A 56909-nucleotide genomic window follows, 5' to 3' on the forward strand; every position below is an offset into this window, starting at 1 on the left:
CGGGTGGACGGTGACGACCGGCTGCTCCTCGGTGAACAGGATCCAGTCGCGGTCGGCCCGTGGCAGCTCCCGCCAGGGCCGGTCGATGTCGTGGCCCAGGGCGGCGAGGATGTCGCGGAGGTTCTTGCCCTGCCAGGCACCGGGCCAGGCGGCGATGGCGCCGTCGCGGATGGAGAGCGCCGAGTCGGGGACGAGGGACTCCTCCGTGACCCGGTGGACGGTGCCCAGGCCATGGCACTCCGGACAGGCACCCGCCGCGGTGTTGGGCGAGAACGCGTCGGAGTCGAGCCGCTCGGTGCTGCCGGCCGGATAGTCGCCGGCGCGGGAGAACAGCATCCGCAGGGTGTTGGAGAGGGTGGTGACGGTGCCGACCGAGGAGCGGGAGGTGGGCGCGGAGCGCCGCTGCTCCAGCGCGACGGCCGGCGGCAGCCCGGTGATGTCCTCGACCTTGGGCGCACCGACCTGGTGGATCAGCCGCCGGGCGTAGGGCGCCACCGACTCGAAGTAGCGGCGCTGCGCCTCGGCGTACAGGGTGCCGAACGCAAGAGAGGACTTACCCGATCCGGACACCCCGGTGAACGCGACCAGGGCGTCCCTCGGGATGTCCACATCGACGCTGCGGAGGTTGTGCTCACGGGCGCCGCGCACCCGGACGTACGAGTCGGCCATACCTCCATGATCGGGCACCGTCCGCGCTGGCGGCGGCAACCCTGCGCGGTCGTCGCAGCGGTACGACCGGCCGCACACCGACGCGATGTCGCGCCGTGCACGGAGGCGTTCCGCCAGACCCACATGAGTGACACCGCGCATCAGCGCCCACGGCGGGGGCAGCCAGATGGTGTCAACACACCTGTACCGGAAGGCAGTTCATGCGTCGAGTCATCACCGTCACGCTGGGCACCCTGGCACTCCTCGGCGTGCTCGCGTCGCCCGCCGGCGCCGTTCCCGACCCGGTCGGACTCCTCACCTGCGCGACGCAGTCCGCGGGTGACATCACGGCCCTCGTGGACCCCGCCGATCTCGCGGCGCCCGCCGAGATCCCGCTCACAAGTTGTCTCGCCCCTTGATCTGGACGGCACTGGGAGAGGTGCCAGACGGTCGGACGCCGCCCCCGCGGGTTACGGGCCCGGACGGCCGCACCGTTCGTCACTGCCCTCCGCCTCCCTTCCCTGGACCGGCTCCTGCGCTTCCCACCGGCGTTTCACACCGGCCCGGCGCGTCGTACGGGAGGACGGCCCGGCGGTGCGCGCCGGAGGCGGGGCGAGGGCGCGCCGCAGGCACCGGTCCACGGCGGGCCGGCGCTCACACGGGCCGTCGCGAGCCCCGTGGTTACGCTACCCAGATGGTGCGCACCCCCTACGACGACCGATTCCCCGCCGGGCTGCCCGTGGTCGCCCAGATGGGACGGACCGCGTCCGGGCGGGCCTGGCTGGCGCGGCTGCCGGGGCTCGTCCGGGACCTCGAAGAGCGCTGGGAGCTGCGGCTCGGCGCCCCGTACCACGGCGGCAGCTGCTCCTGGGTCGCACCGGCCGAGCAGCCGGACGGCACCCCCGCCGTGCTCAAGGTGACCTGGCCGCACCGCGAGGCCGACGGCGAGGGCCCGGCGCTGGACGCCTGGGGCGGCAACGGCGCGGTACGGCTGCTGCGCCGGTCGGGCGAGCGGAGCGCACTGCTGATCGAGCGGTGCACGCCCGGCACCGAGCTCGGCCGGGCCCCGTTGCCGCCCGCCGAGCGGCTCACGCTCGCCGCGGGCCTGCTGCGGGAGCTGTGGGACGCGCCCGTTCCGCCCGACGGCCGGCTGGAGCGGCTGGACGCGGTGTGCGCCGAGTGGGCCGACCTCCTCGAAGAGCGGATGCGGCGGCTGCGGCCCGGCTACGACCCGGGGCTGGTGGCGCTCGGCGCCGATCTGCTGCGCGGGCTTCCGGCGACGGCCGCCCGCGAGGTCGTCGTGCACGGCGACTTCAACCCGGGCAACGTACTGGCGGCGCAACGACGGCCGTGGCTGGCCATCGACGCCAAGCCGATGGTCGGCGACCCGGCGTACGACCCCTGGCCGCTGCTGGCGCAGATCGACGACCCCTTCGAGCACCCCGACCCCCGGCCGGTGCTCCGCGAGCGGTACTCCCTGGTCGCCGAGGCGCTGGGCGAGGACCCCGCACGGCTGCTGGCCTGGTCGGCGGCGCGCGGCGTGGAGAGCGCACTGTGGAGCGCCGCCCACGACGATGTCGAGGGCGGCGCCGAGGAGTTGGCGGAGGTTCGGGTGCTGGCGGAGCTGGCCGGGCTGTGACCGCCTCGTTCCCTTGCGCGGGCACCGGTTCACGGGCTTTCGCGGCCCGGTCACGGACTCGTCGGAGGCGGCCTACGCTGGGCACCCATGAGTACCGAACCGCGCGGACAGGGTGAACCGGTTCATGTGACGGTGTGGGACGAGGCGTTGCCCGGTGCACCGCGGGTGGTGCTGGTGCACGGGACGATGAGCTGGGGCACGGAGTGCTTCGCCGGACAGCGGCCGCTGGCCGGGATGTTCCGCCTCGAAGTCGTCGACCGGCGGGGCTTCGGCGACAGCCCGGACACCGAGCGCAGTGACTATGCGACCGACGCCGAGGACGTCGTCGAACTGCTGGGCTGCGGCGCGCACTTGGTCGGCCACTCCTATGGCGCGGCCGCCGTGATGCTGGCCGCCTCTGCCCGCCCGGAGGCGGTGCACTCGCTCACCCTCATCGAGCCTTCGGCGCTGCGCACCGCGGCCGCCCACCCCACCGTCGCGGCGGCGCTGGAGCGGATCCGGGCGGCGTTCGGGGAGTCCGGCCGGGAGGTGAGCCCGCAGGAGCATCTGCGGCGGTCCACCGAGCCGTACGGGCTGCCGGTGCCGGAGCCGACCCCGAGGATGCTGCGCGCGGTGCGCTCGGCGCTGCGCGAACGCCCCGTGTGGGACGCGGCGCTGCCGCTCGGGCCGCTGGCCAAGGCGACCATGCCCAAGAGCGTCGTCAACGGCACCTGGGAGACCGCGCACCCCGACTACCGGGAGCTCACCGGCACGGCGCTGATGGCCTGCGGGGAGTACCTCGCCGAGGCGATCGGCGCCCGCCACGTCCAGGTGCCCGGCGCGGACCACTTCCCGCACCGCGACCGCCCGGACGAGGTGAACGCCGTCCTCGCGCGGCTGTGGCAGAGCTGAGATCCGACTGCCGGGCGGTCGCCCCTCGTGGCCTCGACCCGCCGCCCGCTGCCGCTGCCCGCACCGGCTGCCAACGCCACTGCCGCCACCCTCAGGCGACCTCGATGCCGTACTCCTGGACCAGCGCCTCCAGGCCGCCGGGGTAGCCCTTGCCGCCGATCACGAAGTCCCAGTCGCCGCCCGCCCGTTGGCGGAACGAGCCGAGTACCAGCGCGGTCTCGCCGCGACGGCCGTCCGAGACCTCCAGCTGCCCCAGTTCCTGTCCCGCGGCGTCCAACAGCCGGATGCGGGCGTCGGTGAATCCGGAGAGATCGGCGTCGGGGTCGGCCTGGGGGTCGATGGCCGCGACCAGGACCAGCCGGTCGGCGTCCGACGGCAGCGCCTCGAAGTGCACCTGCATCGCGGCGCGGTCGGGGGCGAAGCCGGGCAGCATCCGCACCGAGCCGTCCGGGGTGCGGGGGTTGTTGTAGAAGACGAAGTGATCGTCGCTGAGGACCGTGGTGCCCTTGCACACCAGCGCGCAGACATCGAGGCCGACCCGGCCGGACCAGTTCATGCCGAGGATGTTGTGGTCCCCGGGCTCGTCGGCCGCGGGGGCGCCGGGCCCGTCGGCGGTGCCCAGCCGACCACGCAGCCCGTACCGGCCGAGCAGGTCGACGAGTTCGGGGCCGGCGATGAGACTGAGCGGCTTGCCGTTGGCGAAGGTGTGCGCGCCGGGCCCGAAGCGGGAGGTGGTCACGAGCACGCCCTTGTTGGCGCCTTCGGACTGGACGGTGCCGTAGAGGTCGCGGACGGCGGTCGGCGGGACGGTGTTGCGGTAGCGCTTGACCTGCACGACGATCTTGCCGCCGCGGATCGGGTCCGGGTCCAGGGCGTCGACGTCGACCCCGCCGTCGCCCGACCGCTGGGTCGTCACCGCCTGCATGCCCATGGCGCGGAACAGCTCGGCGATCAGGTTCTCGAAGACGATCGGGTCCATCTCGTACAGGTCCGGCTCGCTGTCGGTGCCGTGCGAGACGACGGTGGCGCCGCCGCCGACGTCGCCCGGCAGCCGGCCGGGCCGGACCGCGGTGCGCTGGTCGGGGCGCGCGGAGAGCTGCCCGCGCAGCCCGTCGGTCAGACACTCCACGGCGCCGACCTGCTCCAGACGGAAGGAGTCGAAGGCACGGCGGGGCGCCATGACGGACGCGAGGTACACCTGGGCGGGGCGGCCGGTGGCCGGGTCCACCGCGTCGACGAAGCCGTTGAGCGCCACCGATTCCAGCGCGCCGTAGGTGTCGGCGGCGAAGAGGTCGCGCAGGACCAGCAGCATGCTCTGGGCCAGCACCTCGCGGTAGAGCGCGCGGCGCTGGGCTGCGGGCCGTGCGGTCTCCTTCTCCTGGTCGGCGGTGGGCATGTACCGGACGGATTTGTTCTCCGGGACGACGGCGTAGCCCGGCAGCTCCCAGTCCAGGACGAGCTGACGGGCCGTCGGGTCGTAGGCGGCGGCGACCTGACGGGGGAAGCCCTCCGGCCAGGCGGTCGAGGCGTACAGCGCGGCGGAGAAGTACTCGACGGCGGATTCCGCGTCGCCGCCGCGCAGGCCCGAGAGCAGCTCCTCGATACCGGCGTTGTGCTGCCGGATCCCGTCCAGTGTGGCGGCGGCCCACTGGTCGTACTGCCGGCGGTAGGCGTCGAGCTGGGCCTGGCGGCGGCTCTCGGCGGCCTGTGCGGCGTACCAGTCCTGCTCGTAGCGGGCGCGGGCCTCCCCCTGGGCGCGGTCGCGGCGGGCGGCTCCGGCGTGCCAGCCGCCGGTCGGCGCCTGATAGCGGGCCGGGTCGGGCATCGGCACAGGGGTGGCCAGGGCGCCGGGCGCGAACTCCTCGATCCGCTCGGAGCGCAGCAGCGCGGCGGCGGTGAAGGCGGGGGCGCGGCAGCCCTCGGCGAGCAGACCGGTCAGCGCGGCGACCCGGGCGTCCAGCTCCTCGGTCCGCCGGCGGGCATCGGCCTCGCGCTGCTGGCGGTAGGTCGCCTGCCGCTCCCGGTGCATCCGCGCCATCGCCCGCTCGGCGTCCCTGGCCTGCCGTTCCTGGTCGCGTCGGTGCTGTGCGTACGCGCGGCGCTGGGCTTCCTCCCGGCGCTGCTGCTGGCGCTGCGCCTCGGCCCAGACGGCCATTAATCCATGGGAACGGCGGCTCATGTCGAACTGTGTCCTCCCCCCGGGGCGGGTGCTGCCCCCGGAACCCTGTGGAAGCGGTTTCACCTGCGCTGTTGACCCGACTTTAGCGGGGGCGGCGGACCGGCAACCGGTCAGAGGAGGAGATCCGGCCGGGGCCGGGCCGGCCCGTTGGTCGAAGAAGCGGGAAGGGCCCTCCCGCAGTACGGGTGCGGCCCGGGAGCCGGTCCGCTCCGCGTCCGGGTCAGGCGACGGTGCCGCCGGCCGCGAGGAACCGCTCGACCGGCAGCGTCGCGGCGCCCAGCGCCACCGCGTCCGGGCCGAGCCGGCAGAGCTCGACACTGGTGCGCTCGCCGGGATGCCGTAGCGCCTGACCGGCCACCGTCGCACGGATCTGCGGGAGCAGTCGGGCACCGAGCAGCAGCCCGGCCCAGCCGCCGAGGATGATCCGGTGCGGGTTGAAGAGATTGACCAGGTTGGCGATGCCGGCACCGAGGTAGACCGCGGTCTCGTCCAGCACCCGGCGGGCCGCGGCCGAGTCCTCCGCGGCGGCGACGAGGGCCGTCAGCGCGGACTCCTCGTCCGCGCCGGGCGCCGGGCGGCCCCGACGGGCCTGGCGGTAGCGGTCCAAGACGCCCTCGGCGCCCGCGTACGCCTCCAGGCAACCGCGGGCGCCGCACCGGCAGCGCCGCCCGCCGACCTGGACGACGGTGTGCCCCCACTCCCCCGCGCTGCTGGTGGCGCCGTGGTAGAAACCGCCGTTGGCCACGACCGCGGCGCCGATGCCGGAGCCGATCAGCGCGATCACGGCGTGGTCGGCCCCGCGCCCCGCACCGAACCACATCTCGGCCTGCCCCAGCGTCCTGGCACCGTTCTCGATGTGCAGCGGGAGGTCGGTACCCGGGTGGGCCGCGGTGCCGTCGCGCAGCATCCGGCCGAGCGGTACGGCGCGCCAGTCGACGGTCTGCCCGTGCACCAGTGCGCCGCCCTCGCCGGCCGCGACGCGTTCGACGACGCCGGAGACCGCCACACCGACCCCGAGGATGTCGCCGCGGTCGACGGCGGCGGCCGCGATCACCTCGTCGAGGCCGTCGAGGATCCGCTCGACGACCGGGCCGGCGCCGTGCCGGCCGCGCTCCAACGGCCGGTCGGCACGGGCCCGTTCGTTCATGGTCAGGTCGTACAGCCCGACGCGCACCCTGGTCTCGCCGACGTCCACACCGACGACGCGGCGCCGGCCGGGATCGACCCGCAGCAGGATCCGCGGCCGCCCGCCGTCGGAATCGACCGTACCGGCCTCCACCACCAGGCCCTCGCCGAGGAGTTCGCCGACGACGGTGGAGACGGTGGTCAGGCTCAACCCCGTGCGCGCGCCGAGTTCCTGACGACTCATCGGTCCGTCGAAGTAGAGCGTCCACAGCAGTACGGAGCGGTTCCCGCGTCGCAGGTCCCGGGTCGTGGCACGTCGCTGGGCAGCGACCATGGGCGTCTCCTGTCCCTCGGCCCCCGGCGGCACATAATTCGAGACGCGCGATAAGCCTGTCAAGGACTTGGACCGGACCAATCGTCCGAGCCGTCCGGGTCAGTCGTGCGCGTGGTGCGGGCCTCTCGCCCGGACGGTGCTCGGCAACGTCGGCGGCCGAGCAGGGTGACCGGCGAGCGGGGCGACCACCAGATCAGATCGCGCCGTCGTGGCCCGCCCAGTACGGGTCCCGCAGCTGCCGTTTGAAGAGTTTGCCCGACTCGTCGCGCGGCAGCCGCTCCTCGAAGACCACCGCCCGGGGGACCTTGTACCCGGCGAGGCGTTCGGCGACATGGGCGCGTACCTCCCCGCCGCCGAGCGACACTCCGTGTTCGGTCTCCACGTGCGCGGCGAGGACCTCGCCGAACTCCTCGTCGGGGATGCCGAACACCGCCACGTCGCGCACCCCGTCGAGGGACAGCAGGCAGCCCTCGACCTCCGCGGGGTAGATGTTGACGCCGCCGGAGATGACCAGGTCGTTGCGGCGGTCGCTGAGGTAGAGGTAGCCGTCCTCGTCGAGATGGCCGATGTCCCCGATGGTGACGTAGCCGGGCAGGCCGGACGCTTCCATGGCGGCCCGCTTCTCCGGGTCGCCGAGGTAGGTGAACTGCGGCCAGGCGTCGGCGGGTTTGAGGTAGATGTCACCGGTGTCACCCGCCGGCAGCGGCTGCCCGTCCGGGCCCAGGACCGCGACGGCACCGGTCCCCCTGGGCCGTCCGACGGTTCCGGGGTGGGCCAGCCACTCCGCGCTGTCGCACCAGGTCACGGCGCCGGTCTCGCTGCCGCCGTAGTACTCCCGCAGTACCGGTCCCAGCCAGTCGATCATGGCGTGTTTGATATGCGGCGGGCAGGGGGCCGCGGCGTGCACGACGGAGGTGAGCGAGGACAGGTCGTAGCGCTCGCGGACGTCCTTGGGCAGCCGGAGCAGCCGTACGAACATCGTGGGGACGACCTGGACCTGCTCGATGCGGTGGCGTTCGATCAGCCGCAGGAACTCCTCCGCGTCGAAGTGCGGCATCAGCGTGATGTCCAGACCGGCCGCGAGCGCGAGGACGGCGTGCTGGCTGGGGGACGCGTGGTAGAGCGGGGCCGGGATGAGCGTACGGCCGCCGGGGGCGACGGCGAAGTACTCCAGGAACAGCCGCACCGCCTCCGCCAGCCGCTCCGGGACGACCGGTTCGCGCAGAACTCCCTTGGGGCGGCCGGTGGTTCCGGAGCTGTAGATGACCGTGGGCGGGCGCTCGGCGGCGGCACCCCGCTCCAGGGGCGGGTGGCCGGCCAGCCACGGGTCGAGCAGCGGGTGCGCCCCGGTGGGCGGCGGCGCGGCGAAGCCGCAGGCGGCCGCGACACCGGCGGGAACGGCGGCCTCGACGACCCGTACGCCCTCCGGGAGCACCGCGGTCACCCCGGCCAGCAGGTCGCTGTGCGCGAAGACCACCTTGCTGCCGCTGTCGGTGAGCACATGCCGCAGCTCGTCCTGCCGGAAGTGCCAGTTGACCGGAACGGCGCAGGCGCCGAGCAGGGCCGCTCCGGCGGTGATCTCCAGATGGGCGGGCTCGTTGCGCAGGACGACGGCGATCCGGTCGCCCGGCTCGACTCCGGCCGCGCGCAGGCCGGTCGCGATCCGCGCCGCCCGTTCGAGGAAGGCCGGGTAGTCGCGTTCCGCACCCGCGCAGCGGATGGCCGGAGCGCCGACGGCGGGTGGGGCGACGGCTTCCATGGTGCCTCCCATGAGTGCGGCCCGGGCCGCTCATTGAACCGGCAATCGCGGATCGTCGCCAGGGTGCCGCAGGGATGCCGGGGCGTGCGGAGCACCGACCGCGCGCATTCGGCCATCTGCTCCTGACAGGGCATGAGATCCGAGGTATCCAGGCTTCCTGTGCGTCAACTCCGGTAACTCCGGGGCTGGTTCGGCGAGGTGCTCCGATGTTTATGGCGTCCAGGGTCTTCCGGTCGGGGGGCGCGGACTGCACCATGCGGGAGGGCACAGGAGGCACGCGCGCAACCGACCGACGTGGACACCCGACCCGAGGAGCGAGCGATGCACAGCCGCACGAGACCGTTCCGCCTGCCGTTGGTCGTGGCGGCACTGGGCGCCCTGCTGCTGGCCGGTGGCGGCCCGGTGGCCGCCGCGAAGCCCCCGCCGCGGCCCGCCGCCGGCCCCGGCACCAACCATGCGACCGACGACCCGTTCACCGCGTCGCGCACCTCGTGGTGGCGGCAGGACCGCTTCGGGATGTTCATCCACTTCGGCGCGTACGCGAACCTGGAGGGCGAGTACACCCGGCCGGACGGCACGGTCTGCCGCAACGCGGAGTGGATCCAGCGCGAGTGCGCGATCCCCAAGGCGGAGTACGAGCGGCAGGCGGCCGCCTTCGACCCGTCCGCCTTCGACGCCGAGGCGATCGTCAGGGCCGCCAAGGACGCCGGCCAGCGCTATATCGTCATCACCGCCAAGCACCACGACGGCTATGCGATGTGGCCGACCCGGCAGAACACCTGGAACCTGCGCGACCACTCCTCCTTCGACCCGCACCGCGACCTCCTCGCCGAGCTGAAGAAGGCCGCCGACGCCGCCGGCGTCAAGCTCGGTTTCTACTACTCGATCTGGGACTGGCACGACCCGGACTTCGCCGACCCGGCGACCTTCCCGCGCTACAAGAAGCGGATGTACGACCAGCTGAAGGAGCTGATCGACGGTTACGACCCGGCGCTCTTGTGGTTCGACGGCGAGTGGGACGCGGACAACCCCACCAACCGCTGGTCCCGCCGGGACGGCGCCGCCCTCCAGGCGTATCTGCACGGCCTGAAACCCGGCCTGGTCGTCAACAACCGTGTCGGCAAGCGCGAGGTGGTCGACGGCGACTTCGGCACGCCGGAGCAGGAGATCCCCGCGGAGCCGGTCGATGGGCAGCTGTGGGAGAGCTGTATGACCCTCAACGACCACTGGGGCTTCGCCAAGTACGACACCCACTGGAAGTCGCCGGCGACGGTCGTGCACAACCTGATGGACGTGGCGAGCCGCGGCGGCAACTACCTGCTCAACGTAGGGCCCGACAGGCTCGGACGCATCCCGCGGCCGTCCGTCGACCGACTGCGGGAGGCCGGCCGGTGGCTGGGGAGGAACGGCCGGGGCGCCGCGGTGTTCGGGGCCGGGCACACCGGGCTGGTCGCCGACCCGCCCTGGGGCGCGGTCTCCCGGCGCGGCGACGAGCTGTACGCCGCCGTCACCTCCTGGCCCGCGACGGGCGGCTCCCTCCACCTCACCGCCGAGAGCCCCTTCGAGATCACCGCGGCCCGGGTGCTGGGCAGCTCCCAGCGGGTGACGGTCACCCGGGCCGGCGACGGCTTCGACCTCACCCCGGCCGGTGCCGCCCCCGATCCGCTCGCCGGCGTCGTCCGGCTCACGATCAGGCCGCCGGCCGCGACGCCCGTCGGCGAGGGCGGCGGGCTGACGGCGCGGAGCTGGGCGAACGACTCCTTCACCGGCCCGCCCGCGGCGGTCGGGGTGGACCCGACGGTGAACGAGTCCTACCGCTTCGACGGCTCACCGGACCCGAGGATCCCCGCCGATCACTTCGCCACCCGCTGGACCGGCACCCTCCAGCCGCGCTTCGACGAGACCTACACCCTCACCACCGTCTCCGACGACACCGTGCGGCTGTGGATCGACGGCCGGCAGGTGATCGACGGCTCGGTCCCGCACGGCCCCAGGGTCGACAAGGCGACCGTGCCCCTCAAGGCCGGGCACCGGCACCGCATCCGGATCGACCACACGGAGCGCACCGGCGAGGCGCATCTGAAGCTGCTGTGGTCCAGCCCGAGCCAGGAGCAGCAGATCGTGCCCCGGAGCCAGCTCTACGCGGACTGACCGCGGCCGCACCGACGCCGCCGGCCGGGCGGGCGGGGGCGGGAAATCTCTCGCCGCCGGCTGGGCCGTTCGGGTCACCGCGGGGGCGGTTGTCGGTGCCCGCTCCTATCCTCGGGGACCATGAGCGACGACGAGATCCTGCGGACCCATGGCGAGGCCCTCGCGCTGTTCGGCAGCCGGGTGCACGCCGTCCGCGACGACCAGTGGGACGGCCCGACGCCGTGCACGCAGTGGTCGGTGCGCGATCTGGTGAACCACCTCACCGCAGAGCAGCTGTGGGTGCCCCGCCTGGTGCGGGACGGCGCCACGATCGCGGAGGTGGGCTCGGACTTCGACGGGGACGTGCTGGGCGACGATCCGGTCGCGGCGTGGGACCGCGCGGCGGTGGCCGCCGTGGCGGCGTTCGCGGAGCGCGGCGCGCTGAGTCGTACGGTCCCGTTGTCCTACGGCTCCAGCCCGGCCGACGCGTACTGCACGCAGATGATGGCCGACGCGGTGGTGCACGCCTGGGATCTGTCCCGTGCGATCGGCGCCGATGAGCAGCTGCCCGGATGGCTGGCGACGGCGGCGCTGCGCGAGGTGGAGCCGTACGCCTCGGGGCTCGACGCGTCCGGGCTGTTCGCCCCGGCGGTGGACGCCCCGGAGGACGCCGACGATCTCACCCGGCTGCTGTGCCTGCTCGGGCGTCGGCCCTGACCCGGAGGGGTAACACCCCAGGGGCAGGGCCGACGCCCGAGTGATCCGTCGATCAGTCGATGCCGCGGATGATGTACGGCTCGGCGGGGTCGTCGTCGCAGCCGGCGAGGCGCACCGGCGCGCAGCGGTCCCAGACTTCGAGATTACGGACTTCCCTGATACGACCTGGTCGCTCGCCGCGCTTCAAGCGGGGCTGCTTGTGTTGAGCCTTGTGCATTGCCACCACGCACTCCTTCATCGAGGTATCGGTCCGACGCGGTGGCGCCTTGTTCACAAACCGGGAGGTCGGCCAAGGTTTGTGGCGTTCCCGCGACGGGCCAATTGGTGTTGGCGTCTCCCAGAAAGGTCGTCCGTCGCCCCTCAGATTAACGACGCCGCACCCGGCGCGCTCGACGTTTTCCGGCGAGATGGCCGTGGCGTCGGAAGGCAGGAATTCCGCCCCTTGTGGTGACGGGGAAATCGGGCGAGATGTGTGATGCACATCACTCACCCGAATGGCCCTGGCGTTGCTGCATTTGCCCCGATCCGCACGCTGGAGGGTGACCGCGCCGAGGGAGTGTTCCCACCCGCGCGGCCGCGGTGCTACCCATGGGCGAGTGGCATGGTTCTCGGATTCCGGTTACTGGCTCGGGCGGCTCGTCTTCCAGCGGACGCTGGCGGTGCTCTATCTGGTCGCGTTCCTCGCCGCGGTGCGGCAGTTCCGGGCACTGATCGGGGCGCGCGGCATGCTGCCGGTGCCCGCGTTCGTGGCGCGGGTGCCGTTCGGCGCGTCGCCCTCGGTCTTCCACTGGCACTACTCGGACCGCTTCTTCGCCCTCTGGTCGTGGTCGGGCGCACTGCTGGCGGCGGCCGTGGCGGGCGGGGCCGCGGACGCCGTGCCGCTGTGGGCGTCGATGGTGATGTGGGCCGCCCTGTGGGCGATGTATCTGTCGATCGTGAACGTCGGGCAGACCTGGTACGGCTTCGGCTGGGAGTCGCTGCTGCTGGAGGCCGGCTCGCTCGCGGTGTTCCTCGGCAACGCCGAGACCGCTCCCCCGGTGCTGATCATGTGGCTGCTGCGCTGGGTGCTCTTCCGGGTCGAGTTCGGGGCCGGGCTGATCAAGATGCGTGGCGACCGCTGCTGGCGGGATCTGACCTGCCTCTACTACCACCACGAGACCCAGCCGATGCCGGGGCCGCTGAGCTGGTTCTTCCACCATCTGCCCAAGCCGCTGCACCGGGTCGAGGTGGCCGCCAACCATGTCGCCCAACTCGCCCTTCCGGTCCTGCTGTTCACCCCCCAGCCGATCGCCGGATGGGCCGCCGCCGCGATGGTCGTCACCCAGCTGTGGCTGGTGCTCTCCGGCAATTTCGCCTGGCTGAACTGGGTGACCATCGCGCTGGCGATGTCGGCGGCCGCCCCGCTGTGGGCCCGGCCGTCCCACGGGCTCGCCCCGCCCCCGGTGTGGTTCGAGGTCCTGATCCTCCTGGCCACCGCCGGGGTCCTGTGGCTCAGCTATAGGCCGGCGCGCAACTTGCTGTCCCGGCAGCAGATGATGAACACGTCCTACGAGTCGCTGCATCTGGTCAATTCGTACGGCGCCTTCGGCTCGATCACGCGGGTGCGCCGGGAGATCGTGGTGGAGGGGACGGCGGATGCCGTGACCGGGCCCGGCACGACCTGGGTGGCGTACGAGTTTCACGGCAAGCCGGGCGATGTCGGGCGGCTGCCGCGCCAGTTCGCGCCGTACCATCTGCGGCTGGACTGGCTGATGTGGTTCGCCGCGCTGTCGCCGGCCTATGCGCGGGCGTGGTTCGTTCCGTTCGTGGCGCGACTGCTGGAGAACGACCGGGACACGCTGCGGCTGCTGCGCACCAATCCGTTCCCCGATCTGCCGCCGGCCAGGATCAGGGCCCGGGTCTTCCGCTACCGCTTCACGACCTGGCGGGAACTGCGGGAGACCGGAGCGTGGTGGCATCGCACCGAGGAGCGGGAGTTTCTGCCGCCGGTCGCTCGGTCAGCTCTGCGCGGAACGCGATGACCATGTCCCGGGCGTGGCGCAGCCCGATGCGGACGAAGTCCCGCTCCAGCGTGGCCAGTTCGCTCAGCGTGGCCTCCCGGTCGCGGCCCAGGCGGGCGCGGGACTTGGCCAGCCCGAGGCGGGAGAGCGCGACCCCGCGCGGCTCCTGCATCTCGCCGAACTCCTGCAGTGCGAGGGTGTAGGTGTCGCGTGCGGCCTCGTACCGGCCCGCTCGGTACAGGACGTTGCCGCGCATCTTGTGGTTGTAGGCCAGCGCCGACGCCAGGTCCATCGCGCGGCAGATGCCCTCCGCCTCGGACAGCAGCTCCAGCGCGCGGTCCGTCTCGCCCTGTACGGACAGCACATCGGCTATCCCCCGCAGCGACCAGGCGCGGCCGCGGGCGTCCTCGCCGGCTTCGGCGATCCGGGCGGACTCCTCGAACAGCTCCAGGGCCTTGGCGTAGTCGCCGGTGTTGCGGTGCATCTGGGCTATGCCGGACATCGCCCAGACCATGTGCCGGGCCTCGCCGTGCGCCCGGCCCTGTTCGAGCAGCTGCTCGTGGAGCTCGGCGACCGCGGCGTAGTCGCCCTGTATGCGGCCGGTCTCGGCGAGGCCGGCGAGGGAGTAGCCGTGGGCGAGGCGGTCGCCGCCGGTGTCGGCCAGGGAGACCGCGTGGGTGAGCAGCCGGCGGGCCAGCGGCAGGGTGCCGCACTGGCGGGCCAGGGTGCCGCCGCTCCACAGTGCCCAGGCCATGGCGCCCGCGTCACCGGCGGCGCGGGCGCTGCGGTAGCTCTCCCGCCAGGCGGTGCCGGCCTCCGTCACCCGGCCGAGGCGCCGGTTGGCCTCGGCGACCGCGAGCGCGGCCCGCGCCCGCTCCAGCGCGGTGTCCGCCCGGTCGTGTGCCCGGCTCGCCTTCGCCAGCACCTCCTCGTAGGAGGAGTTCACACCCAGCGCCGAGCCCAGCTCGCCCTGGTACTCCGGGGCGAATGCCTTGCCGTACATAGATCCGTGGCCTCTCGATCATTTCCATGCCTTGATCACGAAACTACGAGCGGCAGGGGGTGCGGCGAATCAGTCCGCGTATGGGTTGTGCCGTACGACTGGAGTGCTACGGGGAGGGTCATGGTCATCATGAGGATGTAGGGGCTCGTCAGGGTCGCCGGGCCGAAAGCCGCGCCGGAGCGGCTCCAGCACGGCGCGGGGCGGCCTCAGGGGAGGCTCAGGGACCGGCGCCGGAAAGGCTCCGCCATCGCGTTGCACATGTTGCATCACGTGTTGCGGCTCTTGCCGGGGTGGGCGCGGCGGGCCACCCTGCTGCCATGACAGCAGCGGGTACGGGAGCGCGGTCCGGGGCCGGGGCGGACCGTCGGCGGTTTCTGCGGACCGTCGCGGCGGGACTGACCATGACGGCCGGGGTAGGACTGCTGACGGCGGCGGACCACGGCCCCGCGCGGACCCCGACCCGACGCCCCACGAGCCAGCCCGCGCGCCGCTCCCGTCCGCTGTACCTGGGGACCTACACCTCGAAGGACGGCGGCGGCACCGGCGTCGGACTCGCCACGTACGACACCGCGACCGGGCGGATCACCGCCACCGGCGTGGTGGCCGGGGTCGCCGATCCGTCCTATCTCGCCCTCGCGCCGAGCGGGCGCACCCTCTACGCCGTCGACGAGCAGGAGCGGGGCGGGGTGACCGCCCTCGCGCTGCCGCCCGGCGGCCCGCCGCGGGTGCTGGGCACCCGGTCCACCGGCGGCGGCGGGCCCTGCCATCTGTCCGTACACCCCGGCGGACGCTGGCTGCTCAGCGCCAACTACCTGTCCGGCAGCGTGGCCGTCCACCCGATCGACCGGGCAACGGGCGCCCTGGGCGAACGCACCGACCTCGTCACCCACTCCAGCCCGCCGCCCGGCCCCGGCCAGGACGGGCCGCACGCCCACCAGATCGTCACCACCCCCGACGGCCGGCATGTGCTGGCCGTCGACCTCGGCAACGACACCGTCTACACCTACCGGCTGGACGACGCGGCCGGGCGGCTCACCCAGGTGTCGTACGCGGCGCTCCGCCCCGGTGCCGGCCCCCGGCATCTGACCTTCCACCCCTCCGGCGGCTTCGCGTATCTGGCGAACGAGGTCGACAACACGGTCGTGGTCTGCGGCTACGACCGCAAGAGCGGGCGGCTGACGCCCGGCGCGCCGCAGTCCACGGGGACCGGCCCAGGGACCAGCTATCCGGCGCAGCTGCTCGTCACCCGCGACGGCCGCTTCGCGTACCTCGCCAATCGCGGTCACAACAGCCTCACCCGCTACGCCGTGGAGGCCCGCGGGGCGCGGCTGCGGCTGCTGGACACCGTGCCGGTGGGCGGGGACTTCCCCCGGCAGATCGCGTTCTCGCCGGATGGGCGCTGGCTGTTCGCGGCGAACCAGAAGTCCGGTTCGGTGACGGTGTTCTCGGTGGACGGACGGACCGGGGCGCTCAAGAGCGCGGGGGAGCCGTTCGCGGCACCGGTCCCGGTGTGTGTGCTGCCGAGGTGAGCCGGACGGGCCGGTCCGGCCGGGGCACCGCGGCAACGGCCCCCGCGGGGGCGGCCGGTGAGCGCCGGTCAGGGCGCCGGGCGGGGCTCAGCCGGCCAGGTACTGCCGCAGCAGATCGCTCAGTTCCCGCTCGAACCCGTCGTAGCGGGCGCGGAGCCGGTCGCCCGGCCAGTCGGGCGGCAGCAGCGCGTCCGGCAGGAGCGGGTCGGCGAGGAGATGGCGCAGGGCGGCCGCCGCGACCGTGAAGCGCCCGGCGGGCGACTCGGCGCGGTCCAGGGCGGACATCAGGGCACCGGCCCGCGCCGCCCAGCCGTCCAGGTCCCACAGGCGGGCGGCGAGCGCGGCCGGATCGTCGTCCGGAGTGCCGCTGAGCCAGGTGCACTGCTCGGTGACGACGGGCGGGCGGGGCCGGTCGAGGTTGGCGGGGCGCAGCCAGCTGCCCTCGCGGAGTTCGGCCAGCCGCAGCGCCGCCATCGCCTGGCGCAGTGCGGTGCGCTCGGCGGCCGGCCGGCCTTCCGGGGTGGTGACGACGGCGATCTCCCAGTCCCCGTGCCAGGGCCGGGTCCGGGGTGAGCGGCTCTCGTCCTGACGGGTCTGGCGCGCCAGCAGGCGGGCGGTCAGCTCGTAGGAGCCGTCGGTCTGCCGCAGGTCGCCGGCGGCCACCATGCGCGAGAGCGCGACCCGGACGGTGCCCTCGGCGATCCCGAAGAGTTCACCGACTCGCACCAGGGCGCGGACGGGCAGCCTCGGCGGGTGGTGGCCGAGCAGGGTGCTCAGCACGATGGAGCGCGCGGTGAGGGGCCGCAGCGCGAGCGCGGCGGCGCCGTCGGGGTCGTGGTGGGTGCCGGGGTCGTTCATATGTGCAGGAAATTCTAGGGCGTGGAGCGCGGCTGGTATTACGCTCTTCCCACGGCTGTTCGGTTTCTGTAACGTCGAAGACATGACCGTCACCCATGAAGTCGTGAACCAGGCCCCGCCGCTGACCGGGTTCAGCACGGCGGACGAGCCGGCCCTGCTGGAGGCGCTGCGCCGGGACGGCGCCGAGTGGGGCGTGCCGGAGGTGGCCGAGCTCGGCGCGCTGGCCGGTTCGGCGGCGGTGCAGGACCAGGCCCGCTGGGCGGAGCAGCAGCCGCCCCGGCTGCACACCCACGACCGCTTCGGGCACCGCGTCGACGAGGTGGAGTTCCATCCGGCCTGGCACCAGCTGATGACCGTCGCGGTGGAGCACGGGCTGCACGCGGCGCCGTGGACCGACGGCCGCGCCGGGGCGCATCTGGTGCGCGCCGCGAAGTTCTACGTCTGGTCGCAGGCCGAGCCGGGCCACGGCTGCCCCGTCTCGATGACCTACGCCGCCGTCCCCGCGCTGCGCGCCGCCCCGGACCTGGCCGCGCAGTACGAGCCGCTGCTGGCGTCCCGTTCCTACGACTTCGGGCTGCGGGCGCCGCTGACCAAGTCGGGTCTGATCGCGGGCATGTCGATGACGGAGAAGCAGGGCGGCTCCGACGTACGGGCCAACACCACGCGTGCGGTGCCGGCCGGCGACGGCACGTACCGCATCACCGGCCACAAGTGGTTCACCTCCGCCCCGATGAGCGATGTGTTCCTGGCGCTGGCGCAGACCGCGGAGGGGCTGAGCTGCTTCCTGCTGCCGCGGGTGCTGCCGGACGGCACGCTCAACGGGATGCGGCTGATGCGTCTGAAGGACAAGCTGGGCAACCGCTCCAACGCGTCCTCCGAGATCGAGTACGACGAGGCGGTGGCCTGGCCGGTCGGTGAGCCGGGTCGCGGGGTGCGCACCATCGTGGAGATGGTGAACATGACCCGGCTGGACTGTGTGCTGGGGTCGGCGGCCGGGATGCGGGCGGGACTGCGGCAGGCGCTGCACCACACCGCCCATCGGCGGGCGTTCGGGCGGGAGTTGGACCGGCAGCCGCTGATGCGCTCGGTGCTGGCGGATCTGGCGGTCGAGTCGGAGGCGGCGACGCTGCTGGGCATGCGGCTGGCCGCGGCGGTGGACCGGTCGCAGGCCGGGGACGCCGGGGAGTCGGCGCTGCGCCGGCTGGCGCTGGCGGCCGGCAAGTACTGGGTGTGCAAGCGGGGCAGCGGCCATGCGGCGGAGGCGCTGGAGTGCCTGGGCGGCAACGGCTATGTCGAGGACTCGGGCCTGCCACGGCTGTACCGGGAGGCGCCCCTGCTGTCGATCTGGGAGGGCTCGGGCAATGTCGCCGCGCTCGACGTGCTGCGGGCACTGGGCAAGGAGCCGGCCGCGCTCGATGCGTTCTTCGCCGAGGTGGAGACGGCCGCGGGCGCCGACCGGCGGCTGGACGCGGCGGTGGCCGGGGTCCGCAAGATGCTCGGCACCCTGGCCTCTCCGGAGCGTGCGCAGCTGATGGCGCGGTCGCTGGCGGAGCGGATGGCGCTGGTGCTGCAGGGCTCGCTGCTGGTGCGGCACAGCCACCCGGCGCTCGCCGACGCGTTCTGCGCCTCCCGGCTCGACGGGGAGTGGGGCAACGCGTACGGCACGCTGCCGGCCGGGGTCGATCTGACGGCGATCCTGGAACGCGTCCGGCCGCCGGCGCCGGACGCGGCCGGGGGCGCGGCCTGATGTCGGTACGGATCGAGCGGGCCGGGCCGGTGACGACGGTGGTGCTGTCCCGGCCCGCGTCCCGCAACGCCGTGGACGGCCCGACGGCACGCCAACTGGCCGATGCCTTCCGCGAGTTCGACAACGATGACACGGCGCGGGTGGCCGTGCTGTGGGGCGAGGGCGGGACGTTCTGCTCCGGCGCCGACCTCAAGGCGATGGGCACCGAGCGCGGCAACCGCGTCGCGCCGGACGGCGACGGGCCGATGGGGCCGACCCGGATGCGGCTGGGCAAGCCGGTGATCGCGGCGGTGGCCGGTCATGCGGTGGCCGGCGGGCTGGAGCTGGCGCTGTGGTGCGATCTGCGGGTGGCGGAGGAGGACGCGGTCCTCGGGGTGTTCTGCCGGCGGTGGGGGGTGCCGCTGATCGACGGCGGTACGGTGCGGCTGCCACGACTGATCGGTGCGAGCCGGGCGATGGACCTGGTCCTGACGGGGCGCCCGGTCCCGGCGGCGGAGGCGCTGGACATCGGGCTGGTCCACCGGGTGGTGCCGACCGGGACGGCGCGCGCCGAGGCGGAGCTGCTGGCGGCGGAGATCGCCCGTTTCCCGCAGGCGTGTCTGCGCAGCGACCGGGCCGCCCTGCTGGACCAGGAGGGCCGGGACGAAGCGGCCGCGCTGGCCGCGGAACTCCGGTACGGGCAGACGGTGCTGGCCGAGGCGCTGACGGGCGCGGCGCGCTTCACGGCGGGCGCGGGACGGCACGGGGAGCCGGACCGGGCCTAGGGTCCGTCCGAGGGGGGCCTTCCCGATCCCCGTGGGCCCCCGATGGGCCGTGGCACCGAAGCGGTCACGGTGCCCCCGGGGTGACACCATGCGCCCCATGAACGATGTGAACTACCCCGAGGCGGGCGGCACCCGGCGCACCCCGCTGCCGCCCGGCTACCACCACCTCCACGAGGAGCTGCCGATCGGCCGCGGTCGCGAGGTGCTGACCGCGGCGGGCGAGGCGATCACCACGTTCCGGCTGCACCGGGCGGCCGGCACCGGCATCCGCGCCGACGCCCCGCGGGCCGCGCCGGGGGTCGCCGTCGAGGTCTCGTTGGGCATCGGCCCGCTGCGGCTGCGGGCCCCGTGCCGGGTGGTGTGGACGGTGGCCGACGAGGACCGCGTCGGCTTCGCCTACGGGACGCGCGCCGGGCACCCCGAGTGCGGCGAGGAGGCCTTCCTGGCCGAGCTGCGGGCGGACGGCTCGGTGTGGTTCACCGTGACCGCCTTCAGCCGCCCGGCCCGCGCCTTCACCCGTCTCGCGGGCCCCCTGGTCCCCGTCTTCCAGCGGCTGTACATCCGCCACCTCGGCCGCACTCTGCGCCGGCTGGCGAACCGCTGAACGCCGGTCCTCCGTCCACTTTTCTCACGCCCTGGCGCCGCCCGGAGACGCGTAGTTACCGACGCGTAGCCCCGTCACCGGTGATCGCCATACGTCCACTTGCGCTTCATCTTTTCGTCACCATCTCCCCTGGCGACCGTGAGAGAAATCCAGCCATGTGTGACGACGAACTGATCCCGCCGCAGGCGGACATGACCGAGCGGGAGTGGCTGCGGGCCGGCTCGGACGCGGCGGCCGGGGCGCCCCCGATGCCCACCACGGGGCGCGTTCCGCAGTGGGTGAACCGGCGGACGCTGCTGGGCGGCGCGATGGCCGGCGCGGCGCTGGCGGTGCTGCCCTCGCAGGCGCAGTCCCCCGCCTCGGCCGCGACCCGCCCGGGCACCCCGGGGGCCTTTCCGTTCCCCGAGCACCCCAACGGCAGGGGCGAGTTCGCCATCCTGGTCACCGGTGACGCCGGTACGGGCGACGAGGCGCAGTACGCGGTGGCGGCCGCGGCGCGGGATCTCTGCCGGGCCGAGGGCATCGGACTCGCGGTCGGCCTCGGCGACAACATCTACGAGAACGGCCCGGAGTCCGCCGACGACAGCGAGTTCCAGGACAAGTTCGAAAAGCCCAACAGCGGCATCGACGTGCCCTGGCTGATGGTGCTGGGCAACCACGACTGCTCGGGGCTGATACCCGGCAGCGGCGGCGACCCCTCGCGCGGTGACCGCGAGGTCGCGTACGCCAGGACCTCCAAGCGCTGGTACATGCCCAGCCGTTACTACAGCGTCCCGCTGCCGGCGGCCGACCCGCTGGTGGAGTTCTTCGCCATCGACACGATCCCCTGGTCGTCCTATGTCGCCCAGCTCGACCCGTACTACCGCTGGGACGGGCCGTACATGCGCGAGCAGCAACGGTGGCTGGACGGTGCGCTGCGCGCCTCGCGGGCCCGCTGGAAGGTGGTGCTGAGCCACCACCCGTACCTCAACAACGGCAAGCACGGCAGCGCCGGTTCGTACGACGGGTTCGAGATCGGGAACTACACCAGCGGCGTCCACCTCAAGGACATGTACGAGAAGGTGGTGTGCGGGCGGGCCGATCTGATCCTGTCCGGTCACGATCACACGCTGCAGATCCTGGAGCCCACGGCGCGGACCGGCGGCACCCGGCAGGTGGTCTGCGGGGCGTCGGCCAAGACGGAGGACGGCAAGGCCCACTTCGGGCACCCGGCCGCCTGGCAGAACTTCTCCGACAACGGGTTCATGGTGCTGAAGGTGTCCGGTGCGCGGCTGACCATCGACGCGTACACCGTCGACGTGGCGACGCGGACGGCGACGCTGCGGCACCGGACGCGGCAGACCGCGCCGGTCGCGGCGGCGCGGGCACACGCCTGACGAGGTGGGCCGTCCTGGTGCGCGCTCGCCCGGGACGGCCCGCCCCGCTCGCCTCACTGCGGATAGCCCACCAGGTTGGCGACGTTGCGCTGGGCGTCCGACGGACCGCCGGTGTCGTTGACGACGTGGCGGATCGTGCCGGTGCCGCCGAGCGAGACCGTCACCATGTCGTGCAAGCGGACGCCGGGGGTGCTCGGCACCTCGAAGGCGTGCTCGGCGGCGACGTCGCGGTTGACGTGGAAGAAGCAGTAGCTGCCGAGCCCCCACGCCTCGTGGTTCCTCACCCCGTCAGCGACCTTGTAGGCGGCGTAGCCCTGGGTACCGCCGTTCATCCAGGACCCCTGGTCCGGCGGGTCGTAGGGCATCTCGTTCTGGTAGAAGTACGTCCGGCCGCGCTCGCCGTTCCAGACCGTCTGGTGCTGCTGGTAGTGCTCGACGAACAGGCCGTACATGGTGACGTCGTCGCCGTTGACGGTCAGGCCGTTGGCGGCGGTGTTGGTGTTCCAGCCGACGCCGTCGCCGTGGTCGGCGCGCCAGATCCACAGATGGTCGCCGATGACGTGGGAGCTGTTGACGACCAGGCTCCTGGCGGCCTTGCCGGGGCCGGCGCCGCCGACGCGGAAGAACACGTCGTGCAGCGAGGTCGGGTTCCCGGCGTGGCTCGCCGAGGAGTCCTGCGGGCCGACCTCCATCAGGGACGGCGAGCTGGTGGTGCCCGCGTCGATCAGCAGTCCGGCGATCCGGACGCCGTCGACGTCGGCGACGGACACCGCCGTGACGCCGTTGTCGGGGATCAGGGTGGCCAGGCCCAGGCCGAGCACCACGGTGTCCGGCCGGGTGATCCGCAGTGTCCGGTCGAGGTGGTAGACACCGGGCGTGACCAGCAGGTGCTTGCCGGCGTCCAGGGCCGTGTTAATCTGCTCCGCACTCGCCCCGGGCTTGACGACGAAGAAGTCGCCCAGTGGCAGTGAGCCGCCCTGCGGGTCGCCCGAGGACCAGCTGGTGCCCTGGGAGTCCTTGCGCAGGGCCGGTACGAACACCCGGTAGTCGCCGGCGTCGTCGACGTACAAAAACGGCTTCTCGCGGGAGACGGGGGTGGACTCGACGCGGGTGTAGGGCGGGGTGGGGAAGTCTCCGGCCGGGGCGTTCTTCGCGCCGACGAAGACCATGTTCCAGTTGGCGCCGCTCCAGCCGCCCCATTCGGTGTTGCGGGACAGCCACTGCTGCTGGGAGCCGGAGCGGACCTGGCCGTCGACCTTGGTGTCGGCCAGCAGCCCGCCGCTGGACCAGCCGCCGTCGTCGAGCTGCAGATCGCCCTTGAGGTGCATCCGGCGGTACGGCGCCGCCTGCGAGACCGCCCAGCGGTCGGCGCCACCGGACGGGTTGACGGCAAGGTTCTCCGCCGACCGCCAGAAGTTCTGGGTGGCGTTGCCGTCGAACCAGTCGGCCTCGGCGTGCACCGCTCCGTTGATGGTGGTGTCGTCCGGCGAGCGGCCGAGGCCGGCGATCTGGGTGTAGAAGCCGATGTCGGCGTCGACGTCGTACGAGCCCGGCTTGAACAGCAGCGCATGCCGCGCCGTGCCGAACTGGTTCTTCTCCTGCTCCTTGAAGACGTCGTCGACGGCGCTCTGGATCTGGCCCTTGGGCGTCGACGGGTCGAAGACCTGGACGTTCGGGCCGAGGTCGGGATCGGCCGCGGCGGCGTCGGCCCGCGGGAGCGAGAGGGTGGCGGCGCAGGCCGCGAGGGCGACGGCGAGGAGGGTGGCGCGGCGTGGCAGCCGCGCCCTGCGGTGCCCGCGGGTGCTGGCGGGTGTCATCTGTGGGGGTCTCCTACCAGGTGAAGGTGGCGAGGGCGCCGGCCGGGAGGTGGCAACCGAGGCGCTGCCCGGCCCGGTTGGGGTCGGGGCGGTCGTGGTGGTGCGCAGCCCGATGTGCGGTCCGCCCTCCTGTGACGAGGGCAGGAGGGCGCGCACGCCTCAGCTCCGCCCCGCGGACCGGTGTGGACACGGTCCCGCTGCTGCTTGTGGCCGGTGTGGACACGGCCGACGGCTCGGCATCATGTTTCGGGACTTGAACATGCCACGTCAAGACTCGTGCACGGGCGAGGAGTTGGCACGGCCGGATTCCACCGTAGGCGTTCACTGCCTGAACACATACGGCGCTCGGGTGGCGTACCGCGACATGCGGCGTCCCCGACCCGCGCCTAAGGTGTTCGCATGGCCGCGTTCCGGTGGGTGTCGGCCCCGGTCAACGACGACCCGCGGCCGAGGGCACGGGAGGTGTCCGCCGCGCCGCCGCCGGCCCGCGCCCGGACGCGCCGCCGCCTTCAAGGTGTGAGCCCGCCGTGCCCGAGCTCCAGGACTCCGCGGCACGGCACCCCATGACCGGCCCGGCCCCCGCGGGACCGTCCCCCGATCCGTCCGGCCAGGGCTATGACCCCCGCTCCGGCCGAGAAGGGCGCCGGGTCCAGGAGGACGTCCCCGGGGTCTCCCACCATGAGCCCATCGGGCTGCGCGAACGGCTCTCCCTCAACCGGACGGGCACCTTCGACTGGGACCTGGACCGCGGGCGGATGGCCTTGGACCCCGGCGCCCTGGAGGTCTTCGATCTGCGGCCCGACGAGTACGACGGCGCGCCGATGTCCCTGATCTCACGGGTACCGCCGGAGGAAGGCCTGCGCCTGGACGAGGCGCTCGCCCAGGCCCTGCAGGACGGCCAACCGTCGTACGGCGCGTACTTCCGCGTCCACTGCCGCGACGGAAGCCGCCGCTGGACGCACTCCCAGGGGCGGATCCTGCACGACGCGGAGGGGATGCCGTACCGGGTCGTCGGCATCGTCCGGGAGGCGACCGGCGAACTGGCGGACTCCGCGCTGCTGCGCTCGCTCCAGCAGGACCGGCAGCGGCAGACCGTGATGGTGCAGCAGACCACCGCCGCGCTGGCCCGTGCGCTGTCCGTCAAGGACGTCACACGGGTGCTCGGCGGTACCGGCGGAGCGCGGCGCTTCGGCGCCGACGGGCTGGTCCTCGGGCTCGTCGAGAACGACCGGTTCAAGGTCATCGCCACCGCCGGGCTGGAGGGCGAGGTGCCCGAGGAGATGGTGACCTCGCGGCTGGACGACACCCTCCCGCTGGCCGATGCGGCGTGCTCACGGCGGCCCGCCTTCCTCAGCACCCGCGGCGAGCTGATCGCCCGCTATCCGCGGCTGCGCCCGTACACCGACCTGCTGCCGACCGGCAGCGCGGCGTTCCTGCCCCTGGTCGCGCAGGACACCGTGATCGGGGCGCTGGGGCTGTTCAACGCCGAGCCGGCCGTGCAGTCGCCGGAGGCCAGGAACCTGGCGCTGGCACTGGCCGGGGTGGTGGCGCAGTCGGTGCAGCGGGCGACGCTCTTCGACCAGGAGCGCGAGTTCGCCACCGGGCTGCAGGAGACGATGCTGCCGCGCCGGCTGCCGGCCATCACGGGTGGTGCGGTCACCGTGCGCTACCACCCCGCGAGCGTCGGCCGGGACGTGGGCGGCGACTGGTACGACGTGATCGCCCTGCCCCAGGGGAGGACCGGCCTGGTGGTCGGTGATGTGCAGGGCCATGACACCCATGCGGCCGCCGTCATGGGCCAGCTGCGGATCGCCCTGCGGGCGTACGCCGGCGAGGGGCACACACCGGAGACCGTCCTGGTGCGGGCCTCCCGCTTCCTGGCCGAGCTGGACACCGAGCGCTTCGCGACCTGTACGTACGTCCAGGCCGACCTGCAGTCCGGGGCGCTGCACGTGGCGCGGGCCGGCCATCTCGGACCGCTGATCAGCAACAGCTCCCGGCACATCGACTGGCCCGAGGTCTGCGGCGGGCTGCCGCTGGGCCTGGCCACCGCCTTCGGGCACGACCACTTCCCCGAGACCCAGCTGTTCCTGGAGCCGGGTTCGACGCTGCTGCTGTGCACCGACGGCCTGGTCGAACAGCCCGGCCAGGACATCTGCGCGGGCATCGACGCGCTCTCCGCGGCGGTCCGCGACGGCCCCGCGGACCTGGAGGCGCTCGCCGACCGGATCTCGGACCGCCTGTGGGCCGACCCCGGCTCCGAGGACGACATGGCCCTCCTGCTGCTGCACCGGCTGCCCGGCCCCGGCGGCGCCGACGCCACCCCGCGGCTGCGGCTGCATGTGCATCAGGCCGACCCGCAGGGCGCCGCGGAGGTCCGCTCGGCGCTGCGCCGCACGCTGGACCAGTGGCGGGCGGGCAGCATCCTGCACAACGTCGAGGTCGCCGCCTCCGAGCTGATCGCCAACGCCCTGACCCACACCGAGAGCGGCGCCCTGGTCTCCGTGGAGCTGCTGCCCGGCGCCCCGCGCCGGATCCGGCTGGAGGTCGAGGACCGCTCCAGCCGCTGGCCGCGCCGCCGCAGCCCCGGCGAGACCGCGACCTCCGGCCGCGGGCTGATGCTGGTCGAGGCCCTGGCGGACCGCTGGGGCGCGGAGCCGCGCGGCGCGGGCAAGGCGCTGTGGTGCGAGTTCGTCGTGCCGGACGGGCGGTACGGGCCGGACGCGGCGCGGTAGCCCCGCCCCGTCCGACGCCACCCGCACCGCCCGGCCGCCGCTGGTCCTCCGCCCGGCTCAGTCCTCCGGCCCGTACCACAGCGTGGTCATGTTGCAGAACTCCCGGATGCCGTGCCCGGAGAGCTCCCGGCCGTAGCCGGAGCGCTTGGCCCCGCCGAAGGGCAGCCCCGGGTGGGAGGCGGTCATACCGTTGAAGAAGACACCACCGGCCTGCAAGTCCCGTGCCAGCCTCTCCTGTTCACCGGGGTCACGGGTCCAGGCGTTGGAACTCAGGCCGAACGGTACGTCGTTGGCGAGCCGCACCGCCTCGTCCAGGTCGGCGACGCGGTAGAGCGTGGCGACCGGGCCGAACGCCTCCTCGCGGTGGATGCGCATGCCGGGGGTGACACCGGCGAGCACGGTCGGTTCGTAGAACCATCCGGCGCGGTGCTCGGGCGGTCGGCGGCCGCCGCACAGTGCCTGCGCGCCCTGGTGGACCGCGTCGTCGACGAGCTCCTCCAGGTCCGAGCGGCCCTGCTCGCTGGAGAGCGGCCCGACCTCGGTGTTCTCGTCCATCGGGTCGCCGACGGTCAGCGCCGCCATCCGCTCGGTGAACCGCTCGGCGAAGGCGTCGTAGACGTCGTCGTGCACGATGAACCGCTTGGCCGCGATGCACGACTGCCCGTTGTTCTGCACCCGCGCGGTGACCCCGACGCGGACCGCCTTGTCGAGGTCGGCGGAGGGCAGTACGACGAACGGGTCGCTGCCGCCGAGTTCGAGGACGGTCTTCTTGACCTCGTCACCCGCGATCGAGGCGACCGAGCGGCCGGCGGGTTCGCTGCCGGTCAGCGTCGCCGCCGCGATCCGCGGGTCGCGCAGGACGTCCTCGACCGCGCCGGATCCGATCAACAGGGTCTGGAAGCAGCCCTCCGGGTAGCCGGCGCGGCGGAACAGCTCCTCGATGTAGAGCGCGGTCTGCGGGACGTTCGAGGCGTGCTTGAGCAGTCCGGTGTTGCCCGCCATCAGCGCCGGCGCGGCGAACCGTACGACCTGCCAGAGCGGGAAGTTCCAGGGCATCACCGCGAGGACGGTGCCCAGCGGGCGGTAGCGGACCACCGCGCGCACCGCACCGGAATCGCTCACGTCGGCCGGGGCGGGGTCCTCGTCGGCCAGCAGCTGCTCGGCGTGGTGGGCGTACCACCGCATGGTCTTGGCACACTTCGCGGCCTCCGCGCGGGCCTGTACCAGCGGCTTGCCCATCTCGGTGGTCATGGTGCGGGCGATGCCGTCCTGGTCCGCGTCGAGCAGGTCGGCGGCCTTGAGCAGCAGCTCCGCCCGGCGCGCGAAGCTCGTGGTGCGGTGCTCCTGGAAGGCCTGTTCCGCCCTGACCAGGTGGTCTTCGATCTCGCCCGCGTTGAGCGCGTCAAAGGTCTTCAGGGTCTCGCCGGTGGCCGGGTTGACCGTGGCGATGGCCATGATCAGCACCTCCTAGGAGAGCGGTGAGGGGGCCGGAGAGGGTTCCGGTACGGGGTCGGGTCCGGGCGGACGGGGGATCGGCTCCGGTTCCGGCGGTATCGGTTCAGGTGGCGCAGGCGGGACCGGCGGGCCGGGAAGGGGCTCCGGGACGGGGCTCGGGGACGGACCTCCCGGGTCCGGGGGCGTCGGCTGCGGTTCGCGGTCGAGCGTGCGCTCACGGTTGAGCGTGCGCTCATCGCGAGACAGTGGGTGCGGATGCGGATGCGGATGCGGATGCGGATGCCGCTGCACGGCGGGCCTCCAAACGACGGCTGGTGGCACATGTGCACATGTGCCCCCGTACCCGAGTTTGGCTTGTGTATGGCCTCATCGCCTGTCCGCTGCGCTTTGCCTGTTTCCCACGTTGTCGGCTGACCCGCCGTGGTGGTTTCTCGCCGTTGCGCCTGCGGCGGGCTGGTGCCGCTGCGCGGGGCGTTTTCGGCAGCGGGTGCGCCCCTCCGGACTCCGTCCTGCGGTCCGCCCCCTCCCGTGGGAGGGGGGAGAGGAGACCGGTGGGGCTGAACGTCAGCATTCGCGTGCCGGCAGTCGACAGACGGGGCCCGCCCCCACCGGGCTGTCTTCCCACCCACCCACGGGAGGGGACAGACCGTAGGACGGAGTCCGTAGGGCTGTCACCGCACCCGACAAACAACCGCCCGCCGCAGGCGCAACGGCGAAAAACCACCACGGCGGGAAAGCCGACAACGTGGGCCGCAGCAAAGCGCAGCGGACGGGTCCGCCGCAGGCGCAACGGCGAAAACCCACCACGGCGGGAAAGCCGAACCGTCACAGAAAGTGACATGCCGCCCTGTGCCCGGGCGAACCCGGTTCGGCCGGAGGTGGCTCCGTCGTCGCGCAGACGGCCTCCGCGAGGGGGCAGCGCGTACGGAAGCGGCAACCGGAGGGCGGGGCGGCAGCCGAAGGTGTGTCGCCGGCGAGCGGAGCCTCGCCGGCGCGCAGCAGGCTTTGCGTGTACGGATGCAGCGGACGGGTGAAGACCCGCTCCGCGGGACCGGTCTCGACGAGCTTGCCGAGGTACATCACGCCGACCGAGTCCGCGAGGTGCCGCACCACCGCCAGGTCGTGCGAGATGAAGACGTAGCTCAGTCCCTTCTCGCGCTGCAGCTCCCGCATGAGCTGGAGGATCTGCGCCTGGACGGAGACGTCGAGCGCGGAGACCGGCTCGTCGGCGACCACCAGCGAGGGGGCCAGGGCGAGGGCGCGGGCCAGGCCGAGGCGCTGGCGCTGGCCGCCGGAGAACTCGTGCGGATAGCGGTCCACCGCGCCGCGGGGCAGGCCGACGTCGTCGAGCAGCCCGGCGATCCGCCGCCGCTGCTCCGCCCGGTCGCCGATGCGCTGGATGACCAGCGGTTCGCGCAGCACGGCGCCCACCCGCATCCGTGGGTCCATGGAGGTGGCGGAGTCCTGGAACATCAGTTGGACGTCGCGCCGGTGGGCGCGCAGCTCCCGCTTGGTGAGGCCGGAGAGGTCGCGGCCGGCGAAGTGGACGGCGCCGCCGCTAGGCGCTTCCAGGCCGACGGCCATCCGGCCCAGGGTGGACTTTCCGCAGCCGGACTCCCCCACGATGCCGAAGGTCTCGCCGCGCCGGACGGTGAGCGAGACGCCGGCCACCGCGCTGACCTCGGCGGCCTGCCGGGTGCCCGGCCTTCGGCGGGCGAAGGGGCCGCCGTGCAGCCGGTAGCTCTTGCTGACGTCGGCCAGCCGCAGCAGGGGCTCCTCCGTACGCACCGGGGGTGCGGCCGGCGCGCGGAGGCCGGCCGTGACCGGAGGGCGGGCCGGGGCCGCGGAGGCAGGGCCGGTACCGGGGGCCGGTCCGGCGGGGTGGAAGCAGGCGAAGGCGTGGGCGGTGGCGGCGGGCGCGGAGGCGTGCAGGTCGTCGGTGAGTTCCGGCTCGGCGGCGCGGCACAGGTCGGTGGCGGCATCGCAGCGCGGGGCGAAGCGGCAGCCGGTGGGGCGGGTGAGCAGGGACGGCGGCAGGCCGGGGATACCGGCCGGTGGCCGGGCGGCGGCGAGGGCGCGTTCGGGGAGCGCGGCGAGGAGGGCCTGGGTGTAGCGGTGCCGTGGGGCGGCGAACAGCGTCCGCACCGGGGCGCGTTCGGCGATCCGGCCGCCGTACATCACCGCGACCCGGTCGACCCGGCGAGCGACCACCCCCAGGTCGTGGGTGACCAGGATCATCGCCATGCCGAGGCGGGCGCGCAGTTCGTCGACGAGGGCGAGGATCCGGTGCTGGGTGGCGACGTCGAGGGCGGTGGTCGGCTCGTCGGCGATCAGCAGCCGGGGTTCGCAGACCAGCGCCATGGCGATCGCGACGCGCTGCCGCATCCCGCCGCTGAGCTGGTGCGGATAGCTCTTCAGCCGCTCGGCGGGGCGCGGCATCCCGACCAGCCGCAGTGTCTCCTCCGCCTTCGCCCGGGCCTCGGCCCGGCTCAGCCTCCGGTGCAGCAGCAGCGGTTCGGCGACCTGGGCGCCGATGGTCAGGGTGGGGTTGAGCGAGGTCATCGGGTCCTGGAAGACCATGCCGACGGTGTTGCCGCGGACATCCCGCAGGACGGGTTCGGGGGCGGCGGCGAGGTCGGTGCCGTCGAACAGGATCCGGCCGCCGGTGACCCGGCCGCCGGGCGGCAGCAGGCCGAGGACGGACAGCGCGGTCATGGTCTTGCCGCAGCCGGATTCGCCGACGATGCCGAGCGATTCGCCGGGCGCGAGGTCGAGGTCGATACCGTCGAGGGCGTGCACGGTGCGGCCGCGGCCGGCGATCTCCACGCGCAGGTCCTCGATCCGCAGGAGCGGGTCGGTCATGGTGCGGGTCCTTTCTTCCGGCAGCGCGTCAGTTCTTCTTCAGGCGTACGTCGAAGGCGTCGCGCAGACCGTCCCCGATGAAGTTGAAGGCGGCGACGACCAGCACGATCGCGATGCCCGGAGGGAAGATCAGCCACCAGTGACCGACCTGGGTGTAGGTGATGCCGGCGGAGAGCAACGAGCCCCAGTCGGCGGCGGGCGGCGGGATGGACAGGCCGAGGAAGGAGAGGTAGGCGACGTAGAGGATGGCGTCGGCCACCTGGAAGGTGGCGTTGACGATGACGGTGCCGACGGCGTTGGGGAGGATGTGCCGGAAGACGGCCCGCCCTCCGCCGCCGCCCATCAGCCGCATGGCGTGGACGTAGTCCCGGCTGCGCAGCGCCAGCGCCTCGCCGCGGACGAGGCGGGCCGGGGAGAGCCAGGCGACGGAGGCGATGATCAGGATGAGGACGGGTTTGCTGGGGGTGACGATCGCCGCGACCACGACGAGCAGGAAGAGCGCCGGAACGGCGAGCGCGGCGTCGGTGATCCGCATCATCGCCGCGTCCGCCCAGCCGCCGCAGTAGCCGGCGACCGCGCCGTAGACCGTACCGAAGAGGGCGGCCAGCAGCCCTGCCGCCAGGCCGACTTCGAGGGAGGTGCGGCCGCCGTACATCAGCCGGCCGAGCAGGTCGTAGCCCAGGTCGGTGGTGCCCAGCGGGTGTCCGGCACCGGGAGCGCGGCTGGCCTGCGAGAGGTCGGTGTGGATCTGGTCGGTGGGGTGGATCAGCGGCCCGAGGAAGCAGAAGGCGAGCAGGGCGAGGAGGAGCAGGGCACCGGTGAGGGCGAGCTTGTTGCGGGCGAAAACGGCGAGCGTGCGGCGGGCGAGGCCGGGGGTGGCCAGGTCCGCGTCCGGCCCGGCGTCGAGGGCGGTGGGCGTCACGGCACGCTCCTGATGCGCGGGTCGAGGACGGCGTAGGCGATGTCGGTGAGCAGCGAGCCGAGGACGGTGGCGACGCCGACGACGAGGGTGACGCCGAGCAGCACGGGGAAGTCCGAGCTCTGGGCCGCGTTCCAGAACAGCAGCCCCGTTCCCGGGTAGTTGAACATCGACTCGACGACGAGGGTGCCGCTGAAGAGGGTGGGGAGGTGGAGGCCGAGGAGGGTGGCCAGCGGGATGAGCGCATTGCGCAGGACGTGCCGGGCCATGACGCGGGCGTCGGACTGACCCTTGGCGCGCGCGGTGCGTACGTACTCCTCGGCGAGGTTGTCGAGGACGGCCGAGCGCATATAGCGGCTGAAGGCGGCGACGATGCCCAGCGCGGTGGTCACGACGGGGAGCACGAGGGCCGGTGCGTCGGCGAGGATGCCGCCGACGGTGTCGGCCTGCGGCGCCTCGGCGGGCAGCAGTCGCAGCTGCTGGCTGAAGACGAGGATGAGGACCAGGCCGAGGAAGAACACGGGGGTGGCGTAGGCGAGGAAGGCCGCGCCGGTCAGGACGTGGTCGGCGGCCCTGCCGCGGCGTACGGCCTGCAGGATGCCGAGGGGGACGGCGAGGATCGCGGCCAGGGCGAGGGACAGCCCCGCCAGCAGGGCGGTCTTGGGCAGACGCTCGCCCAGCAGCGAGGCGACGCTCTGGTTGAGCCTGTAGGACTCGCCGAGGTCGCCGGTGAGCAGTCGGCCGAGGTAGCTCACATACTGCTCGGGCAGCGAACGGTCGTACCCCTGCTGGTGGTTGAAGTGCGCGACGGCCTCCGGAGTGGCCTGCACGCCGAGGATGGCGCGGGCCGGGCCGCCGGGCAGCAGATGCAGCAGGACGAAGACGATGACGGAGACCAGCAGCAGTACGACGAGTGCCTGCCCGAGGCGCTTGATGAGGAAGCCGGTCATCTCGCGGCACCGCCCTTCTTGACGAAGTACCAGTTCTGCGGTGCGAGGGAGAGCGTCGGGTTCTGGTCGACGCCTCGTAGGTCGTTGCGGATGGCGGAGACCTGGTAGGCGGGGTTGGGGGTCCACAGGACCGGGAGCCGGCGGGCCACCGTGCGGCCGTAGTCGCGCATCGCGGCCCGGTCGGCGGAGTACTCGGTGGCCCGGATCAGCCGGTCGGTCTCCGGGTCGGACCAACTGCCCATGTTGGAGGGCGCGTTGCCGGCGAAGATCTTCTCTCCGCTGGGGTCGGGCGGGAAGTACCAGCTGCCTTGGGTGCCGAAGAAGCCGAGCTGCCACTGCGCGCAGAGCGGCTCGTCCGTCCTGCAGGGGACGGTGGTGCCCAGGACGGTGTTCAGCGGCTGCTGCCGGATGTCGAGGGCGACGCCCGCCTTGCCGAACTCGGACTTGATGGCCTGCATGGTGTTGGAGGTCTCGGTCGAGCCGGACTGGGAGAGCAGCGAGAGCCGCAGCTCCTGGCCGCGCTCGACGCCCGCGCCGCAGGCGTGCGCGCCCCGTCCCGGCCGTACGCAGCGCAGCGTGCCGTCGCTGGCGGCCCAGCCGTGCCCGGCCAGCAGTGCCTTCGCCCGCCGTGGGGCGTACGGATAGGGGTCGCGCTCCAGGAGGCCGGCGGGGACCGGGCCGAGGGTGGGCGCGGCGCTGCCGTGCCAGATCACCCGGGAGATCGACTTCTGGTCGATGAGGTGTTGGAGCGCCTGGCGCAGATAGGCCTGACGCAGCAGCGGCCCGGCCGTGGGGTGGTGGAAGTTGAGGACGATATAGGTGATCGACCAGCCCTCCCACGGGTCGATGCGGTAGCCCATCTCCTTGAACTGCGCCGACTGCGCCATGACGGACGGCGGAAGGTAGCCGTAGTCGACACCGCCGGCGCGCAGCACGTTGAATTCGGAGTCCGCGGTGGTGAAGGGCTTGAGGATCACCCGGTCGAGATGAGGCCGGTCCGGCCCTCCGTAGTGGTCGTTGGGGACCAGGGAGACCTGCCCGGCGGTGGTCCACTTCTCGATCCGCCAGGGCCCGTCGACCGTCTTCCACAGCGGATCGGTGGCGAACCGGGAGAACTGTCTGGCGTGTCGCATCAGCCGGGCGAAGGCCCGCTTTGGGTCCTCGTGGCGGGGGTTCCAGGCGTGTACGGGAAGGGCGACGAAGTCCTGGAGTTCATTGGCGGTGAACCACGCCGGGTTGTAGGCGCGATCCAGCCGGAGCCGGAAGGTGCGGTCGTCGACGCGCTCGAACGCCCGGACGTCGTCCGGCATGAGCCGTGGCGAATATCCGGCCCAGTCCTGCTTGTTGTGCTTGATCAGATCGAACCAGAACTTCACGTCGCGCGTGGTGACCGGCGTCCCGTCGGACCAGCGGTGGCCCTTTTTCAGGGTGATGCTGACGGTTTTGTTCCCGTCGCTGTAGCGGGGCGGTTCCGCGAGGCTGCGCGGTGAGTGCAGGGTCAGTGCGTCGCCCTTCGGTTCGGGCAGGAACAGCCGCAGGAAGAGCAGGTCCTGGATGGCGCTGTTGTACGAGGCCAGATAGCCCGGGGCACCGATGGGGAAGATCCAGTTGGGGGTGGAGGCGGGCGGCAGCGCCATGGTGACGGTGCCCCCCTCGACGGGCGTGCCTCCTGTGGCGCCCAGCTCGGTGACAACGTTGCCAGTCGGGCCGCAGCCGACGAGCGCGAAGGCGGCGAGCAGGACGGCGACCGCGAACCGCCCCAGGGGCCCGCGTTTTCGGGTGCTGCGCAGGCCCATGCTGCCTCCGAGGTGGTCGGCCGGTCGAAGAGTGCGAGCAAACTACGGACGGCCGGGAAAAGAAGTCAAGACCTTGGCGAAAGAGCGCCAACCGGGTTCTACTGTCAGCGAGTTGGACCGACACCTTCCTTCGACGACCGAAACAAGTCGCCGCTGCCGCCCTCCTCCCGCAGCCCCTTCCCCGTCCCGGCGAAAGGCGCCCCATGACCGCCTCCGACGAGCCGCCCGGCTCGGCCGCGCACGTCCTCGAACTCGTCGCGAACGGCTCCGCCAGCTCCCGTGCGGACCTCGTGCGCGAGCTGGGGCTCGCCGCGTCCACCGTCTCCACCCGCGTCCAGGAACTCGTCGAGGCCGGGCTGCTGACCGAGTCCGGCGAGGGCGTCTCGCGCGGCGGCCGCCGCCCGCGGCTGCTGCGGATCGCCGACCGGGGCGCGGTCGCCCTCGCCGCCGACCTGGGCAGCCGGCACATCCGCACCGGCGCGGTCGGCCTGACCGGCGACTGCCTCGACACCGACGACCACCCCTTCGATCTGACCGCCGGGCCCGAACCCGCCCTGGAAGCGCTCGCGGAGCGGCTGGAGGTGCTCGCCGAGCGACAGCGCGCGGCCGGCCGTACGGTCCGGGGCGTCGGGGTCGGCTTCCCGGGTCCGGTCGACGCGGACGGCGCGCGGGTCATCGCGCCGTCCCGGATGCCCGGCTGGCATCTGTTCCCGCTGCGCGACCGGCTGGCGGACCGCCTCGGAGTGCCGGTGCTGCTCGACAACGACGCCAACATGATGGCGCTCGGAGAACACCGCGCCGCCCACCCGGCACGGCGCCATCTGGTCGTGGTCAAGGCGGGCCGCGGCATCGGCTCCGGCGTCATCAGCGACGGCCGGCTGCACCGCGGAGCCGGGGGCTCGGCCGGTGACATCAGCCATGTCCGGGTGGACGAGGCCGCCCATCTGCCCTGCTCCTGCGGCAACATCGGCTGTCTGGAGACGGTGGCCGGCGGCGCCGCGATCGCCGCGGCGCTACGCGGCAAGGGCCTCGCCGTCGACTCCGCGGGCGAGATCCTGCGGCTGGTCGAGAACGGCGAACCGCACGCCACCACCCTCGTACGGCAGGCCGGCCGTGACATCGGCGCGGTGCTCGCCGTCGTCGTGAACTTCTTCAACCCCGAGGCGGTGGTCCTCGGCGGCGCGCTCGCCGGCGCGCAACCGCTGGTCGCGGCCGTACGTGGGACGCTCTACGAGCGCTGTCTGCCGATGGCCACCAGCGAACTCACCATCGACGCCGCAGCCTGCGGCCCCGACGCGGGGCTGCTGGGCGCGGGCCAGGCCGTACTGCGCCGAACGGCCGCACACTCCCCGACGTCGCCCCCCGTCCCCTAGGAAGCCCTCCGTACGCCCGCCCGACGGAAAGCGAGGCACCGTGCCCGCATCGACCAGCCCTCGTCCCGGCCCGCGGCGCCGACTGCGCATCGGCATCGGCGGTATGGCCATCGAGTCCAGCCAGTTCTGCCCGCACCGCTCGACGTACGACGACTTCCGCGTCACCCGGGAGGGCGCGCTGCTGGACCGCTACACCTGGACCCGTCCGGACGACGAACTGGCCGAGCTGGTCGAGTGGGTGCCGCTCGTACACGCCGTCGCCGTGCCCGGTGGCCCGGTGGAACGCGCCACGTACGACCGCATCAAGGGTGAACTGACCGACCGGATCAGGGCGTCGGGACCGCTCGACGGCCTGGTCTACGACATCCACGGAGCGATGAGCGTGGTCGGGCTCGACGACGCCGAGGCCGACCTCACCGACGCGGTTCGCGCCGCCACCGGCCCCGACACCCTCATCTCGGCCGCCATGGACCTGCACGGCAACGTCTCGCGCCGCTTCGCCGAGCGCCTCGATCTGCTCACCGCGCACCGTATGGCGCCGCACGAGGACGCCTGGGACACCCGGGAGCGGGCCGCCCGCAAGCTCGTCGGGCGGCTGGTCACCGGGAAGGGGCGCCCGTACCGCGCCTGGGTGCAGATCCCCGTCCTCCTCCCCGGTGAGAAGACCAGCACCCGCCTCGAACCGGCCAGGTCGCTCTACGGGCGGCTGGCCTCGGTCGAGGCGCTCGACGGGGTCGTCGACGCGGCGATCTGGGTGGGGTACGCCTGGGCCGACGAGGAGCGCTGCCGGGCCGCGGTGGTGGTCACCGCGGACGATCCCCGGCTCGCCACCGCCCAGGCCGAATCGCTGGCCCGCCAATACTGGTCCGTACGCCGCGACTTCACCTTCGTGGGGCCGACCGGCGACGCCGACAGCTGTATCGCCCGCGCCGTCGCCTCCCCCGCCCGCCCCTTCCTGATCAGCGATTCCGGCGACAACCCCACCGCGGGCGGCGCGGGCGACCTCGCCCATATGCTCGGCCGGCTCCTGGCACACGAGGAGTTGGCGAGCGGCCGGGTCACGGCCCTCCACCCCGGCATCACCGACCCGAGGGCCGTCGCCGTCTGCTTCGAGGCGGGGGTCGGCGCCGAGGTCACGATCGACGTGGGCGGCCGGTTCAGCGCGGGCACCGGCCCGCACGCCGAACCGTACGAGCTGACCGGCACCGTCACCGCCCTCGACGACCCGCCCGGTCGGGTCTCCGGCGCGCCACGCGGCAATCCGGCGTACGACGGCGGCGGCCGGTGCGCGGCCGTCACCCGCGGTGGCGTGACGGTGGTGCTGACCGAACGCCGCAAACCGTTCCACACCCGCGCCGACTTCGGCCCACTGGACCCGCTCGCCTACGACCTGCTGGTCGTCAAGATCGGCTACCTGGAACCCGAACTGCACGCCATGGCCGCCGACTGGCTGCTCGCCCTCACCCCCGGCGGCGTCGACCAGGACCTCCTCCGCCTCGGCCACCACAAGGTACGGCGCCCGCTCTACCCGTTCGACGACGCGGGCTTCGAGGAGACGGAGCTGGGGGCGGTGGTTCTGTAGCCGATTCGCTGCGCTTGGCTGGCTTCCCACGTTGTCGGCTGCGGCGCCGTGGTGGTTTCTCGCCGTTGCTCCCCCACTGCCTCAAGGGCGTGGGAGGTACCCCCAGCGGCGGGCGGGGAGTCTGTCGGCTTTCCCGCCATGGTGGCTTTTCACCGTGGCGCCTGCGGCGGGCGGTTGTTGGTCGGGTGCGGTGACAGCCCTACGGACTCCGTCCTACGGTCTGTCCCCTCCCGTGAGGGGGTGGGAAAGAGGCCGGTGGGGGTGCACCTGATCCGTCGACCGCATTCCCCCAATTCCCGACACCCCGCGGCCCCCGGACCGGCCGGGACGGCGTATCCAGCCACGCCCTGCGCGGCGACGGCGTACGGATGACAGCAGCCGGGACGCTGAAATCGTCGCGGTGCGCGCCGGGGAACACCGGGTCTTCCAGCCGGAAAAGCTCGATTACGAGAACCAGAAGCAGCCGCTCTACAAGGGCTGATTCTACGTTCACCGGGAGACCAGGAGGGAATTTCATGTCGTTCAAGAACATCTTCGACAGTTCCGGCGCGGGGCGCGTCTGCTCGCGGTGAATCTGTCCGACGGCCGGACCGAAACGATCGTCGACGGCGTGAAGGCGTACGGCATCGGGCTGGACGGGAAGGGCAAGGCCTACATCACCGACCAGGACAATGGGCAGCTCTTCGAAGTCGACCTGGCCAAGAAGCAGAAGCGGATGATCGTCGATGGCCTGGGGGCGTCCGCCTCGGGAGTGGCGCTGGACGGGAACGGCAGGGCCTACACCGGCCACTGGAACGACGCGGGGGACCTGTACGAGGTCGACCTGGCCAAGCGCACCAAGCGCGTGGTGGTCCCTCTTTCCCACGCCAGTTGCGATATCGCGCTGGACGGCGCGGGCAAGGCCACGTCTCCGACCACAGTGGCGACCGCCTGCACGAGGTCCATTTGGACGACGGCGCGCGGCGCGAGGTGGTCAAACCGAAACCCGGCGCCTTCTCCCAGCGTGCCGTCCAGGGCCCCGGCACGGTCGAGGGTGAGTCCGTAGTACGGAGCGGGACCGGGCCTCCGCACATGAGGACTCACGGGCACCCCCACCGGTCCTCTCCCCCACCCACGGGAGGGGGCGGACCGCAGGACGGAGTCCGGAGGGCCGGTCCCGCTGCCGTAAACGCCCCGCGCAGCGGCAACCAGCCCGCCGCAGGCGAAAGAGCGAAACCCCTACGGCGGGAAAGCCGACAACGTGGGAAGCCTGCCAAGCGCAGCGGTCAGGCCTCGGGATCACGCGCGTCATACCGCGCAAACCCCCGTCGGCCCAGCCCCAGCGCCGTGACGGCCAGTACGCACGCCAGGCCGCCGCCGATCACCGCGGTGGCCGGGGAGGTCAGGTCGGCGGCCGAGCCGGCGAGGAAGTCGCCGAGGCGGGGGCCGCCCGCGACCACGACGATGAAGACGCCCTGGAGGCGGCCGCGCATCGCGTCCGGCGTCGCGGCCTGCAGCATGGTGCTGCGGAACACCATCGAGATGGTGTCCGCGCAGCCGGCCACCGCCAGGAAGAACAGCCCGAGCCACAGGTGCCGGGAGAGCCCGAAGCAGACGATGGCCGCGCCCCACGCGGCCACCGAGATCAGGATGGCCAGGCCGTGCCGGCGGATCCCGCCGAGCCAGCCGGAGAACAGCCCGCCCAGTACGGCGCCCACCGCGGGCGCGGCGACCAGCAGGCCGACGGTCTTGGCGTCCCCGCCGAACCAGATCACCGCGACCGCGGGGAACAGGGCGCGCGGCTGGGCGAGCACCATCGCCGCCATGTCGGCGAAGAACGTCATACGCAGATTGGGGCGGGTGGCGAGAAAGCGCAGTCCGTCCAGTACGGAGGCCCGGCGGCGCGGCCCGTCCCCCTGCTCGGGCAGCATGGACGGCAGCCGCCACATCGCGTACAGCGCACCGGTGAAGGCCACCACGTCGATCAGATAGGCCGCCTGGTAGCCCCACAGACCGACGATGACACCGCCCAGCATCGGTCCGCCCATCAGACCGAGGTTGCTGGTCAGGGAGTTGAGGGCGTTGGCGGCGGGCAGCTGCTCGGTGGGCAGCAGCCGCGGGATCATCGACGTGCGGGCCGGGGAGTTCATGGCGAAGCAGACGGCCTGGAGGGCGACCACGGTGTAGAGCAGCCACACCCGGTGGTATCCGGCCAGCGCCGCGGTGGCCAGCGTGATGGACATCGCGGTCGCGCCCGCGGCGCTGTAGAGGCCCAGTTTGCGGCGGTCGACGGTGTCGGCGATGGCGCCTCCGTACAGCCCGAAGACGACCAGCGGGACCAGCGAGCACAGGCCGACCAGGCCGACCGAGAAGGTCGAGCCGGTGATGGCGTAGACCTGCAACGAGACCGCGAGCGCGGTCATCTGCTGGCCCATCCAGGAGATGGTGTTGCCGCACCACAGGCGGCGGTAGTCCGGAGAGGTGCGCAGAGGGGTCAGATCGGCGAATATCCGGGAACGCAGGGGGGTTTCGCCCTTGTCGGGGCCGGTGTCGTCATCGGTAGTTGTAAGGGCCACGCGGCGCAGTAAAGCACGTTGCGGAGGAACGGCGGACGGCAGGGCGGGAATGGGCGCTCACGGCCTATGCCCCTTACGACTCCGTCGGCGGGAGGCCGTACACCCGGCGCGCGTTGTCGGCGGCGATCATGGCGCCCACCCGGGCCGCGTCCGTGTGCGACCACGCCCCGGCGGCCGTCCACTCCCCCAACACGCCGGACAGCGCCGTCCGGAAGAGCGCGCTGCCGACGACGTACAGCTCGGGGAGGCCGTAGGCGTCGGTGGAGAAGAGCAGTTTGCCGAAGGGGGCGAGCTCCAGGAACTCGGCGAGTACGGCGGTGGCCCTCGGGCCGGTGTGGGTGAGGGTCAGTCCGATGTCGGCGTAGACGTGCGGGAAGACGCTCGCCAGATAGGCGGCCTGACGGTGGTACGGGTAGCAGTGCAGCAGCACCAGGTCCGTGCCGGTGTCGGCGGTGGCCCGGACCAGGTCGGTCAGCAGGGCCGGGTCGGCATGGTCGAGCCGCAGGTCGGGGTCGCCGAAGCCGGTGTGGAGCTGGAGGGGGCGGCCGGTGGCGACGGCCAGCCAGATCAGATGGCGGAGCAGGACCGGGTCGGTGAGGCGGGGTGCGCCGGCGGCGAGCCAGTCGCGGGCGGCGGCGCGTACGGCGTCGGGGGCCGGTGGCCCGGGATCGAGTGCCAGCCCGTGGCGGTAGGCGGCGACGCTCTTGAAGGCGACGGCGGTGCGGGCGGCGGCCTGGACCGCGCGGCCGAGGACGTCGGTGAACTCCTCGGTGTCGTGCGCGGCGGCCGCGGTCCGTTCGGCCAGCGTCTCCAGGCGTACGACCGGGTGCCCGGTGGCGCCGCCCGCCTCGGCCGTCTCGGCCGGCCCGGTCAGGTCGCCCGGGAGGCCGGTGTCCAGGAGGTATGCGCCGATTCCGGTGGCGCGCAGCAGGCGGCGCCGGGTCTCGTCGGGGCCCAGCTCCCGGCGGCGGGCGAGGTAGCTCTCGGGTGGGCAGTGCGCGGGCAGGTCGAGCAGCGGCGGGCACCAGCGGCGCACGGCGAAGCCGGTCTGGGTGTCGAAGAAGGTGGTGCCCGCCGCGGGCGGCCGGTCCGACTCGGTGAGGTACCCGGCGAACGCCTCGGGGTCCGGTTCGTGCCGGAGCACGCCGTGGCAGTGGTGGTCCACCAGGGGCGGCAGGCGGTCGTCGAAGCCGGGGCCGGGCCCCGGGGCGTCCGCGGGCATCACCAGCGCCAGCGGGTGGCGGCGGCGATCTCCTCGGCCTCGCTCTCGGCGAAGTGGGCCTCCTCGGCACGCCGGACCGCGAGCACCGCGCCGTGCAGCACCTTGCCCATCGCCTCGTACAGCGGCGCCGACTTCTCCAGCCGGTCGGCGGCCTCGGTCAGCGTGGCGGGCAGTCGTACGATGCCGCGCCGGGCGCGCTCGCGGACGCCGAGCGTGCCCGGGTCCCCGGTCTGCGGCTCCGGCAGCCGGGTCCGGGACGTGATGCCGTGCAGTCCGGCGGCGAGCACCGCGCCGACGGCGAGGTAGGGGTTGGCGGCCGCGTCGAACGTCTTGACCTCGGCGTGGCCGCCGTCCGGGTCGTCGGGGGCGCCGGTGACCAGGCGCAGCGCCGCCTCGCGGTTCTCCACGCCCCAGCACTGGTAGACGCCCGCCCAGTGGGAGGGCTGCAGCCGCAGATAGCTGGCCGGTGAGGGGCAGCCGATGGCGAGCAGGGCGGGCAGGGCCTGGAGAACGCCGCCGAGGAAGGACACCGCGTCCGGTGCCAGGCCCCATTCGGCGTCGGGGGCGCGGTGCAGGCTCCGGCCGTCGCGGTACAGGCCGAGGTGGAGGTGGCAGCCGTTGCCGACCTGCCCGGCGACGACCGAGGGGGCGAAGGAGGCGCGCAGCCCGTGGCGGGCGGAGACCGCGCGGACGGTCTCGCGGACCAGCACCACGTCGTCGGCGGCGCGCACCGGGTCGCCCGGGGCGGTGGTGACCTCGAACTGGCCCGGTGCGTACTCGGGGTGGAGCTGGAGCACGTCGACGCCCTGGAGGGTCAGCGCCTCGGTGACGTCGCGGAGGTAGTCGGAGAGTTCGACGATCCGGGTCATGCCGTAGGCGGGGCCCGCGCAGGGGTAGTCGAGCGCCGCGTCGACGTCGGCGGCTACCGGGCCGTGCTTGTCGGGGGCGCGGGTGACCACCCACTCGGTCTCGAAGCCCATCCGCACCTCGAGGCCGGCCTCGGCGGCCTGCTCGGCCATCCGCCGGGCGAACAGCCGCTGGCAGGCGGGGTGCGGCGCACCGAGCTGGTCGTAGCGGTCGACCGGCGCCCAGGCCCAGCCGGGTTGGGCGGCGAGGGTGGTGACGCGGTCCAGGTCGGGGAAGAGCCGCAGGTCCCCGTCGGGCCCGCCGAGGTGGTCGGATTCGGTGATGGCGTCGTCGGAGGTGAAGACGTCGAAGACGGGCGACATCCCGACGCCGCGCTCGGCGGTGTCCGCCAGCCGCGCCACCGGAATGGTCTTGGCGCGGGTGATGCCCGCGTTGTCCACCCAGGTCAACGCCACGTTGCGGACGGCTTCCGCCTCCAGCCGCGCCGCCACCCGGCGGGCTTCCTCGCGCTGTTCCGCAGCCCGCGTCGCCATAGTGTCGTCCTCACTCGACCGTGCCGATGCCTCGGCGCCCGTTCCCCCGCTGGTGACCGGGGCTCGACGCTCCCCCCGCTGACGCGGGAGGTACCCCCACCCCGGTCAGGGGCAGTTGAACTCGCACCATACGCACTTTCCGCCGCCGCGCGGCTCCACACCCCAGACATCCGCCAGCCGGTCGACGAGCAGCAGGCCCCGGCCGGAGACTCCGGCCTCGCCCGGTTCGCGGCGTCGCGGCAGGCTGCTGGAGTGGTCCTCGACCTCCAGCCGCAGGCGCCGCTCGACGCTGTGCGGCATCCGGATGTTGACCACGGCCTCGCCGTCGGTGTGCAGCAGCGCGTTGGTGATCAGTTCGTCGGCGACCAGCTCGATCTCCTCGGAGCGGTCGGCCGCGCCCCAGGCGCGCACCGCGGACCGGATCATGTGCCGGGCGGCGGAGAGGCCTTCGGGGTCGGCGGGGGCGATGTGCTGGCGGAACCGCCCGACGGTGTCGTGCTCGGGCGCGCCGAGACGCCTCAGCAGCAGCAGCGCCATATCGTCCTCGCCGGTGCGGTCCCCCACCGACTCGCAGAGCCGGTCGGCGAGTTGCTGGACGTCCTGGGGGCCGTCGCGGACCTCCCGGGCCAGCTCGCGCATGCCGTCGTCGAGGTCGGTGCCGGGCTGTTCGACGATGCCGTCGGTGCACAGCAGCAGGGTGTCGCCGGGGGCGAGTTGGACGGTGGTGACGGGGTAGTCGAGGCGCCGGAATTCGGAGGAGATGCCCAGCGGCAGCCCGCCGGCCACCGGCAGCCGGCGGCAGATGCCCTCGGCGTGCCGCAGCAGTGGGTCGATATGGCCGGCCCGGACGATCCGCGCCGCACCGGTGCTCAGGTCGGCGTCGACGTAGGTGCAGGTGGCGAAGCGGTCGGTGTCGAGCTCGTTGAGGAAGGCGGAGGCGCGGCCCATGACGGTGGCGGGCGAGTGTCCTTCGGCCGCGTAGGCGCGCAGGACGATCCGCAGCTGGCCCATCAGCGCCGCCGCCTGGGTGTCATGGCCCTGGACGTCGCCGATCACGGCCCCGACCCGGCCGTTGGGCAGCGGTATCACGTCGTACCAGTCGCCGCCGATGTGCCGGCCCATGCGCGCGGAGCGGTAGCGGACCGCGACCTGGGCGCCGGGGATGCCGGGTATCCGGCGCGGCAGCATGGCCTGCTGGAGGCCCGCGGCGATCTCGTGCTCCTGGTCGTAGAGCATGGCGCGGGCCAGGCTCTGCGCGATGCTGCTGCCGAGCGCCACCAGCACGTTGCGCTCCTGGTCGCGGAAGTCGCTCTCCCGCTCGAAGAACAGGCCGATCACACCGATCGGGCGGCCCTGGGCGATCAGCGGCAGATACGCGGCGGAGTTGACGTTCAGCGGCTCGATGGCGGGCCACAGCCGGGGGTAGCCGTACTTGAACTCGTCCCTGCTGTGCACGTAGCGGGGGGTGAGCGTGCGCACCACCTCGCTCATCGGGAATTCGTCGCCGACCCGCGTGTACTCCAGATCGGGCACATAGCTGCCCGCCTTGCCCTCGGAGACCAACCGGATACGTCCCGCCTCGACCAGCCCGAGGATGACGTTCTCGGCGCCCAGCCGGCTCAGGCCCTGTTCGCCGGCGAGCACGGCGATCACTTCGCCGACGGTTCGGGCGTGGGCGAGGGCGGCGGTGGTGCGCTCGACGACGCTGGTGTGCCGGCGGCGCTCCTCGTCGACCGCCAGCCGCTCGGCCGCGTGGGTGTATTCGTGGCTGGCGTCGCGGACCACGCCGATGATCCGGCGGGGCCGGCCGGTGGGGTCGCGGCGGATGCTCCCCTGGGCGTGGGTCCAGCGCAGCCGCCCGTCGCGCAGCCGCACCCGGAAGTAGGCGCCGTAGGAGTCGCTGCCGTCCTTCAGGGCCCTGGCGACCAGGGCGTCGAGCCGGGCGGCCTCATGGGCCGGGACGCGGGAGCTGAGGCTCTCGGGGCGGTCGTCGTATTCGGACGGGCGCAGGTCGAAGACCTCGAGGGCGGGTGGGTCCATGTGCATCAGCCCGCTGTCGAGGTCCCAGTCGAAGCCGCCCATGCCGTTGAGGGCCAGTGTCAGGTCCGGGTGGGCGGGCCAGTCGTCCGGCACCGACACGGTGGGCTGCTTCGCTGCCCGGTCAGCCATGCCGTCACTTTGCCACATTCACCCGGATTGCGGAGGGTCCAGCCGAGGTCACAAACAACGCGGGGGAGGTCACCGAGCGTGTCCGGCAGGCGACCGGTGCCACCCCCGAGGGCGGTCGCCCACCACGGATCGCGCGGGCGATGCGCGAGGTACGGGCCGCGGTGCGGGCGGATTGTCAGTGGGTCCTCCTACGCTGGAGACCGCAACGGCAGGAGGGTCCGCAAGCGGTTCCTCCGCGACCGAAGGGACCCGACCATGAGCACCGTCCGAGGCCACCGGATCGAGATCGATCAGGGCACCGACCACGTCCGCGTCACGGTCGGCGGGCAGCTGCTGGCCGAGAGCCGCCGCCCGCTGCTGCTCTCCGAGACCGGCTGCCCGGTGCGCTACTACCTCCCGCCGGAGGACGTGCGCACCGACCTGCTGACCCCCTCCGAGACCCACACCGTCTGCCCGTTCAAGGGCACCGCCTCCTACTGGTCACTTCCCGGTGGCCCGCAGGACATCGCGTGGGCCTACCCTGAGCCGCACCCCGAGGTCGCGCAGATCAAGGACCATCTCTGCTTCTACGAGGTCGAGTTGGGGTGAGCCGGGCCGCCGCCGCGCCCAGTGGGTCGACACCGGGCGGGCCGGGCGGGAGACATCGGCAGGTCGGGTAGGAAAGTTTCCTAACAATAACGCCCAGATTCTTGACGCGTACATGGCCCGACGCCAGGATTCCTCGGGACGGCTCCCCCACGCCGACCCAGGAGACGGATATGACCTCCCCTCGCGCCGACATGCCCGTACAGCCGCCCCGGCGGCGCACGCCCCCGACCGGCAGCCGCCGATGGGGAATCCCCGTCGCCGCGGGCGCGGCGCTCGCGCTCGTCGGCGGTGTGGCGCTGTGGTCGAACGCCGGGCGGGCCGATGCCGCGCCCGAGCGGGCGGCGGGCGCGCACGCCGCCGGGTTCACCGCCGTCGCGGCCGGCGATATCGCCGAGCGGTGCACGGCGAGCGACAGCGACTGCGAACACCCCAAGACCGCAGCGCTGGTGAAGCAGATCGACCCCGCGTTCGTGCTGACCATGGGCGACAACCAGTACGACGACGCCCGGCTCAAGGACTTCAAGCGCTACTACGACACGAGCTGGGGCGCCTTCAAGAGCAAGACGCACCCGGCCCCCGGAAACCACGAGACCTACGACCCGGAGGGCGAACTGGCCGGCTACAAGGCCTACTTCGGGACGGTCGCCTACCCCAAGGGCAAGAGCTACTACAGCTTCGACCAGGACGGCTGGCACTTCATCGCGCTCGACTCCAACAGCCTGGACCGGGCGCAGACCGACTGGCTCAAGGCCGACCTCGCCGCCAACTCCAAGAAGTGCGTGGCCGCCTACTGGCACCACCCGCTCTTCTCGTCCGGCGAGCACGGCAACGACCCGGTCAGCCGCCCGGTGTGGAAACTGCTCCAGGACGCCAAGGCCGAGCTGGTCCTCAACGGCCACGATCACCACTACGAGCGCTTCGCACCGCAGAACGCGGACGGCAAGGCCGACGAGAACGGAATCGTCGAACTCCTCGCCGGGATGGGCGGAGCCAACCCGTACAAGATCGAGGAGGTCCAGCCGAACAGCGAGAAGCGGCTCACCGACACCTTCGGAGTGGTGAAGCTGAACTTCACCGACACCGGCTTCTCCTGGGAGCTGGTGGGCACGGACGGGCAGACGAAGGACCGCAGCCCCGCCTACCAGTGCCACTGACCAACCGACGGGACCCACGGGCGGTCTGACCGATGTATCTCGCGACCACGGACGCGGCCGCGGCGGCGACACAGGTGACGCGCGGCCGCGTCGGGGGCCCGGTGATGGCCCTCGGCGCGGTCAGCCTCGTCACCGACATCTCCTCCGAGATGGTCACCGCCGTGCTGCCCCTCTACTTCGTCCTCCAACTGGGGCTCTCCCCCCTCCAGTTCGGCTTCCTCGACGGCCTCTACAACGGCGTCACCGCGCTGGTGCGGCTGCTGGGCGGGCATGCCGCCGACCGCGGCGGACGGCACAAGCTCGTCGCCGGGGCCGGCTATGCGCTCTCGGCGCTGTCCCGGCTCGGACTGCTGCTCGCCGGCGGCGGCACCCTCGGCATCGGCGCCTCGCTCGCCGCGGACCGTATCGGCAAGGGCGTGCGCACCGCCCCGCGCGATGCGCTGATCTCGCTGAGCGCCCCGCCGGACGCGCTCGGCCGGGCCTTCGGCGTGCACCGCGCGATGGACACCACCGGTGCGCTGCTGGGCCCGCTCGCGGCGTTCGCCCTGCTGTGGGCCACGGCCGACGCCTACGACGCGGTGTTCGTCGTGAGCTTCTGCGTCGGGCTGGTGGGGGTGCTGCTGCTGGTCGCGTTCGTGCCCGGAAGGGCCGCCATGGCCGCCGTGGCCGCCGGCCACCGGGGGCCGGGCGCCGGGCCACCGGCCGCCGCTCCCGGCCACCCACAGGTACCCGCCGCCGCGCCCCGCCCCCGCACCAGGCTCCTGGCGCCGCTGCGCGACCCCGCGTTCCGGCGGGTCTTCGTGGCGGCGGCGCTGCTCGGCGCGGCGACCATCGGCGACTCGTTCCTGTATCTGCTGCTCCAGCGCCGGCTGGACTTCGCGGTGAGCTGGTTCCCGCTGCTGCCGCTGGGGGCGGCCGCGGTCTATCTGCTGCTCGCGGTGCCGGCCGGGCGGCTCGGTGACCGGATCGGCCGCCGGGTGCCGTTCCTGAGCGGGCACGCGGCGCTGCTCGCCGGCTATGTCCTGCTGCTGACGACCGGTGCCGGTCCGGTGCTACTGGTGGGTGTCCTGCTGCTGCTCGGGGTGTTCTACGCCGCCACGGACGGTGTGCTGATGGCGCTCGCCGGCCCGGTGCTGCCGGCCGCACGGCGGGCGAGCGGGATGGCTCTGCTGCAGACGGGCCAGGCCCTGTGCCGGCTGCTGGCGGCGGCCGGATTCGGCGCCGCCTGGACGCTGTGGGGCACCCGTCCCGCGCTGTGCCTCGCGGCGATCGCGCTGGCCCTGGCGCTGGTGGCGGCCGCCGCCCTGCTCCCCCGCCGGGACCGCCCGGCCGGGCCGAACCCACCGGACCGCCCGGAAAGGCAGCCGTCGCGCGCATGACCCCGCCCCGCCCCGCCCCCTCCCTGTCCGCCCGGTTCGCCGCGGTCTCCCTCCGGGCCCGGATCGTCGCCGTGCTCACCGCCACCGCGGTCCTCGCCACCGTCGCCGTCGCCTACACGATCGGCGCCGCCCGGCGCGCCGAACCCACCGACGCCGCCTCCGCCTTCGGCCTCGACCACGGCCGGCTGTACTTCCGCAGCACCGGCGCCGGTTCCGGCCGGGTGGCACGGCTCCCCGCACCGGACGGCCGCACCGGCGCGGCCTCGGCGCCCCGGACCGGGCGCCGCACCACGGGCGGGCCGGCCTGCGAGCGCTTCCACGCGGCGGCCGGGACGGGCCTGTGTCTGCTGCGCCGCCCCGGTATCCCGCCCCGGTCGTACGCCGTGGTCCTGGACCGGCGGTTGCGCGAGAAACGGCGGATCGCGCTCACCGGCATCCCCAACCGGGCCCGGGTGTCGGCCTCCGGGCGGATGCTGTCGTGGACGATGTTCGCCACCGGCGACTCCTACGCCACCACCGCGTTCTCCACCCGCACCTCGATCCTGGACACCCGCACCGGCTACCTGATCAAGAACATGGAGGAGATCCCGCTCACGCTGGACGGCCGCCGCTACCACTCCCCCGACGTCAACTACTGGGGTGTCACCTTCGCCCGCGACGACAACCGCTTCTACGCCACCGTCTCGACCAAGGGCAAGACGTACCTCGTCCAGGGCGATCTGCGCAGGTGGGCGGCGCGGACGATCCGCGGGAACGTGGAGTGCCCCTCGCTCTCGCCGGACAACACCCGCCTGGCGTTCAAAAAGCGGGTCCGCTCGGGCGCCACCGATCCCTGGCGGCTGTACGTCCTGGATCTGCGCACCCTGCGCGAGCACCCGCTCGCCGAGGCCCGCAGCGTCGACGACCAGGCCGCCTGGTTGGACGACCACACCCTCGCCTACGCCCTGCCGGGCCGCGAGGGCCGGGCCTTCGACGTCTGGACCGTACCGGCGGACGGCGGCGGCCGCCCGTCGCTCGCCGTGCCGGACGCCTCCTCCCCCGTACGGGTCCCCTAGGGACCCGCACCGGGCGCGCGGGCCACGGCGTCGCCGTACGGGGCGGCCGTCAGGGGCGCACAATTGAGGGGTGAACGACACCCAGGAGCCCCGGAACGAACCCCGCAGGGACCGTGACGAGCAGGGACGGGCCCGTAACGCCCGCCCGCGCGACGGCCTCGGCCGCCCGCTGCCCTACGGCGCCCCCGGCGTGGCCCGGCAGCCCGAGGGGGTGGTCCGTGCGCCCGCGCAGTCGCTGGCCGAGGCGCAGCGGCTGCTCGACGCCGGGATGCCGTTCCACGCCCATGAGGTGCTGGAGGACGCCTGGAAGACGGCCCCGGAGGCGGAGCGCGAGCTGTGGCGGGGGCTCGCCCAACTCGCGGTGGGACTCACCCATGCGGCCCGGGGCAACGCCGTAGGGGGTACCGCGCTGCTCGACCGGGGGACGGCGGCCATCAGGCCGTACGCGGAGGTCGCCCCCTACGGGATCGATATCGGGGGACTGGTGGCCTGGGCCCGGGAACTGACGGGCCGTCTGGCCGCTCCGGGCGCCGTCTCGGCGGCCGGGGCCGCGCCCCGGCTGCGGACCGCCGGGGACGCGACCGGGAACCGCCCGGCCGGCTAGGGACGGCCCTGGGGAGGACGTCGGGCTCCGCCGGGACGCGCGGAGCCGTCGGCCTACCCCGCGCGGCCGCGCGGGTCCCGCCAGCGGGCGAGCATGGCGCCCAGTCCCATGACCACGATCCCGGCGGCGCCCGCCCCGAGGACGAGGGCGGGGCGCCAGGGTGAGGCGCCGCGGGCGCCCTGGGCGCGGGCGTCGTACGCGGCGCTCACGGCGTGCAGGGTGCCCACCGGTTCCGCGTCGCCGGCCGTGCGGAAGCCCCAGTCCAGCAGTGCGCCGGCTTCCTTGTAGACGCCGTTGACCACCTGTGACTGCGGGTTCAGCACGGTGACCAGCAGCGTGCGGCCGTTCCTGCGGGCGGCGGCGATCAGCGTGTTGCCGGCCTTGGAGGTGTAGCCGTTCTTCACGCCGATGATGCCGGGGTAGCGCGGCAGCCCGTGCGAGCCCACCAGCATGCGGTTGGTGTTCTCGATCTGGGTGGTGCCGCCGGGGCCGGGGAACGGGGCGCGGGCGGTGGCGCAGTAGCGGGCGAAGTCCTCCTGGGCGAGCCCGGCGCGGGCGAAGACGGTCAGGTCGTGCGCGGAGGACACCTGGCCGGGCGCGTCATAGCCGTCGGGGGACTTCACCGTGGTGTCGCGCGCGCCGAGTTCCCGTGCGGTCTGCTGCATCTCGCGGGCGGTGGCCTGCCAGCCGCCGTTCATCGCGGCCAGCACGTGCACCGCGTCGTTGCCGGAGCGGAGGAAGACCCCGCGCCACAGGTCGGCGACGGTGTAGCGGTGGCCGTGCCGGACGCCGACGACGCTGCTGCCCGCCCCGAGGCCCGCGAGGTCCGCGGAGCTGACCTGCCGGACCGTGTCGGACGAGAACTTCGGCAGGACCGTCACCGCGAACAGCGTCTTGAGGGTGCTGGCCGGGGCGAGCCTGCGGTGCGGGCTCTTGGTGGCCAGCACATTGCCGGTCTCCGCGTCGGCCACCATCCAGGACAGAGCGCTCAGCCCGCTGGGCAGGCTCGGCGCGCCGGGGGCGGCGACCGCCTGCACCCCGTCCGTGGTCTTCGCGGGTTGACGGGCCGTCGGCCCGCTCGCGGCGGCCGGTATGGACGTCAGGGACACACCCACGACGGCCACCAGGGCCATTGCGGCCGCCTTCTTGGACACACGCGCGTCACTTGCCATGCGGTAACGCTAAGTAGGGAACGCCCTGTTCGCACAGCGGGTGAGCCAGACGGGCCAAACGGATCCCTGGACGCCGGGCGTGTCGCATCTGCAACACCTGCAAAGAAGGACCCGCCCGGTGCGACGGGGGATGCACACCGGGCGGGTCTCAGGAACATTTCTACCGCATGGGCGAACGGTTGCGCCTCAAAAACGTGTTCGTTTGCCGATTACCAGGCGACGGGCAGCGAATTCAGGCCACGCGCACGAAGTGCCCGACGGTGCCGCAAATCACCCCGCGGAACGTCGAGTCGCAGTCCCGGAAAGCGGGCGAGCAACGCCTCCAGGGCGGTGACGACCTCCAGGCGGGCCAGCGGGGCGCCGAGGCAGTAGTGGATGCCGTGGCCCAGCGCGAGGTGCCCGGAGAGGTCCCGGCCGCGGTCGAAGGTGTCGGCATCGGGGAAACGGGCGGGGTCGCGGTTCGCGGACGCGATCGCCAGCAGCACACTCTCCCCCGCCGGGATCCGTACGCCCCCGATCTCCACGTCCTCCTTGGGAAAGCGCCGGATCGCCAGCGGGGCGGGGCCGTCGAAGCGCAGGAACTCCTCGACCGCCGCCGGCAGTTCGGCCGGATTTCGCCGCAACAAACGGAGCTGGTCGGGGTGGTCGAGCAGGGTGAGCACGGCATTGCCGATGAGGTGGACGGTGTTCTCGTATCCACCGAAGAGAATGAGGAAGGCGAGCGAGGTCAGTTCGTCCTCGGTGAGCCGGTCGCCGCCGCCTCCGCCGTCCGGCTCGTCCCGCACCGCGATCAGATCCGAGAGCAAATCGTCGCCCGGCTCCGCGCGCTTGGCCGCGATCAGACCGGTGTAGAACTCCAGCATCGCGCCGATCGCCTGCTTCATCAGCTCCGGCCGCGCCGGATCCGGGGTGATGAGCCGGTCCGTCCACGCCCGGAAGTCGCGGCGGTCGTGCTGCGGGACGCCGAGCAGATCGCAGATCACGGTGATCGGCAGCGGCCCGGCGTAGTCGGCGATCAGATCCGCCGGACCACCGCGCTCCTCCATCGCGTCCAACAGGCCCTCGGCGACCCGCCGTACGGGCTCGCGCAGCGCCTCGACCCGGCCCGGGGTGAAGGCCTTGACCACCAGGCGGCGGATCCGGGTGTGGTCCGGCGGATCCATGTTGAGCAGATTGGCGTCCAGCGCCGGCGGCAGCGCGAAGCCGCGGAAGCCGCCGGGGGCGGCGTGCCGCTTGTCCAACGAGAGCCGCGGATCGGCGAGCGCACTGCGGACATCCTCGTAACGGGTCACCAGCCAGGCGGGGTTCCCGTCCGCACCGGTGATCCGGTGCACCGGCCCGGCTTCCCGCAGCGCGGCGTAGGCGGCGTACGGATCGTCGAGCAGAGGCGTGATGTCCAGGGGGGCGTCGGGGCCGGTCTCGGCGGTTTCAGGCATGATCCCGACTCTAGGGGTTGTCCGTACGGCAGAGCCCGGGTGCTCGGCCCCGTCCCACGGCATAGGGGGACGGCACCGGTCCGCGGGGACCGGTGCCGCCTCCGTCGTGCCGGGCGGCCCGGACCCCCGTGCCGGGCCACCCCGTCTGTGGCGGTGTCAGCCGTGCGCCATCGCGCTCCGCTGACGCAGCTCGGTCAGCACGGTCTCGATCAGCGGCGAGTGGTAGACGTCCGCGACCAGCGCCAGGTGTTCGTACTCCGCGACCAGTTCGGCCTGTTCGGAGCCGGTGGCGACCACCACGCTGTCGGCTCCGTGGGCGGGGACGTGGCCGACCGCGCGGTTCTCCAGGCCGCGGCGGAGCGCGGCGGCCTCGGCGACGGCCGCCAGCTGCCGGTCGTCGAGCGCGACCGCACGGGCCCGTTCGCGGGCGATGTCGAGGGCGTCGGACTCCACATGGCGGCGGATTCCGCGCTGTACGTCCCGTATCTCGGCCATCTGCCGATTGGCCCGCCACTCCAGATCGGCGAACGGCCAGCGCACCGACCACGCCCGGGGTTCCATCGTGACCTCGGGCGTCTGGGCGGTGACGGTCCGCCAGAGCGGCGAGAGGCGGCGCAGCCGGCGCCAGGCGGCGACGCGCGGGCCGGCGGCCGGCAGGGCGAAGCCGGCCAGCACCAGGATCGCCGCGACCGACGCGCTCAGCGGCGCCACCCCGTTGGAGAGCCAGAGCGCGGGGTGGCCCGTCCAGGACAGGACGAAGCCGACGGCCTTGCAGGCGCAGTAGACCAGGCCGAGCCAGCAGCCCGCGGCCAGCACCCGCAGACCGCGCGCCAGATACGTGCCGCCGAGCCGGGCGGCGTAGCGGGGGCAGAGCGTCCCCAGGCCCGCCAGGCTCGATCCGAAGATGGCCAGATACAGCACCAGGAACAGCATGACCCCGGGGGAGTCGGTGTAGGCGGTGCTGAAGTCGCGGGGGTGCTCGACGGCGTCCGGCCGGCCGACGGCGAAGCCGGTGACGGCCACCGCCCACAGCGCGGCCACACCGCCGACGGCGGCGCGCGCCCTGCCCCGGGCGCGGGCGCGCGCCTCGGCGCCCTCGCCCGCCGTCCAGCGCAGCAGCAGCACCAACGCGCCCGCGGCGAACACCACGACGGAGGAGTAGAGAAAGACCATCGCGAGGTTGGCCACGCCGACCATCCGGTCGAAGGCGCGGTAGAGGCTCGGCGCGGAGAAGAGGAAGACCGTCGCCACGCCTCCGGTCATCACACAGGCCAGTCCCAGGTCGGCGTTGCTGCGGTCGCGGAACCAGGCGACGGACTTGTAGCCGACGATCGCCCAGGCGGCCAGCCCGAACGACAGATAGACGACGTCAAACACGTGGGCCCCCGTTCTGCTGCGCGCCCGCGGCGGCGCCACCGGAGCCCGCGCCGCCCGCCGGTGCGTCCTGTTCCCGCCGGATGTGCTGCAGGGCCGGGCCGAGCGCCGCCGCCAGCTCGGCCGCCGGTCCCTCCAGGGGGAGTTCCTGGTCGGCGGCGGACGGCGCCACCCGCTCCATGAGGAGCGTGCCGAGCACCTCCGTCTCCCGCTCGGCGAGGTTGTCGTAGCCGTGGTGCCGGGCGAGGCCCGTCGTCAGACCCATCCGCCGGAGGGCGGTGGTGACGTCGACGGACGGCGTCCACAGCTTCAGCGCGTCCTCGGTGACGGTCGGGTCCTGGGCGTGCCCCAGCAGGAGGTGGCCCAGCTCGTGCAGCACGATGTGGGCCTGGTGCCAGGGCGAGGTCCGCAGCTCGTAGAAGATCCAGTAGCCGTCGTCGGTGACGGCCGTCATGCCCGAGACCACCCCGCCCAGGCTCATCGGCACCAGATGGACGGGCCGCTCCACACGCGCGGCGACCAGGTCGCACATCCCGCGCAGATCGGTCGCGGCGGGCAGTGCCAGCTCCTTGATGAGCCGCTTGCACCGCCTGCGTATCTGGCCCACTCGCATGCTCGTCCCGTCCTCGTGTCCGGTCCGCTGCCAGATGGCGAAGATCTGGTCGCGTTCCGCGGTCCGTATCGCCTCACTCACCGCGCCGGTCACCACCCTGCTCCGGCGGGTCGGCCGGCAGGTTCATCTGCTGCCGGAACTGGGAGATGATCGTCGTCAGACTGTCCTGCACCTCCGGAGGCAGCCCCACGGAGCGCAGCGCGATGGCCCGCACCCGCCGATCCCGCATCGCGGCGAGGAAGCGGACCTCCTCCTCCACCCGCGCGGCCTGCGGCTGCGAGAGGTCTCCCAGCAGATAACCGACCGGCACGGCAAAGAACTTGGCCAGCGCCCGCAGCAGCTCCGGGCTCGGATTGGCCCGCCGGCCGTTGCGCAGCATCGACAGGTACTGCTCGGTGACCGTGACCCCTCCGTACTCCTCCACCCCGCCGCTGATCTCGTCGGCCACGAAGGCGTTGGTGTACGGGGCCCCCGGCGGGTGCATGTTCGCGAAGAGGTGGTTGAGCCGCTCCGCGAGCGCACCCCCCGCCCCGTCGGACCGGCCCTCGCCCCCCACGCCCATGCTGACCGTCCCCAATCGATCGGGCCCAACGAACAGTTAAGGCCGCCCCCGTTGTGTTCCGCATCCTGTCATGCCACGAACGCGCCGCACCAGTCCACTTACGGACAGTGAGGCCCGCCGGGCTTAACGGGGAGTTGAGTGACGGCGAAAGCATGCGAGGCCGGACCGCGCCCCGCGCGCACGGCCGGAGGCAGGAAAGGAGAGCAGGGGGAGACAGGAGGGCGCGAAGAACGAGGGCGCCAGGAGAACCGGGAAACCGAGGAGCGCGAGGAGAACGCGGCGAGAACGCGAAAAAGCCGCCTCCTCTTCCGAGAAGACGGCTTCCGACCTGCGAAAAGTCGCTGGTCGGGACGACAGGATTTGAACCTGCGACCCCTTGACCCCCAGTCAAGTGCGCTACCAAGCTGCGCCACGTCCCGATGCCCGTTCCGGCCGGGATGTCCCGGCTGACCGCGCACGAGAACAATACCGCATGTCAGAGGGTGGGTGCTGCCATATTCCGGCCCCGTGGCGCGGGCCGCCCGGCGGACAGGATGAGTACCCGTACTCATGCGCCGGTGTCACCGCGCCGCCACGCTACGCGCATGACTACTCCCTCGATTCAGCGGCCGACGACGACGGCCTTCTTCGTGCAGGCCGCGATCTCCTTCGGACTGTCGCTGGCGGCGCTGGCGATCGGGATCATCAAGCTGCCGGTGGGGCCGTGGGAGCGCGGGTTCCTCGCCATCGGCCTGGTCTTCGTGGTGTCCTCGGCCTTCACGCTGGCCAAGTGCGTACGCGACCGCCAGGAGGTGGAGGAGGTGACGAACCGGGTGGACAAGGCCCGGATCGACAAGCTCCTGATCGAGCAGGACGTCTTCAAGCCAGGGCAGGTCTGATTCCGGCCATGCCGGACCGAGGGCTTCCGGGCCGGCGGTCCGGCGCTTGACCTCAAGCGCGCTTGAGGTTGCACGCTCGACGCATGACGAACACGACGACGAAAACGCCGGCCGCACCGGCACCGCGACTCGGCTTCGACGAACTCCCCCGCCTGATGGGCCTGATGACGGGCGATGAGAAGCACGGCCCGGCGGCCACCTCCACACTCGACGCCCTCTGGGTCCTCTACGACCGCGTCCTGCGGGTCTCCCCCGCCACCGCCACGGCCCCCGAGCGGGACCGCTTCCTGCTCTCGAAGGGCCACGGGCCGATGGCCTACTACGCGGTCCTGGCCGCCAAGGGCTTCTTCCCCGTCGACCTGCTGCCGGGCTTCGGCTCGTACGACTCCCCGCTCGGCCACCACCCCGACCGGCTGCTGGTGCCCGGGGCCGAAATCGGCAGCGGCTCGCTGGGGCACGGGCTGCCGCTGGCCGTCGGCACCGCGCTCGGGCTGCGGGCGCAGGGCCTGACGGAGCCGGCCGTATGGGTGCTGATCGGCGACGCCGAACTGGACGAGGGCAGCAACCACGAGGCGGTGGCCTACGCGGGCGCCGCGGGCCTGGAGCGGCTGCACACCCTGGTCATCGACAACTCCTCCGCCACGCACGGGTGGCGCGGCGGTATCGCCTCCCGCTTCGAGGCCGCCGGCTGGTCCGCGGCCACCGTCGACGGCCGCGACCACGAGGCGCTCCACGCGGCCTTCGGCGCACCGCATCCGGGCCGTCCGCACGCGGTGGTCGCCCGTGTGGAGCCCAAGGGCGCCTGACCGCCCCGCCCGGCCCGCGTCCGGGCGCCATGACACCGAGCAGGACTTCGAGAGGATTTCAGTGATGGACACCATGCGTGAGCGTTTCGCCTCGGTCACCTCGCGACTGCTGGACGAGGATCCGCGGCTGGCGGTCGTCCTCGCCGACATCGGCGTGGACGGCTTCGCCGGGGCGGCCGAACGGCATCCGGACCGGGTGGTGAACGTCGGCATCCGGGAACAGCTGCTGGTCGGGGTGGGCGGCGGGCTGGCGCTCACCGGGCTGCGCCCGATCATGCACACCTTCGCCAGCTTCCTGGTGGAGCGCCCCTTCGAGCAGGTCAAGCTGGACTTCGGCCACCAGGGCGTGGGCGGCGTACTGGTGAGCGCCGGCGGCTCCTACGACTGGCCGAGCGGCGGCTTCACCCATATGTCGCCCGGCGATGTGGCGCTGCTCGACACGCTCGACGGCTGGACCGTGCATGTGCCCGGACATCCGGACGAGGCCGAGACGCTGCTGCGGCACGCCGCGGCGGCCGGTGACGACAAGGTCTACGTACGACTGTCCATGCAGGCCAACGACGCGCCGCGGCCCGTGGACGGGGCCGGGTTCACCACCGTTCGGCAGGGGCGCCGTGGCGTGGTGGTCGCGGTCGGCCCGATGCTGGACAACGTGCTCGCGGCAACCGAGGGGCTGGATGTGACCGTGCTGTACGCGACGACCGTGCGGCCCTTCGACGCCGCGTCGTTGCGCGCCGCGACCGGGGCGGCCGACGCCTCGGACGTGGTGGTCGTGGAGCCGTATCTGGCGGGGACCTCGACGCGCCTGGCCAATGACGCGCTGGCGGACCGGGCGCACCGGGTGCTGGGGCTGGGCGTCGGCCGCCAGGAGCTGCGCCGCTACGGACAGCTCGACGAGCACCTGGCGGCGCACGGCCTGGACCCGCGCGGCCTGCGCGAGCGGATCGTCGGGTTCCTGCCGGGACGTTCCTGAGGGCGCCACGGGGCGCCGCGGAGCGCCGTCAGCGGGCCCGCCGCGCTCCGCGCCCGGTTCAGACGTGCTTGCCGAGCCAGGCCGCCAGGTCGTCGTGCACCTCGTCGCGGTTGGTCTCGTTCAGGATCTCGTGGCGGGCGCCGGGGTACGCCTTCCAGGTCAGATCGCGGGTGCCCA

46 protein-coding genes and 1 tRNA gene (2 of these 47 cut by a window edge) are annotated in these 56909 nt (G+C 73.1%); 23 read left to right on the top strand and 24 right to left on the bottom strand.

The genetic code is table 11. From position 1 onward, the window contains the following. On the bottom strand, positions 1 to 669 hold the 5' end (the start) of the coding sequence (uvrA, locus tag ACFWZH_RS14465) for an excinuclease ABC subunit UvrA (protein ID WP_384429484.1). It extends 1794 nt beyond the left edge of the window; the window shows 669 of its 2463 coding nt (coding positions 1-669); its start codon is at positions 667 to 669; its stop codon lies beyond the left edge, outside the window. A 200-nt stretch (positions 670 to 869) separates the two neighbouring features. Between uvrA and ACFWZH_RS14470 the strand changes: the two genes are divergently transcribed. The 3 genes from ACFWZH_RS14470 (at position 870) to ACFWZH_RS14480 (ending at position 3178) form a co-directional block, all read left to right on the top strand. After that, on the top strand, positions 870 to 1067 hold the full coding sequence (locus ACFWZH_RS14470; RefSeq protein ID WP_384429487.1) for a hypothetical protein: 198 nt from the start codon (positions 870 to 872) through the stop codon (positions 1065 to 1067). Between the two features lie 275 nt (positions 1068 to 1342). Beyond that, positions 1343 to 2287 (top strand): aminoglycoside phosphotransferase family protein, encoded by a 945-nt coding sequence (locus tag ACFWZH_RS14475; RefSeq protein ID WP_384429490.1) that lies wholly within the window; start codon positions 1343 to 1345, stop codon positions 2285 to 2287. Between the two features lie 87 nt (positions 2288 to 2374). Continuing rightward, a complete protein-coding gene (locus ACFWZH_RS14480) occupies positions 2375 to 3178 on the top strand; it encodes an alpha/beta fold hydrolase (protein WP_384429493.1) in 804 nt (267 codons plus the stop codon). Positions 3179 to 3269: 91 nt separating this feature from the next. On the opposite strand, the gene ACFWZH_RS14485 is transcribed toward ACFWZH_RS14480, so the two are convergent. From ACFWZH_RS14485 to ACFWZH_RS14495, 3 genes are all read right to left on the bottom strand, one after another. After that, on the bottom strand, positions 3270 to 5333 hold the full coding sequence (locus ACFWZH_RS14485) for a restriction endonuclease (RefSeq protein WP_384429497.1): 2064 nt from the start codon (positions 5331 to 5333) through the stop codon (positions 3270 to 3272). A 244-nt stretch (positions 5334 to 5577) separates the two neighbouring features. Further along, the gene (locus ACFWZH_RS14490) at positions 5578 to 6816 is read right to left on the bottom strand and encodes an ROK family protein (RefSeq protein WP_384429500.1); all 1239 of its coding nucleotides are present in this window, start codon (positions 6814 to 6816) and stop codon (positions 5578 to 5580) included. 193 nt (positions 6817 to 7009) lie between these two features. Then, a complete protein-coding gene (locus tag ACFWZH_RS14495; protein WP_384429503.1) occupies positions 7010 to 8575 on the bottom strand; it encodes an AMP-binding protein in 1566 nt (521 codons plus the stop codon). Between the two features lie 321 nt (positions 8576 to 8896). Between ACFWZH_RS14495 and ACFWZH_RS14500 the strand changes: the two genes are divergently transcribed. Both ACFWZH_RS14500 and ACFWZH_RS14505 read left to right on the top strand, forming a co-directional pair. Then, the gene (locus ACFWZH_RS14500; RefSeq protein WP_384429506.1) at positions 8897 to 10726 is read left to right on the top strand and encodes an alpha-L-fucosidase; all 1830 of its coding nucleotides are present in this window, start codon (positions 8897 to 8899) and stop codon (positions 10724 to 10726) included. Positions 10727 to 10846: 120 nt separating this feature from the next. Then, entirely contained in the window at positions 10847 to 11422 is a 576-nt protein-coding gene (locus ACFWZH_RS14505; RefSeq protein WP_384429509.1) for a TIGR03086 family metal-binding protein, read from the top strand. A 52-nt stretch (positions 11423 to 11474) separates the two neighbouring features. Here the strand turns inward: ACFWZH_RS14505 and ACFWZH_RS14510 are convergent, their stop codons facing one another. Further along, complete coding sequence (locus ACFWZH_RS14510; protein ID WP_384429709.1) at positions 11475 to 11645, bottom strand: hypothetical protein; 171 nt, start codon at positions 11643 to 11645, stop codon at positions 11475 to 11477. Positions 11646 to 12018: 373 nt separating this feature from the next. Here ACFWZH_RS14510 and ACFWZH_RS14515 point away from each other — a divergent pair, with 373 nt between their 5' ends. Then, positions 12019 to 13443, top strand: a complete 1425-nt coding sequence (locus tag ACFWZH_RS14515; RefSeq protein ID WP_384429512.1) for a lipase maturation factor family protein — start codon at positions 12019 to 12021, stop codon at positions 13441 to 13443. Here the strand turns inward: ACFWZH_RS14515 and ACFWZH_RS14520 are convergent. Further along, the gene (locus ACFWZH_RS14520) at positions 13337 to 14425 is read right to left on the bottom strand and encodes a tetratricopeptide repeat protein (protein WP_384429515.1); all 1089 of its coding nucleotides are present in this window, start codon (positions 14423 to 14425) and stop codon (positions 13337 to 13339) included. The genes ACFWZH_RS14515 and ACFWZH_RS14520 overlap by 107 nt on opposite strands. A 317-nt stretch (positions 14426 to 14742) precedes the next feature. On the opposite strand from ACFWZH_RS14520, the gene ACFWZH_RS14525 reads away from it, so the two are divergent. Then, positions 14743 to 15954, top strand: coding sequence for a lactonase family protein (locus ACFWZH_RS14525; protein ID WP_384429518.1), 1212 nt, complete (start codon positions 14743 to 14745; stop codon positions 15952 to 15954). Positions 15955 to 16041: 87 nt separating this feature from the next. On the opposite strand, the gene ACFWZH_RS14530 is transcribed toward ACFWZH_RS14525, so the two are convergent. After that, a complete protein-coding gene (locus ACFWZH_RS14530; protein ID WP_384429521.1) occupies positions 16042 to 16812 on the bottom strand; it encodes a PaaX family transcriptional regulator C-terminal domain-containing protein in 771 nt (256 codons plus the stop codon). Positions 16813 to 16894: 82 nt separating this feature from the next. Between ACFWZH_RS14530 and ACFWZH_RS14535 the strand changes: the two genes are divergently transcribed. From ACFWZH_RS14535 to ACFWZH_RS14550, 4 genes are all read left to right on the top strand, one after another. Further along, on the top strand, positions 16895 to 18559 hold the full coding sequence (locus tag ACFWZH_RS14535) for an acyl-CoA dehydrogenase family protein (protein ID WP_384429524.1): 1665 nt from the start codon (positions 16895 to 16897) through the stop codon (positions 18557 to 18559). Further along, positions 18559 to 19323: a crotonase/enoyl-CoA hydratase family protein gene (locus ACFWZH_RS14540; RefSeq protein ID WP_384429526.1), complete on the top strand. Its 765-nt coding sequence runs from the start codon at positions 18559 to 18561 to the stop codon at positions 19321 to 19323. The genes ACFWZH_RS14535 and ACFWZH_RS14540 overlap by 1 nt, the downstream gene beginning before the upstream one ends. 97 nt (positions 19324 to 19420) lie before the next feature. Next, positions 19421 to 19927, top strand: coding sequence for a DUF1990 family protein (locus tag ACFWZH_RS14545; protein ID WP_384429529.1), 507 nt, complete (start codon positions 19421 to 19423; stop codon positions 19925 to 19927). A 155-nt stretch (positions 19928 to 20082) separates the two neighbouring features. Then, entirely contained in the window at positions 20083 to 21303 is a 1221-nt protein-coding gene (locus ACFWZH_RS14550) for a metallophosphoesterase (protein ID WP_384429532.1), read from the top strand. A 53-nt stretch (positions 21304 to 21356) separates the two neighbouring features. On the opposite strand, the gene ACFWZH_RS14555 is transcribed toward ACFWZH_RS14550, so the two are convergent. Further along, positions 21357 to 23120: a coagulation factor 5/8 type domain-containing protein gene (locus tag ACFWZH_RS14555; RefSeq protein WP_384429535.1), complete on the bottom strand. Its 1764-nt coding sequence runs from the start codon at positions 23118 to 23120 to the stop codon at positions 21357 to 21359. A gap of 563 nt (positions 23121 to 23683) precedes the next feature. Here ACFWZH_RS14555 and ACFWZH_RS14560 point away from each other — a divergent pair. Beyond that, positions 23684 to 25855 (top strand): SpoIIE family protein phosphatase, encoded by a 2172-nt coding sequence (locus tag ACFWZH_RS14560; RefSeq protein ID WP_384429695.1) that lies wholly within the window; start codon positions 23684 to 23686, stop codon positions 25853 to 25855. Between the two features lie 57 nt (positions 25856 to 25912). Here ACFWZH_RS14560 and ACFWZH_RS14565 read toward each other — a convergent pair whose 3' ends face one another. The 5 genes from ACFWZH_RS14565 to ACFWZH_RS14585 form a co-directional block, all read right to left on the bottom strand. Beyond that, complete coding sequence (locus ACFWZH_RS14565; protein ID WP_384429538.1) at positions 25913 to 27310, bottom strand: NADP-dependent succinic semialdehyde dehydrogenase; 1398 nt, start codon at positions 27308 to 27310, stop codon at positions 25913 to 25915. An 825-nt stretch (positions 27311 to 28135) separates the two neighbouring features. Then, positions 28136 to 30172: a dipeptide ABC transporter ATP-binding protein gene (locus tag ACFWZH_RS14570; RefSeq protein WP_384429541.1), complete on the bottom strand. Its 2037-nt coding sequence runs from the start codon at positions 30170 to 30172 to the stop codon at positions 28136 to 28138. Between the two features lie 28 nt (positions 30173 to 30200). Beyond that, on the bottom strand, positions 30201 to 31094 hold the full coding sequence (locus tag ACFWZH_RS14575; RefSeq protein ID WP_384429544.1) for an ABC transporter permease: 894 nt from the start codon (positions 31092 to 31094) through the stop codon (positions 30201 to 30203). Further along, positions 31091 to 32041: an ABC transporter permease gene (locus ACFWZH_RS14580; protein WP_384429547.1), complete on the bottom strand. Its 951-nt coding sequence runs from the start codon at positions 32039 to 32041 to the stop codon at positions 31091 to 31093. The genes ACFWZH_RS14575 and ACFWZH_RS14580 overlap by 4 nt, the downstream gene beginning before the upstream one ends. After that, complete coding sequence (locus ACFWZH_RS14585) at positions 32038 to 33837, bottom strand: peptide ABC transporter substrate-binding protein (protein WP_384429550.1); 1800 nt, start codon at positions 33835 to 33837, stop codon at positions 32038 to 32040. Before ACFWZH_RS14585 ends, ACFWZH_RS14580 begins: the two co-directional genes overlap by 4 nt. Positions 33838 to 34040: 203 nt before the next feature. Between ACFWZH_RS14585 and ACFWZH_RS14590 the strand changes: the two genes are divergently transcribed. The 3 genes from ACFWZH_RS14590 to ACFWZH_RS14600 all read left to right on the top strand — a co-directional run bounded on the left by ACFWZH_RS14590 (position 34041) and on the right by ACFWZH_RS14600 (position 37837). After that, the gene (locus tag ACFWZH_RS14590; protein WP_384429553.1) at positions 34041 to 35210 is read left to right on the top strand and encodes an ROK family protein; all 1170 of its coding nucleotides are present in this window, start codon (positions 34041 to 34043) and stop codon (positions 35208 to 35210) included. A 103-nt stretch (positions 35211 to 35313) separates the two neighbouring features. Further along, positions 35314 to 36792, top strand: coding sequence for a M81 family metallopeptidase (locus ACFWZH_RS14595; protein WP_384429698.1), 1479 nt, complete (start codon positions 35314 to 35316; stop codon positions 36790 to 36792). A 568-nt stretch (positions 36793 to 37360) separates the two neighbouring features. Beyond that, positions 37361 to 37837: a hypothetical protein gene (locus tag ACFWZH_RS14600; RefSeq protein WP_384429556.1), complete on the top strand. Its 477-nt coding sequence runs from the start codon at positions 37361 to 37363 to the stop codon at positions 37835 to 37837. A gap of 220 nt (positions 37838 to 38057) precedes the next feature. Here the strand turns inward: ACFWZH_RS14600 and ACFWZH_RS14605 are convergent, their stop codons facing one another. From ACFWZH_RS14605 to ACFWZH_RS14620, 4 genes are all read right to left on the bottom strand, one after another. Further along, positions 38058 to 39347, bottom strand: a complete 1290-nt coding sequence (locus tag ACFWZH_RS14605; protein WP_384429559.1) for an MFS transporter — start codon at positions 39345 to 39347, stop codon at positions 38058 to 38060. Positions 39348 to 39420: 73 nt separating this feature from the next. Beyond that, a complete protein-coding gene (locus ACFWZH_RS14610; protein ID WP_384429562.1) occupies positions 39421 to 40569 on the bottom strand; it encodes an amidohydrolase family protein in 1149 nt (382 codons plus the stop codon). Then, positions 40569 to 41969 carry a glutamine synthetase family protein gene (locus tag ACFWZH_RS14615; RefSeq protein ID WP_384429565.1) on the bottom strand — a complete coding sequence of 467 codons (1401 nt, stop codon included), beginning with the start codon at positions 41967 to 41969 and terminating at the stop codon, positions 40569 to 40571. The genes ACFWZH_RS14610 and ACFWZH_RS14615 overlap by 1 nt, the downstream gene beginning before the upstream one ends. A 105-nt stretch (positions 41970 to 42074) precedes the next feature. Then, positions 42075 to 44138: a SpoIIE family protein phosphatase gene (locus ACFWZH_RS14620; protein ID WP_384429568.1), complete on the bottom strand. Its 2064-nt coding sequence runs from the start codon at positions 44136 to 44138 to the stop codon at positions 42075 to 42077. 255 nt (positions 44139 to 44393) lie between these two features. Between ACFWZH_RS14620 and ACFWZH_RS14625 the strand changes: the two genes are divergently transcribed. From ACFWZH_RS14625 to ACFWZH_RS14645, 5 genes are all read left to right on the top strand, one after another. After that, complete coding sequence (locus ACFWZH_RS14625) at positions 44394 to 44726, top strand: DUF427 domain-containing protein (RefSeq protein ID WP_384429571.1); 333 nt, start codon at positions 44394 to 44396, stop codon at positions 44724 to 44726. Between the two features lie 170 nt (positions 44727 to 44896). Beyond that, positions 44897 to 45880 carry a metallophosphoesterase family protein gene (locus ACFWZH_RS14630; RefSeq protein WP_384429574.1) on the top strand — a complete coding sequence of 328 codons (984 nt, stop codon included), beginning with the start codon at positions 44897 to 44899 and terminating at the stop codon, positions 45878 to 45880. Between the two features lie 32 nt (positions 45881 to 45912). After that, entirely contained in the window at positions 45913 to 47259 is a 1347-nt protein-coding gene (locus ACFWZH_RS14635; RefSeq protein WP_384429577.1) for an MFS transporter, read from the top strand. Then, positions 47256 to 48314 (top strand): hypothetical protein, encoded by a 1059-nt coding sequence (locus ACFWZH_RS14640; protein ID WP_384429580.1) that lies wholly within the window; start codon positions 47256 to 47258, stop codon positions 48312 to 48314. The genes ACFWZH_RS14635 and ACFWZH_RS14640 overlap by 4 nt, the downstream gene beginning before the upstream one ends. Before the next feature lie 70 nt (positions 48315 to 48384). Further along, the gene (locus ACFWZH_RS14645) at positions 48385 to 48918 is read left to right on the top strand and encodes a DUF309 domain-containing protein (protein ID WP_384429583.1); all 534 of its coding nucleotides are present in this window, start codon (positions 48385 to 48387) and stop codon (positions 48916 to 48918) included. Between the two features lie 53 nt (positions 48919 to 48971). Here ACFWZH_RS14645 and ACFWZH_RS14650 read toward each other — a convergent pair whose 3' ends face one another. The 6 genes from ACFWZH_RS14650 to ACFWZH_RS14675 form a co-directional block, all read right to left on the bottom strand. Further along, positions 48972 to 50090 carry a D-alanyl-D-alanine carboxypeptidase family protein gene (locus tag ACFWZH_RS14650; protein WP_384429586.1) on the bottom strand — a complete coding sequence of 373 codons (1119 nt, stop codon included), beginning with the start codon at positions 50088 to 50090 and terminating at the stop codon, positions 48972 to 48974. 209 nt (positions 50091 to 50299) lie between these two features. After that, on the bottom strand, positions 50300 to 51526 hold the full coding sequence (locus tag ACFWZH_RS14655; protein ID WP_384429589.1) for a cytochrome P450: 1227 nt from the start codon (positions 51524 to 51526) through the stop codon (positions 50300 to 50302). A 156-nt stretch (positions 51527 to 51682) separates the two neighbouring features. After that, positions 51683 to 52903, bottom strand: a complete 1221-nt coding sequence (locus tag ACFWZH_RS14660; protein ID WP_384429591.1) for an MAB_1171c family putative transporter — start codon at positions 52901 to 52903, stop codon at positions 51683 to 51685. Beyond that, positions 52896 to 53507, bottom strand: coding sequence for a hypothetical protein (locus ACFWZH_RS14665; protein WP_384429701.1), 612 nt, complete (start codon positions 53505 to 53507; stop codon positions 52896 to 52898). Before ACFWZH_RS14665 ends, ACFWZH_RS14660 begins: the two co-directional genes overlap by 8 nt. Before the next feature lie 79 nt (positions 53508 to 53586). Beyond that, positions 53587 to 54075 (bottom strand): helix-turn-helix domain-containing protein, encoded by a 489-nt coding sequence (locus tag ACFWZH_RS14670; RefSeq protein ID WP_384429594.1) that lies wholly within the window; start codon positions 54073 to 54075, stop codon positions 53587 to 53589. Between the two features lie 342 nt (positions 54076 to 54417). Next, a tRNA-Pro gene (locus tag ACFWZH_RS14675) sits at positions 54418 to 54494 on the bottom strand. 165 nt (positions 54495 to 54659) lie between these two features. On the opposite strand from ACFWZH_RS14675, the gene ACFWZH_RS14680 reads away from it, so the two are divergent. The 3 genes from ACFWZH_RS14680 (at position 54660) to ACFWZH_RS14690 (ending at position 56732) form a co-directional block, all read left to right on the top strand. Continuing rightward, the gene (locus ACFWZH_RS14680) at positions 54660 to 54953 is read left to right on the top strand and encodes a YiaA/YiaB family inner membrane protein (RefSeq protein ID WP_384429597.1); all 294 of its coding nucleotides are present in this window, start codon (positions 54660 to 54662) and stop codon (positions 54951 to 54953) included. An 83-nt stretch (positions 54954 to 55036) separates the two neighbouring features. After that, entirely contained in the window at positions 55037 to 55759 is a 723-nt protein-coding gene (locus ACFWZH_RS14685; RefSeq protein WP_384429600.1) for a transketolase, read from the top strand. Positions 55760 to 55823: 64 nt separating this feature from the next. Continuing rightward, positions 55824 to 56732, top strand: a complete 909-nt coding sequence (locus ACFWZH_RS14690; RefSeq protein ID WP_384429602.1) for a transketolase family protein — start codon at positions 55824 to 55826, stop codon at positions 56730 to 56732. 58 nt (positions 56733 to 56790) lie between these two features. Here the strand turns inward: ACFWZH_RS14690 and ACFWZH_RS14695 are convergent, their stop codons facing one another. Further along, positions 56791 to 56909, bottom strand: partial view of an alpha/beta fold hydrolase gene (locus ACFWZH_RS14695; protein WP_384429605.1) — the end only. It continues 805 nt past the right edge of the window; 119 of the gene's 924 nt are visible here — the last part of the coding sequence; its start codon lies off the right edge, out of view; it ends in the stop codon at positions 56791 to 56793.

This window comes from Streptomyces sp. NPDC059008, assembly GCF_042749045.1.
In the GTDB taxonomy this organism is placed as follows: domain Bacteria; phylum Actinomycetota; class Actinomycetes; order Streptomycetales; family Streptomycetaceae; genus Streptomyces.

Bases quoted from the DNA above. Each gene is read 5' to 3' on its own strand.
- ACFWZH_RS14470 (WP_384429487.1), top strand. From the start codon at position 870: ATGCGTCGAGTCATCACCGTCACGCTGGGCACCCTGGCACTCCTCGGC.
- ACFWZH_RS14475 (WP_384429490.1), top strand. From the start codon at position 1,343: ATGGTGCGCACCCCCTACGACGACCGATTCCCCGCCGGGCTGCCCGTG.
- ACFWZH_RS14480 (WP_384429493.1), top strand. From the start codon at position 2,375: ATGAGTACCGAACCGCGCGGACAGGGTGAACCGGTTCATGTGACGGTG.
- ACFWZH_RS14485 (WP_384429497.1), bottom strand. From the start codon at position 5,333: ATGGCCGTCTGGGCCGAGGCGCAGCGCCAGCAGCAGCGCCGGGAGGAA.
- ACFWZH_RS14490 (WP_384429500.1), bottom strand. From the start codon at position 6,816: ATGGTCGCTGCCCAGCGACGTGCCACGACCCGGGACCTGCGACGCGGG.
- ACFWZH_RS14495 (WP_384429503.1), bottom strand. From the start codon at position 8,575: ATGGAAGCCGTCGCCCCACCCGCCGTCGGCGCTCCGGCCATCCGCTGC.
- ACFWZH_RS14500 (WP_384429506.1), top strand. From the start codon at position 8,897: ATGCACAGCCGCACGAGACCGTTCCGCCTGCCGTTGGTCGTGGCGGCA.
- ACFWZH_RS14505 (WP_384429509.1), top strand. From the start codon at position 10,847: ATGAGCGACGACGAGATCCTGCGGACCCATGGCGAGGCCCTCGCGCTG.
- ACFWZH_RS14520 (WP_384429515.1), bottom strand. From the start codon at position 14,425: ATGTACGGCAAGGCATTCGCCCCGGAGTACCAGGGCGAGCTGGGCTCG.
- ACFWZH_RS14525 (WP_384429518.1), top strand. From the start codon at position 14,743: ATGACAGCAGCGGGTACGGGAGCGCGGTCCGGGGCCGGGGCGGACCGT.
- ACFWZH_RS14530 (WP_384429521.1), bottom strand. From the start codon at position 16,812: ATGAACGACCCCGGCACCCACCACGACCCCGACGGCGCCGCCGCGCTC.
- ACFWZH_RS14535 (WP_384429524.1), top strand. From the start codon at position 16,895: ATGACCGTCACCCATGAAGTCGTGAACCAGGCCCCGCCGCTGACCGGG.
- ACFWZH_RS14540 (WP_384429526.1), top strand. From the start codon at position 18,559: ATGTCGGTACGGATCGAGCGGGCCGGGCCGGTGACGACGGTGGTGCTG.
- ACFWZH_RS14545 (WP_384429529.1), top strand. From the start codon at position 19,421: ATGAACGATGTGAACTACCCCGAGGCGGGCGGCACCCGGCGCACCCCG.
- ACFWZH_RS14550 (WP_384429532.1), top strand. From the start codon at position 20,083: ATGTGTGACGACGAACTGATCCCGCCGCAGGCGGACATGACCGAGCGG.
- ACFWZH_RS14555 (WP_384429535.1), bottom strand. From the start codon at position 23,120: ATGACACCCGCCAGCACCCGCGGGCACCGCAGGGCGCGGCTGCCACGC.
- ACFWZH_RS14560 (WP_384429695.1), top strand. From the start codon at position 23,684: ATGACCGGCCCGGCCCCCGCGGGACCGTCCCCCGATCCGTCCGGCCAG.
- ACFWZH_RS14565 (WP_384429538.1), bottom strand. From the start codon at position 27,310: ATGGCCATCGCCACGGTCAACCCGGCCACCGGCGAGACCCTGAAGACC.
- ACFWZH_RS14570 (WP_384429541.1), bottom strand. From the start codon at position 30,172: ATGACCGACCCGCTCCTGCGGATCGAGGACCTGCGCGTGGAGATCGCC.
- ACFWZH_RS14580 (WP_384429547.1), bottom strand. From the start codon at position 32,041: ATGACCGGCTTCCTCATCAAGCGCCTCGGGCAGGCACTCGTCGTACTG.
- ACFWZH_RS14585 (WP_384429550.1), bottom strand. From the start codon at position 33,837: ATGGGCCTGCGCAGCACCCGAAAACGCGGGCCCCTGGGGCGGTTCGCG.
- ACFWZH_RS14590 (WP_384429553.1), top strand. From the start codon at position 34,041: ATGACCGCCTCCGACGAGCCGCCCGGCTCGGCCGCGCACGTCCTCGAA.
- ACFWZH_RS14595 (WP_384429698.1), top strand. From the start codon at position 35,314: ATGGCCATCGAGTCCAGCCAGTTCTGCCCGCACCGCTCGACGTACGAC.
- ACFWZH_RS14610 (WP_384429562.1), bottom strand. From the start codon at position 40,569: ATGCCCGCGGACGCCCCGGGGCCCGGCCCCGGCTTCGACGACCGCCTG.
- ACFWZH_RS14615 (WP_384429565.1), bottom strand. From the start codon at position 41,969: ATGGCGACGCGGGCTGCGGAACAGCGCGAGGAAGCCCGCCGGGTGGCG.
- ACFWZH_RS14620 (WP_384429568.1), bottom strand. From the start codon at position 44,138: ATGGCTGACCGGGCAGCGAAGCAGCCCACCGTGTCGGTGCCGGACGAC.
- ACFWZH_RS14625 (WP_384429571.1), top strand. From the start codon at position 44,394: ATGAGCACCGTCCGAGGCCACCGGATCGAGATCGATCAGGGCACCGAC.
- ACFWZH_RS14630 (WP_384429574.1), top strand. From the start codon at position 44,897: ATGACCTCCCCTCGCGCCGACATGCCCGTACAGCCGCCCCGGCGGCGC.
- ACFWZH_RS14635 (WP_384429577.1), top strand. From the start codon at position 45,913: ATGTATCTCGCGACCACGGACGCGGCCGCGGCGGCGACACAGGTGACG.
- ACFWZH_RS14640 (WP_384429580.1), top strand. From the start codon at position 47,256: ATGACCCCGCCCCGCCCCGCCCCCTCCCTGTCCGCCCGGTTCGCCGCG.
- ACFWZH_RS14650 (WP_384429586.1), bottom strand. From the start codon at position 50,090: ATGGCAAGTGACGCGCGTGTGTCCAAGAAGGCGGCCGCAATGGCCCTG.
- ACFWZH_RS14655 (WP_384429589.1), bottom strand. From the start codon at position 51,526: ATGCCTGAAACCGCCGAGACCGGCCCCGACGCCCCCCTGGACATCACG.
- ACFWZH_RS14670 (WP_384429594.1), bottom strand. From the start codon at position 54,075: ATGGGCGTGGGGGGCGAGGGCCGGTCCGACGGGGCGGGGGGTGCGCTC.
- ACFWZH_RS14680 (WP_384429597.1), top strand. From the start codon at position 54,660: ATGACTACTCCCTCGATTCAGCGGCCGACGACGACGGCCTTCTTCGTG.
- ACFWZH_RS14685 (WP_384429600.1), top strand. From the start codon at position 55,037: ATGACGAACACGACGACGAAAACGCCGGCCGCACCGGCACCGCGACTC.
- ACFWZH_RS14690 (WP_384429602.1), top strand. From the start codon at position 55,824: ATGGACACCATGCGTGAGCGTTTCGCCTCGGTCACCTCGCGACTGCTG.